Source organism: Mycobacterium sp. MUNTM1, from assembly GCF_054660795.1.
Window position 1 is genome coordinate 55,278 of sequence record NZ_BAAGDE010000015.1, and the last position, 53,337, is coordinate 108,614.

The window sequence follows — 53,337 nt, forward strand, 5'->3', positions numbered from 1 at the left end:
CCGGGCTCGAGCATGGGAAACCAGCCGTCGCCGAGGCGACCGGCGCGTTCGTACGCGCGATCGGAGGCCGCGCCGAACCACACCGGTATCGGGCGCTGGGTGGGCAGCGGGGCCAGGCCGGCCGCGGTCACCGTGTGGTACTTGCCGTCGTAGGTGACCGATCGTTCGGTCCACAGCTTGCGCATCACGTCGACCTGCTCCTCGGAGCGTCTGCCGCGGTTGGTGAACGACTCCCCGAGCGCCTCGTACTCAACGGCGTTCCAGCCCAATCCAATTCCGAATCTGAAACGGCCCCCGGTGAGCAGATCGACCTCGGCGGCCTGCTTGGCCGCCAACACCGTTTGGCGTTGCGGCAAGATGATCACCCCGGTGACGAGTTCCAGTGCGGTGACCGCGGCCAGGTAGCCGAACATGACGAACGGCTCATGAAAGGTCGAGTCGATGTCGTAGGGCCCCTGGAAGCCGCGATGCGCCGTCGGGTCGGCGCCGACGACGTGGTCGTAGGCGAGGATGTGAGTGAAACCCAATTCCTCGACGCGCTGACCGTAGGTGCGTAGGACGGCGGGGTCCGAGCCGAGCTCGGTTTGCGGGAAGACGACTCCGATGCGCATTGGGTGTGCAACCACGCCGCATCAGGTTTACTTCCCGGGCAACCAAAGACGTGGCGCACCCGCCGGCGGCAGATGTTGTGAGGCGGTGTCGTCTTCTTGCCTCTGGCGCAAGTGGTCGCTCCAAGCGACGGTACTGGTGTGGTACCCGGGGGAATGGCCGACACCGCCGCGCGTATTCACCACGATGGCTGGCGGGGTATTCCGCTGCCGTACAGAGGCGAGAATCTGCCTCAAGCATGATGTAGGCGTGACGGCTAAGACGGTCAGCGGGGTGCTGCGCGTCGGCGAGATGGAGCCGACCTTCGAACAAGAGTTGGCTGCGCGCTACGCGATTCCGAAGCTTCCCGACGGACCCGCGCGAACGGAGTTCCTGACCGACCACGGCGCCGGTGTGCGCGTGCTGGTGACATCGGGATCACCCGGCGTGGACGCGGCCACCATTGAAGCGATGCCCAACCTGGAGGCCATCGTCAACAACGGGGCCGGGGTGGATCTGATCGACCTGGCTGCGGCGCGGCGCCGCGGTATCGGCGTGAGCAACACTCCCGACGTGCTGTCGGACACGGTCGCCGATACGGCAGTGGGCCTGGTCCTGATGACACTGCGCCGTTTCGGTGCCGCCGATCGCTATGTGCGCGCCGGTCGATGGGTACGCGACGGCGCGTTTCCCTACGCCACAGATGTCAGCGGCCTACAGGTAGGCATCCTGGGACTGGGCCGGATCGGTTCGGCCATTGCGACCCGGCTGCTCGGATTCGACTGCGCCATCGCCTATCACAACCGCCGCCGCATCGAGGGATCGCCATTCCGGTATGCGGGGTCGCCTATGGAGCTCGCCGAGTCGGTCGATGTCCTGGTCATCGCCACCACGGGCGACCGCAACACGCACAAGCTGGTCGACCGCGCGGTGCTGCAGGCCTTGGGCCCCGAGGGTTACCTGATCAACATCGCGAGGGGCAGCGTCGTCGACCAGGACGCGCTGGTGGAATTGCTGGCCGCCGGGGAACTGGCGGGCGCGGGTCTGGACGTCTTCGCCGAAGAACCACAGGTGCCGGCCGAATTGCTTGACCTTGACAGCGTGGTGCTTCTCCCGCACATCGGCAGCGCCACCGCCCGGACCCGGCGGGCGATGGCGCTGCTGGCGATCCGCAACCTCGACAGCTACCTCGACACCGGCGAATTGGTCACACCCGTCCTGCCGCCGCGCCGTTAGCGCGTGCTGGACCGCGGCTCGACGCCGTGACCTGGCGATTCGGGACGGCTATCCATCTGTGGCCCAAGCGATATTCGCCGGAGGTTATTGCTCCAACCGCATCTGGGTATGCGGCTTTCATGACTTCACTACTGCCGGAGACCGCCGCGCCGGTGCGGCTGACGCTTGCCGGCGCAGCCCGCCCCGATACGGCGGCGGAGTGGCGCCGGGCGCTGCAACGGTGGTTGCAGCAAGAGGTGAGCGCGCCGGAAGAAATTCGTGAGGACGTCCTCTTGGGCGTCAACGAAGCGCTGGCGAATTGCGTTGAGCACGCTTACCGCTCGCACCGCGAGGTCGGCGCCATGAAACTTCAGGCCAGCTACGACCCCGACGCCGAGTCGATCCGGGTCTGCGTCAGCGACCGCGGCAGCTGGCGCAAGCCTTCGTCCAGGCACTCCAGCGACCCCCACGCGTCGCGCGGCATCATGTTGATGCACGGCCTGGCCGACCACTGCACCATCCATGCCCGGCCCAACGGCACCAGCGTCTACCTGGATTACGTGACCGACGCGGCGGCCGCCGGTCACCACCAGCGTAGGGGCCTCGGTACCGCCGGAAAATCAGGCGCCTGATCGCGCCGACGGCGTGAACGTGACCGGCATCTTTTCCAGACCGCTGACAAAGTTCGCCGGCCGCAGCGGCAGCGGCTCGCCGGACGCCAGTCGCATGTCCGGCAGGCGTTTGACCAGCCGCTCGAGCATCATCGACAACTCCAAGCGCGCCAGCTGATTGCCCAGACAGAAGTGGGTTCCGAACCCGAAGGCCAGATGGTTGTTGGGGTATCGGTCGATGCGGAAGTTCTCCGGATCACCGAACACCGCCTCATCGAAGTTGGCCGATTCGAACAGCAGGATGATCTTCTCGCCCTGCTTGAGCTGTGCGCCGTGGAAGTCCAAATCGGCGGTCATGGTGCGGGCCATATTTTTGACCGGGGCGGTCCAGCGCAGCATCTCCTCGATCGCGTTGGGGAGCAGCGCCACGTCGTTGACCAGCTGCTGATGCTGTTGCGGGTGCCGCAGTATCTGCGCGGTACCCCCGGACAGCGTGTGGCGGGTGGTCTCGTCGCCGCCGATCAGGAGTAACAACACTTCGGTGACGATCTCGTGGTCGGCCAGCCGTTCGCCGTCCACCTCCGCGTGCACCAACACACTGACCAGGTCGTCGGTGGGATCCGCCTTGCGCGCCGCGATCATGCCCGTCATGTATTCGGTGTACGCGGCGAAGGCATCCACCGAGACCTGGAAGTCCTCCTCCGCGGTCGTGCTGCTGAGCAAGGTCACCATGTCGTCGGACCAGCGAAGGAACATCTGGCGCTCCTCCGGAAGCACCCCGAGCATGTCACCGATCACCGCCATGGGAAGCGGCGCGGCGAGGTCCCAGACGAAGTCGCACTCGCCCCGTTCGCAGACGTTGTCGATCAGCGCATCACACAGCGCGCCGATCGAGTGCTCCCTGTCCTTGACGCGTTTGCGGGTGAAGCCCGCGTTGACCAGCTTGCGTCGCAGCAGGTGCGTGGGGTCATCCATCGCGATCATCATCGGGGGCGCGTCCTGGTCCGGCCGGATACCGCCGGCGTTGGAGAACAACTCCGGCGCGCGCTCGGCGTCGATCACCGCCTGGTAGCTCGCCGCGGCCGCCAGGCCATTGCGGTCCCGAAAGACCGGTTCGTTTTCGCGCATCCATTGATAGACCGGCCGCGAATCGCCCGCGTAGAAGGCCCCGTCGGTCAGGTCAATGTCGGGCCGCAGCTGGTTGCGCGTATCGATAGTGCTTGGCACGGTCCACCCTTCTCCCGCCTGCGCTGACTTACCGTGGACCTTACAGTAGGAACTGTGGTATTCCCTACGAAGGTTTCGGCACGGTCGGTGCCTGGGTCGCCGGTCGGCGGGCGCGTCAACGCCCGAATACGTCAAGCGATGCAACGCATCTCAGATGCCCGCGATCAGTTCCAGATCCTTCAGGGCCGCCTCGAGGTGGCCGAGCATCCGCTGCAGGTGAGGCACGCTGCGGCGGCATCCGACCAGGCCGAAGTCGAGGTTGTCGGCGTTGTTGGTGACGGTGATGTTGACCGCCTGGCCGTCGAGGGGGATCGACAGCGGATAGTTTCCGTCCAATCGTGCTCCGCGCCAATACAATTGGTCGGAATTACCGGTCGATACGTTCGAAATGACGATGTTGAACGGCGGTGAGGCCGCGGACAGGTAGCCAGGAATCAGGCCGAAGAACAATCCGCCGATGTTGAAGGCGGACAGGGCCAGCTGCTGAACCGGAGGTAGCTGCCAGAACACCTCTTTGGTCTCGCGGATGGACCCGCTGATCGTCTCCAGCCGCTTCGCCGGGTCGTCAAGGTCGGTTGCGAGGTTGCACAGGAAGGTCCCGACGTTGTTCCCGCCGCGGTCGTCGTCGTCCTTACGCAGATTCACCGGGACCATGGCGGTCAGGGGCGCGTCCGGAAGGGCGTTCTGATCGAGGAGGTAGGCGCGTAATGCCCCGGCGGACATGGCGAGGACGACGTCGTTGATCGTCGTACCGGTGGCCGACTTGACCGCCTTGATGCGCTCCAGCGAGTAGGACTGGGCCGCTACCCGGCGGGCGCCGCCGATCCGCACATTGAACATCGAGCGCGGCGCTCGGAACGGCAGGGTCAGTTGTTGTTCGAGCAGCGCCGCGCGCGCGAGCTTGAGCGTGGACGGCGCCAAGGCGAGGGCCGACCCCGCGGTGCGGCCGACCCGGTCGAAGAGGGACGACCGGTGCCGTCGCCCGCTGCGCTTACGCGGCCCCAGGCTCCACGGCACCCGCACCTCGTCGTCGTGCGGATCGGAGGTGAAGGCGCGCTGCACCAGGCGTAGCGCCGAGACGCCGTCCATGAGGGAGTGGTGATACTTCGTGTAAACCGCATACCGCCCGTCCTGCAGGCCTTCGACGAGATGGGCCTCCCACATCGGGCGGTGCCGGTCGAGCAGGCTCCCGTGCAGTCGGGACGCCAACTCGAGCAGGTCCCGGACCCGTCCAGGCTCGGGCAGTGCGGACCGGCGCAGGTGATAGTCCAGCTCGACTTCCTTATCGAAGGACCACGCGACATTGGTGAGGCCGCCGAAGAAGGCCGGGTGCTTACGGAAGGACGGCTGGATGTCCGTTTGCTCGAGCATCGCGTGATACGCCTCGCGCACGAAGTGGGGGCCGGCGTCCTCCGGCGGCTCGAAGAGTTGCAGCGAGCCCACGTGCATCGGATGTTCGCGTGACTCGCCGATGAGGAACAACGCGTCCGTCGGTGATATCGGTTCCATAGTCGTTCCCATTCCCTCGCTGTGCCGTCCGTCCAGCACATGCCCCTTTCGTATTAGCCGCGCAGAGCGATTGCTAATCGCGAATCAGCGTTCGGGGCTCCTGGTCGGTCGGAGCGCAGGGCCGCGCATCGGGCTGCCGTGTTTGCCGCCCCGTCGATCTATCGCGTCAAACCTTATGGAACGCAACCAGTTTCCGATGCCAAGCGCCGCGTGCGCCGCGGCCCGCGCGTCACTTTGCCTCGGGAGTCGGCTAGCGCCCGGTGGTTTGGAAGATGACCCGGCGGGCGATCTGGACCGCGTGGTCGGCGAAGCGTTCGTAGAAGCGGCCCAGCAGGGTGGCGTCCACGGCGGCGGCAACCCCCTGCGTCCCTGCGGGGTCCATCAGCATCGCCAGCAGCCGGTGGTGCAGCTCGTCCATCACGTCGTCGTCGTGGCGAATCTGGGCCGCGCCCCGCGGGTCTTGCGACACCAACACCTGCCGCGCCCCGAGGGCCAGCGCCTCGGCCGCCTCACCCATCGCGGCGACGTAGGGCCGCACCTCGGCGGACACGGCCGGATGCGGGTGACGGCGGCGGCCGATCTCGGCGATGTGCACGGCCAGCTCGACCATCCGCCGCGCATCCGCGGCTATCCGGAGGGCGCTGACGACCGCGCGCAGGTCGGTGGCCACCGGCGCCTGCAACGCCAACAACGCGAACGCGGTCTCCTCGACGTGCGCGTCGAGGGCGACGACGCTGCCGTGGCGGGCGATCACGAATTCGGCCGTCGTCAGGTCCGTTTCCAGCAGCGCCTCGCTCGCCTGTGAAATCGCGTCGGCGGCCATCGCGCACATGTCCGCGAGCTGGTCGGTCAGCGTGTCCAGCTGCTGGTGGAATCCGGTCCTCATCTTCATCGGATAACCCGCTACCGCGAAATAAACGTCGCCCGCTAGCGGATGTCCTCCGCGAGCGCGCGAGCCTCACGCTCCGTTTCGACGGCGGGCCCGGAGCCGGGCAACGGCTTGCCGGCGACTTCGGGGGTGAACAGCAACGTGATGGCTCCCACCACGCCGGCGAAGATCAGCATGTAGGCCGGCACCATCACGTTGCCGGTGGCCGATACCAGCGCCTGGGCGATCAGCGGGGTGATGCCGCCGACGAGGGAAATCGAGATGTTGTACGAAATCGCCAGAGCGCCGTAGCGCACGTTGGTGGGAAACAGGGCCGGCAGCATGGCAGGCCCGGTGCTGTCGAAGCAGAGTTCCATCAGGCCGATCAGCAGCACGCCGATGAAGATCACCGGGTACACGCCGCCGAAGCGGATCAGCAGGAACGCCGGGACCGAGGCCGCGATCAACAGCCCGCAGCCCGTCCACATGATGGGCTTGACGCCGATGCGGTCGGACAAGCTTGCGACGAGCACCACGGTGGCCATCAGGATCGCCAGCGTCGACACGATCATGACCAGTCCGGCGGTGTGCCCGACGCGTACGAAGAGTCTGAGGTAGGTCGGCAGGTATCCGGTGAGCATGAAGTCGGCGACCTGGGAGGTCAGCACCAGCGCCGCGCAGATCAGCATCGGGCGCCACTGGGCCCCGACCATGCGCAGGATTTGCCGTGGTCCCTGGCCGCCGCCCGACGCGGGCGCATCATCGTTCGCGCTCTGGTAGGCGGAAGACTCCTTGAGCCGAAGCCGTAGGTACAGCGCCACCAGGCCGAAGGGCAGGCCCAGCAACAGCGGGATGCGCCAGCCGTAGGCCAGCATGTCGTCGTCCGGCAGCCAGGTCTGCAGACCGGTCACGAGCAACCCGGCGAGGACGAATCCGACCAGGTTGCCCATCGGCAGGAAGCCGACCATCATCCCGCGTTTGTGGTCGGGGGCCTGCTCGACGAGATAGGTCATCGCGCCGACGTACTCGCCGCCGGTCGACAGGCCCTGAAAGATTCGTGCGATGACGAGCAGGATCGGCGCCCAGATGCCGATCGTGCTGTAGGTAGGCAACAGGCCGGTCATGGTGGTGCTGACCGTCATCATGAGGATGGTGACCACGAGCACCCGGTGACGCCCGATGCGGTCGCCCAACGGGCCGAAGATGAATCCGCCGAGCGGGCGCACGACGAACGCCGCCGCCAGCGTGCCGAACGTGGCGATGAGGTGGACGCCGCTGACGCTCTTGCCGGGGTAAAACACCTGGGCGATCGTGGTGGCGATATAGCCGTAGACCCCGAAGTCGTACCACTCCATGAAGTTGCCGATGGCGGTACCCATAATGGTCTGCCGCATTGCCGGATCGGCGACCCTGATGTCCTTACGGGCCCACTTCCTCCGGCGGCGTCGAATACCCATCGAATGATGGCTTACCCGAAACATTCCCGGCACGAACCGGCGGGGTCGGGGAAGCAGCCCAGTTTCCGGGTTACCCAAAGACCGCCGCGCTGATCCCCCCGGGCCGCGGAGGACGTGATCGGTTCCGGAAACGCCAGCTAGGCGGGTGTCGCCGACCGCCGGCACCGGCGTCGCGACCGTCCCGAAGCCGAAATGGGTTATTCGCGTCACGTCCGCTCGTTCGCGGCGTGATTTATTGGCCTTTCAGGCTCCCGATGCGCAGCGAGAAGTCGGCGGCTTTGGGCGGCGCCGAGTCCTCGAACTGCTCGACGTAGCCCCGGGGGTCACGATCGGTGATCGGCAGCCCCTCGGTGGTCGGGTGCTCGGCCATGAACTCGCTGTATTGCCGCCCGAGCGCCTCGCGGAGCCCGATGGGGGCGTTGCGGCGAAAGTCCGACAGCCCTTCGCGCTCCTCCTCGCCCATGTGATCGTCGTTGGCCTCCCGGGTGCGTCCGACGGCGGCCCACCACTGTTCGCTGCCCAGCGCGGCGGCGTTGGCGTCGCGCACACCGTCGCGAATGTCGTTGTGATCGCCGATCGCGTCGAGGGTCTCGCCCTCGGCGTCGTCACCGCCGCGTTTCAGCAACTGCGGGTAGAAGATCTTTTCTTCGATGTAGGCGTGCACGTCGAGCTTGTCGGCGAGCGGACCCCACACTCGCTCGAGCGCCGCCCGGTCGTCGGGGCGCTGGGCCTGCAGATCGTCCAGGCGCGCGAACTGTTCGCGGAACCACTCGTGGTCGGCCAGGATCAACCTGGTGATGTCTGCCATCGGAGAGCTCCGCCTCTCTGCATCCCGGTCAGCTGGGGCTTACCCCGGTTTACCAGCTGAGGTAACAACCCGACGCGGGATCCGTCAACCGGGTTCGCTTCCTGGAGGCCGTCCTTTGTCCGACTTATCCTGCGCCGCACCGGATTCACCAATTTGACGTGCGCGTAAGCACTCTGGTGGCCGGTTGCTGCCGGCAGCACCGCCGGGGCCGCCCGCGTCGGCGCCGCGGCCCTGAACAGGAACTCGCCGGGTGGGCGCGGTTATCCGGGCGGATACACTGGGTCGGTCAGTCCGGCGATCAGCTTCGATCGCACCCGCTAAACCAATATGAATCAGTCAGAGGTTGTGCCTTGTCCGAAAAACCCGGCGATGCCGTCAGCTTGGAACCGCATTTCGAGGACGTACAAGCGCACTACGACCTGTCCGACGAATTCTTTGCGCTCTTCCTCGACCCGACGCGGACCTACAGCTGCGCCTACTTCGAGCGCGACGACATGACGCTGGAAGAGGCGCAGTATGCCAAGGTCGACCTCTCGCTGGGCAAGCTCGGCCTGCAGCCGGGCATGACGTTGCTCGACATCGGGTGCGGGTGGGGCACCACGATCGTCCGCGGCCTGGAGAACTACGACGTCAACGTCGTCGGCCTCACGCTGAGCCGCAATCAGCAGGCACACGTGCAGCGCCGCCTGGACAGCCACCCTTCACAGCGGTCCAAGCGGGTGCTGCTGCAGGGCTGGGAGCAGTTCGACGAGAAGGTCGACCGGATCGTGTCCATCGGCGCCTTCGAGCACTTCGGGCGCGACCGGTACGACGAATTCTTCAAAAAGGCCTACGAGGCGTTGCCGGCCGACGGCGTCATGATGCTGCACACCATCATCAAGCCCAGTGACGAGGAATTCGCGGAGCGCGGCTTGCCCATCACCATGACCAAGCTGCGCTTCATGAAATTCATCATGGACGAGATCTTCCCGGGCGGAGACCTGCCGCAGGCCAAGGGTGTCGTGCAGCACGCCGAGCGTGCCGGCTTCGGGGTGAAGTTGATCCAGCCGCTGCGCCTGCACTACGCCCGCACCCTCGACACCTGGTCGGCCGCGCTCGAGGCGCACCGGGACGAGGCCATCGCGATTCAGTCCGAAGAGGTCTACGACCGGTACATGAAGTACCTGACCGGATGCGCGGACCTGTTCCGCGAGGGCTACACCGACGTCGCGCAGTTCACCCTGACCAAGGGCTGACGCACTAGCCGCACCGACCGATCAAACGGGTTGCGCGACAAGGGCCTTGGTCCGAAGGTCGTCGCTGACGTCGTCGAGCGCCAGTCCGCCGGGTTCGCGGACCAGGACGGTCGTGGCGATCCCTGCGGCATAGCAGCAGAAGCCCAACAATGTCACCGCTCGTAACCCGGCCCCGCTGAGCAGGAGCGGCACGAAAAGAGCACCCAGGAAGGCCCCGACCTTCGCGATGGCGGACGAAAGCCCGTGGAACGTACTGCGAACGGCCGTGGGGTACGACTCCGCGGCAAGAAGCATCGTGGTGTAGTTGGGGCCGAAGGCGACGCCGAATAACGACATGCCGAACACGATCGCGAACGGCACTACCGAGGCGCTGATGATGGGGAAAGCCGTTATCAACAACATCGCCACCGCGCAGATACCGAAACCGAGCGCCTGCAGCACACGTCGGGGCATGCGGTCGAGCACGAGCAGGCCGGCGATCGCTCCGCCGAGGCCGAAACAAATGACCAATACCGCGTTGAGTGCGATGTTGGACACCACGCTGCCGTGGGGTGCGATGTGCTTGATGAGCAAGGGCTGGCTGACGTAGCTGCCGTAGACGGCGACGTTGAAGAAGAACCAGCTCCCGGCGGTGCCCAACAGGACGGTGAGGACTTTCCGATTGGACAGTCCGATCTTGGCGGCTGGGGTCGCGGCGACGGTGGGCGAGGCGAAGGTCGCGCGTGATTGAGCAAACGCCGCAAAGTCTTTCAGCGCCTGCTGTTCGTCGCCGCGCTCCGCGGTCCAGCGGGGTGACTCCGGCATGTGACGACGCTGATACAGCACCAGCAGGGATGGGATCACGCCGATCCCGAGTATCAGCCGCCAGGCGATGTGATCCGGAACGCCGACGGCCAGGACCAGGAGGCTGACGAGATAGGCGACGACCTGACCGAATACGTAGAAGATGAACGTCAGGCCGACCAGTTGACCGCGGTTTCGCCGGTTGGCGTATTCGGCCATGATGACGCCGCTGGCGGGATAGTCGCCCCCGATACCGATTCCGAGTATCAGCCGCGCGATGAGTAGGACGGTGAAGTTGGGAGCGAACGCGGAGAGCAACGCCCCGATGATCATCAGGACCGCTTCGAATCCGTAGACCCGTCGTCGGCCGAGCATGTCGCCGAGACGCCCGAACGCGATGGCGCCCAACGCGACTGCCAACAGAGTCGAGCTCGTCAGCATCGAAATCTGCCCGCCGGTGAGATGGAATTGCGGAGTGGCCAGCAGGGTGACCGTGCCGATGACGTTGAGATCGTAGGAGTCCGTGAAGAATCCGGCGCCGGCGGTCGCCGCCGCCTTGAAGTGGAATATGTCGAGCTTTGCGTCATCGATCGACCTGACGACTCCGACATGTGCCGATCCGGCGGGCCCAGCGTCATGCCGGCTCTCCAAACTTGTCATGATAAGTACGGTCCACCACGCAACGAAGGCAAGTCAACGGCGTACCGTTCTTTACGGTGAAGTTCAATATCCGTTAACCACACGGGTATTCAGGGGAACAGGGCCTAGATGCGGTGCCGATGGCATGTATAGTCAAGTCCATGGCAATGGCGCTGCACGAAATGATCGCCGACAGCCTGCGGGAGCAAATCCGGGCGGGAGACCTGCCGGTGGGTTCCGAGTTGCCGTCGGAGTCCCAGCTCTGCGACCGGTGGAAGGCGTCACGCGGCCCCGTGCGCCAGGCGCTGGCCGCACTGCGCGCCGACGGGGTCATCGCCGGCGGTCGTGGGAAGCGGCCGGTCGTCCGCACGACTTCCATCGGCCAGCCGTTCGACACGCTGCTGTCCTACTCCGCCTGGGCCCACTCGATCGGGCGGACGCCCGGACAGCGCACGCTCGAATTGGCCCTGCGCCGAGCGGATCAACACGCCGCGTCGGTACTCCAGATCGACGAGGGAGCGCCGGTCGTGCAAATGCTGCGGCTGCGCTACCTCGACGGCGAGCCCGCGATGCTGGAACGCGCGACCTTCGTCGAGAACGTCGGTCGCCGCTTGTTCGACTTCGATTGCGACTCAGGGTCGTTGTGGGATTACCTGTTGTCGCAAGGGGTGCGATTCTCGACCGCTTCTCATGTCATCGACGCGATCGCGGCCGACCCCGTGGATGCGACGCATCTCTCTGCGGCGCAAGGTGATCCGCTGCTGAGGCAGCGGCGGATCACCCGAGGCGCCGACGGCGAGGTCATCGAATACCACGACGACCGCTATCTGCCGGCCATGGTCAGCTTCACCCTCGAGAACACGCTGGACGCCCGCTGCGCCCTCACCCGAAATGCCCGGCCCGGGTCGAAGGTCGACGCCCGATGACCGCCCGGCTCGAACTGGCCGTACTGGACATGGCCGGCACCACCATCGACGACGGTCAGCAGGTCTACCGCGTGCTGGCCGAAACGGCGACCGCTTACGGCGCGGCACCGTCACGGGCCGACATCACCCGCTGGCACGGGGCGGCCAAACACGAGGCCCTGCGGGCGCTGCTCACCACGCCCGGTGGTGAGCCCCCGAATGCGGACCGGCTGGACACAGTCGTCGCCGATTTCCGTGCCCGGCTGACGGCCGCCTACGCGATCTCTCCGCCGTGCCCGCTGCCCGGAGTTACCGACGCGATGGCCGCACTGCGTTCCGCCGGCATCCGGGTCGCGCTCACCACCGGTTTCGATCGCGACATCGTCGACTCGCTGATGTCCGCCTTGGGCTGGGAGGGCGACTCGGTGGTGGACGAGGTGGTCTGCGGCAGCGACGTGGCGGCTGGACGCCCGGCGCCCTTCATGATCTTCCGGGCGATGGAGAACCTCGGTGTCGCCGATGTGGCGCGCGTACTCGTCGCCGGAGATACCCCGCGGGATCTGCAAGCCGGCACCAACGCCGGTGCGGGGTTCGTCGTCGGTGTCCTGTCCGGAGCCGGGGAAGCGGTCGAACTCGGCAGACATCGGCACACCCATCTGGTCGCGTCGGTGGCCGACCTGCCCACGCTCCTCGAGCTGCGCAACGTGGCGGCCCGTCCAGCGTGACGCAGCCGACGCCCTTGCCCCACAAGGCCGCCGTCCGGATCGAGCACACCTGGGCGGCGGTGTGGCGGGGCGGCGCCGACATCGCGGTGGAGTCGGTGGCCGTGCCCCCGTTGGGGCCCGGTGATGCGTTGGTGCGAGTCAGGCTGGCCACGGTGTGCGGTAGCGACAGGCATACGGTGAGCGGACGGCGCCGACAGCCGTGCCCGTCGATCCTGGGCCACGAGACCGTCGGTGCGATCGTCGCGCTGGGCGCCGGTCAGCCACGGGCCGTGGACGGCCGGCCGTTGCGCGTCGGTCAACGCGTCATCTGGAGCGTGACGTGGCCGTGTGGGAGCTGCGACCGGTGTCGGGGCGGCGTCACGGCGAAGTGCCGGGTCGTGCGCAAGGCCGGTCACGAGGCGCTGAACTCCGACTGGGGCTTGTCCGGTGGCTATGCGCAGCACGTGCTGCTCCCGGGCGGCCTACCCGTTGCCGTAGTCGACGACGACCTCAGCGATTCGGTCGCCGCACCTGCGTCGTGTGCTACGGCGACGGTGATGGCCGTTCTTGAACGCGCGGGACACCTGGGCGGCCGCCGAGTCGTTGTGCTCGGCGCCGGCATGCTCGGGTTGACCGCGATCGCCGCCGCCGTGTGTGCGGACGCTCGCGCGGTGACCGCGGTCGACCCGGCCGCGGCCAGGCGGCAGCTGGCACGGCGATTCGGCGCTACCGCCGTGCGGGATTCGGTCCGCGGCGCAGACCCGAGCGACATATTGCTGGAGTTCTCCGGCGTACCGGATGTACTGGAAGACGGCCTGGCAGCCCTCGACGTCCAGGGGATCGCCGTCCTGGCCGGCTCCGTCGCACCGGGTGCGGCCGTGGCGGTCGACGCCGAGTCGGTGGTGCGCCGGCAACTGTCCATCCTCGGCGTACACAATTACGAACCGCGACACCTGGTGGCAGCACTGAGCTTTTTGCACCGAACGCGCGAGCGTTTCCCCTGGCACGAGCTGGTCGCCGACCCTAAATCGCTCGACGACCTCGGCGCCCTGCTGGCCGCCCCCGCCGGAGCGGTGCCGCGCTATTCGCTCGCCCCTTGACAACGGCAGGTCGCGATAGGTCCGGGTTTACCACCCCAGATCCGCGGGTAATTCCACGGCAACAACCTGATTCGGTGGGTGCCGGTGTCCTGCGGCGCAACGCCGCTGGAAGGACCAACCGTGAGCGCCAAACACCGCATGCCGGAGTCACCGGAGCAAAGCCCGCCGTCGACCGATCGCGGTCAGTGGCGCGGCCTGTCCGGTGCTGCGAAGGTATGTGACATCATCTCCGCTGCGCTGTTGTGCGCCGCCTGCCTGACGGCGTTGGTGCTCAACGGAGGCCAGCACGAGAAGCGCAGTGTCGCCGCCAGTCTCGAGCCGCCGGCTGTCTCGCAGCCGGTGAGTCAGGAAGGCACCGTGGTGTCCGTGTCGGCGGACTCGGTGACCATGCGCGGCGCGGATGGGCACATCCAGACCTACCGCTTCACCCCGGACACCACGGTCGTCACGCATGGCGCACGCCAACCCATCGTCGCCGCACCACATTTCACGGTCAATGACAAGGTCGTCGTGGTCGGGACGATCGAGGGCGGCACGGCGTTGGCCACCACGGTGGCCTACCGCGGTGCCGGGCACGGCGAGGCTCCGCCGATGGATTACCTTGACGGCCAAGCGGTTCCGGTCGGCGCTGCCTGAGGTTGGGCGTCGAGCCCGCGTTTCCCAGCCGCCCCTGTAGCCGCTCGCCGAGGGGATGCGAGCCCGGCCTAGTCTGGTAGCGATCCGGACACGGGAGGCGCCATGGGCGAGCACGAAGCAAAGATGATCATCTTGTCGACCGACGACCTGGATGAGTCGATCCGGTTTTACAGCGGAACCTTGGGCATGCCATTGAAGTTTCGGGATGGCGCCCACTTCGCGGCCCTCGATGCGGGGCCGGTCACGCTGGCGCTGGCGACGGCGGTCGACCACCCCATCCCCGGGCAGGTCGTGGTCGGCATCAAGACCGCGGACGTCGATGCGGCCGCCAAGGCCGTCGAGGCCAGCGGCGGGGGCATCGTGAAGGGCCCCTATGACGATGCCCATGAGCGACGCGCCGTGGTCTATGACAACAAGGGCAACGGCTTGGTGTTCTACAAGCCATTGGCCCGATAGCAGCGCAGGATTCCGGGAGTGCCGGTGCGCGTTTACTTTCCGTTGCGCTCGCGGTGTTTGCAGCCCGGCCAGCAGCAAGGCCGGCGCTTGCCCTCTTCCAGCTCCTCCTGGGTCCGGCGGATGCGGCGCTCCCGGGTCGCCGGCTGCTTGGCGTCCTCGACCCAGCAGATGAACTCGTTGCGGGCCAGCGGCGTGATGTCGCGCCAGGCGGCGAGCGCGGTCGCGTTGCCGATCAGCGACTCGCGCAGGTCGGCAGGCAATTTGTGCACGACACCGCCGGGCACGCGCTGGCCGCTCATCGGCTCACCAAATGCGCGCTGTCGTCGTGCAATTCGTCGCGACGCAACGTCATCGGGGTGAGAGCGGGGACATCACCGCCCGCGACCACGGCGCGGGTGATCGGGGTGAGCGCGCGGAACAGCGTCTCGACCTCGTCGTCGCTGAGCGCGTCGAGCGCGGACAGGGCCAGTGTGTCTGTTGTCAATTCGATGTGGTCCTTCAATTCCCGTCCGGCCGGGGTCAGTGTTCCGTCGTCGTTGAGCAGCCCCCGCTCGGCAAGCCGTTGTTCGTGCTGACGCCACGAGGCCTCGTCGTAGTCGCGGGTGCGGGCGATGTAGTCGCGAGACACGTTGCCCGCCGCGGCGTGCAAGACGTTGGATTCGCGGCCGGAGATGCCGGCCGCGGCCAGTACCGCCACGTGCGCGTCGCCGCGCTGCTCACGCAGCAGCGTCGTGGCGTGCCACAGCGCGGACGGTGGATCATCCGGCCAGGGCAGCGCCAGGTTCGCGGCGAACAGCGGACGCGCGTCGAGCGGAGCCTGGCGCGCCGCCCGGCCCGCCAGTTCGGCTGCGACGCGGATGTTTTCGTCTGACCCCAGGCCGTAGCGGCGCAGCGCCGCCACCGCGGACTCTTGCCGGGCTTGCAACGCGGCCTGCGGACCCGCGATCTCCCATGCCGCAGGCAGTGCCTTAGCGACCCGTTCGGGTGCGAAGTTATAGAAGATCGCGCTGACCACCTCGCGGGGCGCCGCGCCCAACGGTGCCGAGCGGGCCGCGAAATAGCCCATCCAAAAACCCCGGTAGCCCAGCGCGTCCAACGCCGCGCGCGCCTCCGGCGCGAAATAGGTCACCGCGTGCACCGGTTCGTAGCGATCGAAGAAGCGTCGGGCCAGGGCCGGTTGTCGTCGCATGCTGGCAGTTAACCACTGGTGCCGGCGACGACCAAGCACGGTCGTACGGCCCGGAAAGTACCTCAGCCTAGGCTCGAGAAGTGACCATCCCGTATGACCAGCCATTGCGTGAGCGGATTCGGAACAACCTGGCCGGCCACCACCGCCGCGCGGTGACCGATCCGACGAAGCGGCATGCGGCCGTCGCGGTGGTGCTGGTGGATTCGGAGGTGGGGGAGGACCGGGTCGATCCGGTGTCGGTGGAGGAGTGGAACGACGGGCGCGAGATGGCCGCGGCACATTTGGACGGCCGCATGGTCGATGTGTCCGGCGGCGCCGCTTTCTTGCTGTGCCGCAGGGCATCTCGGCTCAGCTCGCATGCGGCGCAGTGGGCGCTGCCCGGCGGCCGCGTCGATCCGGGCGAGACGGCAGTCGACGCGGCGCTGCGGGAATTGCGGGAGGAGGTCGGCATCGCGCTATCCGGGTCGACGGTGCTGGGGTTGCTCGACGACTACCCGACCCGGTCCGGGTATGTGATCACCCCGGTGGTGCTCTGGGGAGGGGGGCGGCTCGAGCTTCGGCCCGCACCCGACGAGGTCGTGGCCGTGTACCGGGTGGGGCTGCACCAACTCCAACGCGACGACTCGCCGCGATTCATCACCATCCCGGAGAGCCCGCGGCCGGTCGTGCAGATCCCGTTGGGAAATGACCTCATCCACGCCCCGACCGGCGCTGTGCTGCTGCAATTGCGTTGGCTGGGCCTGGAAGGGCGCGCCGACCCGGTGGATGAGTTGGAACAGCCGGTGTTCGCCTGGAAGTAGCTATCGCCCAACGCCTCCCGCGGGGCAACGGGGCTCATCGTTGGCCGGGCGGTCCGAACAGCGAGGCCGCCAATTCGATCAGCGATGCGCCCGAGACATCCCAGCCGCCCGAGGGCGTGGGGTCTAATGGCAGGCCCGGCCCGTATTCGTCTGGCCGGGCGACGAGACCGGTGGCCAGCCCGCTGGTCTGGGCGGCCTCGAGGTCGGAGGGGTGTGCCGCCACCAGCATCACTTCACCGGGGTCCAGCCCCAGCAACTGCGCGGGTGTCCGGTACGCACGCGGGTCGGGCTTGAAGGCCTTGCTGACATCGGAACCGAGGACCACGTCCCACGGCAGGCCGGCGTATTTCGCCATCTCCACAAGCAGTCCGGTGTTGCCATTGGACAGTGGCCCGACGATGACATGCCGCTTCATGGCCTCGATGCCCTCGACGCTGTCCGGCCACGGTGGCAGCCAGCGCCACGACCGGGCCAGGTCGTTCACCTCCCCGCCGGGCAGTGCCTCCGCGGCGACGCCGAACTTTTCGAACGATGCGAGCAGGTTCTCTCGATGCAAGACATCGAGCGACACGAATTCCCGACGGCCCGAACGGACTTCGGCCATCGAGGGAAGGTAGCGGCCGCGCCACTCCAGCGCAAACGCGCCCGCGTCGAGGCTGAGGTGGTGGCGGTGCGCGAACTGCCCGACCGAGGCCGCGATCCCGGAGTGCCAATCGACGACCGTTCCGAAGGTGTCGAACAGAACGGCACGCACCGCGCGGCCGGTCGAGGGCGAGCGGTATGCGGTCATTTCCTCAGGCTAGCGCCGCGCGCGGCGGCGCGGTCGGGCGGCGACACGTAATCTCGCCGTTGAGGATTGCAATTTCACCGAGAGGGCGTGGCAATGCCGGCTTCCGACGTACGCCGCTACGTGATCGTTGGTGCCGGCGCCATCGGCGGCACCCTGGGTGGGTTGCTGGCGCGCGCCGGAACTCCCGCGGTCCTGGTCGCCCGGGGCCGGCATGCCGAGGCGCTCGCGTCCGACGGTTTGACGCTGAAGACGCCCGACGGCACGTTCCGCACACCGGTCTCGGTCGCGTCGCGGCCGGAGCAGGTGCGGCTGACCGAGCACGACATGCTGGTCTTCACGACGAAAACGCAGCAACTCGACGCGGCCCTGCAGGAGTGGGTGGACCGGCCGGTGCAGGGCACGAACGGCACCGCGGGCGAACTGCTCCCCGCGATGACCGCGCTCAATGGTGTTGCCGCCGAGGAGAAAGCGCTTCGCTACTTCGCGCGGGTGTTCGGCATCTGCGTGTGGTTGCCGGCCGTACACCTGGAACCCGGCGAGGTGATCGTGCGGTCATGGCCGGTCGCCGGCCAGTTCCACCTCGCCCGCTGGCCCGCGGAGGTCACCACCGCAGCCGATGCCGACCTGATGACCGGCCTCGCCGAGACGTGGAGCGCGGCGGGCATCCGCACCCGCGTCGCGCCCGACGTCGCGCCCTGGAAATACAACAAGCTACTGAGCAACCTGGGAAACGGGGTCGGGGCGTTGACCGCCGGAGCGAGCGATGCCGGCGAGATCCTGGCCGCGTTGCGCGCCGAGGGTGAAGCCGTGTTGCGTTATGCGGGAATCGAATTCGTCTCCTTCGAGACGTCGAAAGCGGTGCGTGCCGATGGGCCGGCCATCCGCCCAATTCCCGGGTGGGACAACGGGTCGAGCAACTCCACCTGGCAGTCGTTCACCCGCAACACCGGCAACGCGGAGACCGACTTCTTCAACGGCGAGATCGCCCGGATCGCACACCGCCATGGCATAACGGCGCCGCTGAATGCCGCGGTTGCGCGCGAGGTCCGCCTCGCGGTGCGCGAGGGTGCGGGACCGGGGCGCTACACGGCGGCGCAGCTGGCGCAGGTGTTGGGAATCGACGCCGGGCCCGCATCGCGGGCGTGATCGGGCCACAATGCACCGGGCCGACGCACGGCGTAGCATATCGTTAGCCGTGCGAACGAAAGTTCGGTGGCTCATTCGATGATGGGATTGGAGGCTGCTGTGGCCCGAAGTGCCGGCGACACCTGGGATATCGTCACGAGTGTCGGCTTCACCGCGTTGGCCGTTTGCGCGGCGCGCGCCCTCGACGCGGCGCTGCGGCCGCCGCTGGCGAACGATGACTTCGCCGCGGGTTTCGTCGCGGCCGCCGGTGAACCGAATTTGATTGCGGCGGTCGACAGTGCGGACATGAGTAGCTCCGCGGCGTTCAACGCGCAGTGGGTGGGGGTGCGTACGCGGTTCTTCGATGAGTTCTTCGCTGCCGCCGGCCGATCCGGAACGCGCCAGGCGGTGATCCTGGCGGCGGGACTGGATTCTCGGGCGTACCGGCTGGAATGGCCCGCCGGACATACGCTCTTCGAAGTCGACCAACCGCGAGTGCTCGAATTCAAGCAGCAGGTCCTCGACCGCCAGGGTGCCACACCGTCGACGCGGCGCGTCACCGTCGCCACCGACTTACGGGACGACTGGGCGGGCGAGCTGATCGCGGCGGGGTTCGACCCCGGCCGGCCGACGGCATGGGCGCTCGAGGGCTTGCTGCCGTATCTGCCTGGGGCAGCCCAAGATGCGCTGTTCGACAAGTTGCACGACTTGTCGGCTGTCGGAAGCCACCTGGCCGCCGAGCTCGGACCGACTCCCGGTGAGGTGCAGGAATTCGCCGACAACGTCCCCACCATCAGCCAAGACGCCGACCAGCCGCCGGTCGCCGAGCTGTGGTACGACGATCCGCGCACGGACACCAAAGACTTTCTGGCCCAGCGCGGTTGGCGGGTCACCGGCGTCGATTTGGTCGACAAGGCGGCCACCGTGTATGGCCGGCCCTTCCGGGAGCTGCCCGTGGTCTTCGACCGGTTGCTGCGCACCAAATTCTTCACCGCGGTCCGAGCAGGCTGACCGACAGACGGTCGCTGCGGCTGTCATGTGACGGACGCTCGTTGTTCGTCCTGTGGACACCAAGCGGCGGACTGGCTCTGCGAACCTTGACCAACGCATCGGGACAGACGTGTCTCGGCGCCTCGGGAAAGGGCCGCCATGACAGAACACTTGCGCGCTTACAACAGTCTGTGGCAGGTCCGCAGCGACTCGTGGTGCCGGCTGGAGGAGGCCGCCGACCGGCTGACCCGCCCGACCACTATCGGAGAGCTCAAGGACAAATGGGCGAGTGCTTGCCAGGAGCTACTAGCACGCCTGAGCACCCTCGAGCCGTACTGGGCATATCCCGGCGCGCCCCAATTCGCGCGCATTCAAAGGCTTTTCGCTGCGGGTAGCTATGACAAGTTCGCGCAGGCGGTGGGGCAGATCAACCGGGCACTGACCACGGAGTCCTACCGCTCGGGAGACGTGGACAACGCCGGTGCCGACGAGCTGGACATGTTCCCTTCCGACCCGCGGCAGCTCCTCGAGCATCAACCCGCGACACAGCGCGACCGGCCGTATTTCGAAGTGCTCGTCGTGGAGAAGATGACCGAGGAGCAGGAGCGGGTGCTGCGAAACGAGGTTCGTAAATGGCGACGGCCCGACGACGAATTCGTCTACGAGCTCGTGGTGGTGTCCAGCGGGGACGAGGCCCTGATTGCGGCACGGCTGAACGTCAACCTGCAGGCGGTGGTGATCCGCAGGCGCTTTTCCCACCAGTCGACGCGGGACCTCTCGGCGCTGTCAGAATTCGTTGACACCGCAGTGTCGGATGAGTTGAACGATCACCAGTCGCCCGAGGAGCGCGCACAGATCCTAGCGCTCTCGCTGGCGGAATTGCGGCCCGAGCTGGACCTCTATCTGATGACCGAGATCGAGGTGGAAGACATCGCCGGGCGGCTGGGCCAGTACTTCCGCCGGGTGTTCCACGCCCGCGAAGGCATGCTCGAGCTGCACCTGTCCATCCTGCAAGGCGTGGCCTCGCGCTACCGGACACCGTTTTTCAGCGCCCTCAAGCAGTACAGCCATCGGCCGACGGGGGTCTTTCACGCGCTTCCGATTTCGCAGGGCAAGTCGATCGTCAACTCCCACTGGATCAAGGACATGGTGGGCTTCTACGGGCTGGACGTGTTCATGGCCGAGACGTCGGCGACGTGCGGCGGTCTTGACTCGTTGCTCGAGCCGACGGGCCCCCTGCGCGAGGCGCAGCAGCTCGCGTCGCAAGCCTACGGTTCGCGCCACACGTACTTCGTCACCAATGGGACGTCCACGGCGAACAAGATTGTCACCCAGGCGTTGGTGGCACCGGGCGACATCGTGCTGCTCGACCGCAACTGCCATCAGTCGCATCACTACGGGATGATGCTGGCCGGAGCGAATGTCGTGTATCTGGACGCGTATCCGCTCAACGAGTACTCGATGTACGGCGCGGTCCCGCTGCGGGAGATCAAATCGAAGCTGTTGGCGCTGCGTCGCGCCGGCAAGCTCGACCGGGTCAAGATGATGTCGCTGACCAACTGCACCTTCGACGGGGTCGTCTACGACGTAGTGCGCGTCATGCAGGAGTGCCTCGCCATCAAGCCCGATCTGGTCTTCTTGTGGGACGAGGCGTGGTTCGCCTTCGCGCGGTTCCACCCCGTCTACCGGACCCGTACGGCCATGGCATCCGCGCGGGCGTTGCGCGAGCGGCTCCGGGATCCCGAGTATATAAGCCGCTACGAGGAGCAGCTGGTCGCCGAGTCCGCCGACCTGACCTCCGACGACGACCTTCTGAACCGTCGGCTGCACCCGGATCCCGCCCGGGCCCGGGTACGGGTGTATGCCACCCAGTCGACGCACAAGACGCTCACCGCGCTGCGGCAGGGATCTATGATCCACGTCTTCGATCAGGATTTCGACCAGAAGGTCGCCGAGCCGTTCCACGAGGCCTACATGGCGCACACGTCGACGTCTCCCAACTATCAGATACTCGCATCGCTGGATCTCGGTCGCCGGCAGGTTGCGTTGGAAGGCGTCGAGCTGGTGCAGCGGCAGATCGAAAACGCCATGCAGCTGCGCGATGCCATCGACAACCATCCCCTGCTGAGCAAGTACATGCGTTGCCTGCGCACATCGGACCTGATCCCGGAGGAGTACCGGCCATCGGCTATCGCCCAGCCGCTGCGCTCCGGCCTGCGCAACATGATGGCGGCGTGGGATCAAGACGAGTTCGTGCTCGATCCGTCCCGGATCACGTTGTTCATCGGACTCACCGGCTATGACGGCGACACCTTCAAGCGTCAGCAGCTGATGGACCGCTATGGAATCCAGATCAACAAGACCTCGCGCAACAGCGTGTTGTTCATGACCAATATCGGCACCACCCGCAGCTCGGTTGCGTTCCTGGTGGAAGTGTTGGTGAACATCGCCCGCGAGCTGGATCAGAACATTTCCGAGATGAGTCTCGGAGAACGCGAACACTTCGAGCGCGCGGTCTTCCGACTGACCGAAATGTCTTTGCCGTTACCGGATTTCAGTGGATTCCATCCCGCGTTTCGGGATCACAGCGGAACCGAGCCGACGCCCGAGGGAGATGTGCGCCGCGGGTTCTACCTGTCCTACGACGACACCAACTGCGAATACCTCACCGGTGAGCAGGTCGTGGAAAAACTGGATGCGGGCGTCGACGTGGTGTCGGCGACCTACGTGACGCCATACCCGCCGGGATTTCCGGTCCTGGTGCCCGGGCAGGTGTTCAGCCGGGAGATCCTGCAATTCATGCGCGATCTCGACACCCCGGAGATCCATGGTTATCTACCGGATTTCGGCTACCGCGTTTACACCGAGAAGGCCATCGAAATGGTCAGCCAATCCGCCGGCCTGGTGTCCAACGGCCACCGCTTGGCGGAAACCGTATCCGCTCCCGTGAAGGCGACGAAGAAAAAGTCGGCGAAGCGCGACGGCCCCGACCGAGGCGGCAACCTCCCCGAGGTCGGCCACGACGAACTGCTGGGCCGACAGCAACCCGGCGACGGACTGACCGCAAGCGTCGCGCCAAGCGGAAACGGTGTGCCCGAGGTGGGAGCGGACGCACTCACCGGCGGGTAGCGGTCCGGCGCCGCGACCGCCCGGTGCGCGCAGCCCCGGCCGACAGGCGACCCTCGATGATGGGCAGCACCTGCTTGGCCCAGCGAATGTTCTCCTCTTCGAACGCTATTCCGCGCATCAGCGTCAAGTAAGGGCCGATTCGGTCGGCCTGGGTAAAGTATTCCTTCTCGTCTCGCCCGTCGAGTATGCGCGCCCGCAGTCGTTCGTAGCGTTGCAATTTGGCGGTCGACCATTGCAAGCGTTCGAGGACGAACGCGTGGACGGCTTGCGTGTCGCCGGCATCGGCGGCCTGGAGCTTGACCATCAGTTCATCGCGGATGACCGACGGCTTCGGCGCCCTCGCCGTGAACTGCCGGATCGCGTCACGCCCGGCGTCGGTCAACGAGAACATGCGCTTGTTGGGCCGGCGTTCTTGCTGCACGATCCGGGCCTGGATGAGACCCTGCTCGGCGAGCCGGTCGAGTTCGCGATACAGCTGTTGCGGAGTGGCCGGCCAGAAGTTCGCGACCGAGGCGTCGAAGTCTTTCGCCAGGTCGTATCCGGACGATTCGCCCTCGAGGAGGGCGGCCAACACCGCGTCACGCAGCGACATCGGTCGATGCTACAACGGTGCGACTATTCAACAAAGTGATTAATCGCACTCTGGACATCCGGCCTCCTGCGCCCTAGCGTCGAATCCACTTACTCAACTAGTTGACTACGCGAGGTCGCTAATGCACCCGTTCCGCAAGGCCGTCCAAGAGCGCGACGAGAAGGGCATCCAGGCGATGCTGGCCGACACCGTGGTCTTCACCAGCCCGGTGGCGTTCAAGCCCTACGTCGGCAAGCCGATCACCGCCGCCATCCTGCGCGGCGTGTTGCGAATCTTCGAGGACTTCCGCTACATCCGCGAAATCCACGACCCGAGCGGGCGCGATCACGCCTTCGTGTTCGAGACCGGGATAGCCGGGGCACCGGGGGTGAAGATCACCGGTTGCGATTTCCTGCACTTCAACGACGACGGCCTCATCGACGACTTCATGGTGATGGTGCGGCCCCTGTCGGGCGCAACGGCGCTGTCCGAGGCGATGGGCGCCCAGTTTGATCGCATCCAACGGGAGGCGCTCGAATTGGCCAATCAATCCGGTACCGCGTAGAAGTAATGACCATGCGGATTGGACTGAGCATCAATTATGCGGGTGGGTTCAAGGACGTCGCCGCCGAAGTGGCCGACCTGGAACGCGCCGGACTGGACATTGTCTTTGTCCCCGAGGCGTATTCGTTCGACGCCGTGAGCGCGCTGGGCTACCTGGCCGCGAGCACCGAACGCGTCGGGTTGGCCTCGGGCATCCTGCAGCTCTACACCCGGACGCCCACCCTGACCGCGATGACCGCGGCCGGCCTGGACTACGTCTCCGACGGCCGGTTCATCCTCGGCCTGGGCGCGTCTGGCCCGCAGGTCATCGAGGGCTTCCATGGAGTTCCCTACGACGCACCGATCAGCCGGACGCGTGAGGTCATCGAGATCTGCCGTCAGGTGTGGCGGCGCGAGACCCTGCAACACCAGGGCAAGCACTACACGATCCCGCTGCCCGCCGACCAGGGCACCGGGCTGGGTAAACCGCTCAAGCTCATCAATCAGCCCGTCCGCGAACGCATTCCGGTTCTGGTGGCCGCGCTGGGGCCCAAGAATGTCGAACTGGCGGCCGAGATCGCCGAGGGCTGGCAACCGATCTTCTATCTGCCCGAAAAGGCGCAGGACGTGTGGGGGGACGCTCTGGCGGCCGGCCGCGCCAAGCGCGACCCCGGCCTGGGAGAGCTCGACATCTATGCCGGCCCCGTGCTGGCCATCGGCGAAAACGTGGAGCCGCTAAGGGAATTCGTCAAACCGCACCTGGCGCTGTACATCGGTGGGATGGGCGCCAAGGGCAAGAATTTCTACCACACCCTGGCCACGAAGTACGGCTACGGCCCCGAGGCCGACCGGATTCAAGAGCTCTACCTCGCCGGTGACAAAGACGGCGCCGCCAAGGTCGTGCCCGACGATCTGGTGCGAGACGTCAACCTGATCGGAAGCCGCGAATTCGTCAAGGAGCGCCTGGCCGCCTACCGAGAGGCGGGGGTGACCACCCTCAACGTGGCGCCCATCGCGTCTACGACCGCTGAGCGGATCAAGCTGATCGAGACGCTGCGCCAATTGGTTTGATCGCCACCGCTGAGCCCGGCCGATCAGTGCTGCCGGTGACTATCCCGTCGTAACCGCACCCCTCGGGCGACCGCCGCCGCCGAGGCCAGCACCGCCATCACCGACAGGATCACCATCGAGGCCACCGACCCGACGGTGGCCAGGACCAGCGGCAGCGCGAAGCCGAAGTAGGTGACGACGTAGAAGACCCCGGTCAGCGCGCCGCGCAGGTGCGGCGGCGCGGCGGCCTCCAGGTCGATCAAACCCTCACGCAGGCACAGCCCCGACGCGCAGCCGAGGACAAGCAACAGCGGCAGGCCCAGGGCCGGGGTCAGTGCGGGCGGCGCCAGCGCGGCTGTCGCGTAGCCGAGCGCGGCCAGCACCGCACCCGCCGTACCGGCCTGCGGACCCCACCGCAGCACGCGGGCCAGTATCTGGACGACGCCGCTGACACCATTGACGATCAGGGTGGCGGTGCCCGCCGCCATCGGCGCCGCAAGCGCGGTGTGCAACCGGGTGGGGATGGTGACGAAACCCAGTGTCGCCGAGGCGTATACCCACGGCGCGAGCGGCATTGCCCAACTCAGGGCCCGGCTAAATCCGTTGACCTCCGGTGCCGCCCGAGGCGAGTCGTCGTGCGTCGCAGTCGGAGTCGCGGTCGCGTCGGTGCGCCGGGCCGCGCCGGCGACGGCCAACGTTGCCAGCACGACGATGGCGGCGGCGACACCGAACGACACCCGGATGCCGGATCGTCCGGCCAACACGATGAACCCCCCGGCGAAGGGTCCGAGGGCGAAGCCGGCCGTCAGCACCGCTCCGGCGGTCGCGGCGCCCGCCGGGCCTCTCAGATCCGAGGCCCATGCGGTGCACGAGCTGATGGCCAGGCCCACACCGATCCCGACGATCAGGCGACCCAGCAGCAAAGCGCCGGTGTGCTGGGACAGCAGCATCACCGCCGTCCCCAGCAGGGCGGCCGACGAACCCGCCAGCGCCACGGACCGGCGCCCGAGCGCGTCCGACGCGCGTCCGCCGACGAGCAACCCGGGCAGCAGCCCCAGCGCGTAGATGCCGAAGATCCCGTCGAGCGTTGCCGTGCCGAGGTGCTCGGTGTCGCTGATCACCGGCATCAACCCGACGAAGTGGTTGGCGACCCACCCGGTGGCCAGCAGCAGCGCCAACACGCTGACGAACAGCGCCGGGGTCCCCGCCGGCCCGCGTGTCGACCCGGCACTGCCGATGCGCACATTCGACGAGGTCACGGACCTGCTCCCCTCCCAAAGCCGAAGTGCGTGCGCGGCCGACCGACGGTGGTAGAACGCGACGTCACAGGGCCAGTTATTCCCGCTCGACGCGATCACACCGCTTCAGGCACCCCGGCGTCATCCGAATTTCACCGTTTGATGCGCGCCTGCAAACACGGTGGAGCCCGGTTCGGGCGTCACTTCGGGTTTGAAATCAGGCGATTTGGTGTACTGATACCACTACTCGCACCCAGGAAGGCAAATGATGAAGTACATTGCGGCAGCCACGATCGCGGTCTCCGTCTTGCTGTCCAGCGCGTGTTCGGCCTCACAGGTCATCAACACCGGCGGCGACACCAAGTGCAAGGATTTCACCACGCAGGACGAGAAGAAGCAGAACGACGAAGTCAGCAAGATGCTGAAAGACAAGAGCGGTACCGACCCGACGAATGTGGAGATTTCCGCGACGCGGCTCTCGGCGATGACCTACTGCCAGACGCTCGGCAAGCCCGACACCAAGATCTCCGAGGCGCCACACGGCTGACGGCGACTGCCGACCACGACAGCCGGTTCCCGCTCGGGAGCCGGCTGTCTGCGTCCCGCACGCGTCGGGGACCGCTCCTGCGATGGCGCACTTCGGGTCAAGGCGATCCATATTCTTGCACCGCGGCAGCGGTGCGGAAATGATGACACCGGTTTGTCCCAGCATGCCCCTGCGGCCCGATCGAGTCACTCGCTGCTGACTCCCGCCGCGGGGCCTCTGTCCTCCTAGAAAGGTAGCTCGTGAGCGCCCTTTCTACCGAGTCGATTTCCCTGACCGCCGTGCGGGACACCGCCACCGCGCCACCGCCGAAACGCCGCCGGATCCTGTCGCCCGCATATCCGCTGGCGCTGATCGGTTTCGCCCTGTTCGTCGGCGGTTGGTATCTGAGCGTCGACGTCCTGGCTTTACCGAGGTTTCGTGGCCTTCCCGGTCCGACCGAGGTGATCCGGGAGTGGCTCAGCCCGAATCCCGCCTACGGCACATCGATCTTCACCGCGTCCTACTACGAGCACATCTGGGCAAGCGTTCGGCGCGTCGCCCTCGCGTTCGCCGCGGCATTGATCACCGGGATCCCCCTCGGCCTGCTGCTGGGGTGGTCGTCGCGGTTCCGTCAATACGCGTTTCCCGTCTTCGAATTGATCCGGCCCATCCCCATCCTCGCGTGGGTTCCCTTGGCAATGCTGATGTTTCACAGCAGGGAGGGCTCGGTCATCTTTCTCACGTATCTGGCCGCGTTCTACGCGGTGACGCTGAACACATTGCTCGGGGTTCATTCCATCGACCCGAACCTGATCAGGGCGGCGCGGTGCCTGGGCGCCGGCCCGCGTCACGTGCTCCGCACCGTGGTGATCCCGGGATCGCTGCCCTACATCTTCACCGGCCTGCAGATCGGAATGGGTGTCGCGTGGTTCTCGTTGGTCGCGGGGGAGATGATCGCCGGCCAGTTCGGCCTCGGTTACCTCATCAACGCCTCGTACACGACCACCCGCTACCCGACGATCGTGATCGCGATGATCACGCTCGGCGTGATCGGCTTTGCCAGCAGCGCGTTGATCCGCCTGCTCGGTGACCGGCTGATGGCGTACCGGGCGCGGAGCATCGGATCATGAGCGGGGGAACCCTCGCCCTGAAGGCCGTCGGCAAGGTGTACCGGACGACGGGCACCCCGGTGGTAGCGGTGGAGAATTTCAGCCTCGACATCGCCGCGGGCGAACTCCACGTCATCGTCGGGCCATCGGGATGCGGAAAGAGCACACTGCTGGGAGCCGTCGCCGGATTCACCGACATCAGCTCGGGCCACATCGAGCTCGACGGTCAATTGCTGTGCGGCCCAACCCGGCCCACCGCCGCGATAGGCCCGGACCGGGTGGTGGTCTTCCAGGACAGCACCTTGTTCCCCTGGCTCACGGTCGCCGAGAACGTCAGCTACGGCCTGGTGGCGCAGCGGCGCCTGAGCCGTCGCGACGCGGCGGAGATCGCGGTCGAGCGCCTGCACGACGTCGGCCTGGGTGATGTGGCGCGCAGCTATCCCGGCGAGCTGTCCAGCGGCGTCCAACGCCGCGTCGAGATTCTGCGCGCGCTCGTCATGGAGCCGTCAGTGCTGCTGCTCGATGAGCCGTTCCGGGGCATGGACGCGATCTCGCGATCCGCGATGCACGATGCGCTGCTGCAGATCTACGATAAGTCCGCGGTCACAGTGCTTTTCATCACCCACGATATCGAGGAAGCGGTCTACCTGGGCGGCCGTGTCACCGTCATGACGACCCGGCCCGGCCGGGCCAAGGCCACGCTGGATGTGGACCTCGATCGGCCACGGAACCGCGACTTGATCACCGCGCCCTACTTTCGTGAACTCGTCGCTGAGGTCTCCGAGGCGGTCCGTGACGAAGCTAGGCGTGCGTTCGACGCCGGCGAGCGGGAGATGGCGCAATGACAACGCTCTTGCGGCGCCCGGAGTCTGCGGACACCTCAGGCCTGAGGCGCGGAGTGACGGGCATCGTCGTGTTCGCCGGCGTCTGGGAGCTGGCCACCCGGCTGGGCGGCTGGACCGGCGTCGATGTGCCCGTGGTGGGGCAGCTGCCCCCGCCCTCGGCGGTAGCCGTCGACTTCATGAAACTCATTGCCAGGCCGGGCTATTGGAACAGCTGGTCGCTGTCCTTTCAGCGAGTGTTGGCCGGCTTCGCCGTGGCGCTGCTGGTGGGTGGAACGTTGGGGCTGCTCATGGCGACCCGCCCATGGTTTTACCGCGTGGTGTTTCCGGTATTCGAATCGCTAAGGCCGATACCGCCGTTGGCCTGGGTGCCGATCGCCATCATCTTCTGGCCGACTCAGGAGCTGTCCATCACTTTCGTGACCTTTCTCGGCGCACTGTTTCCGATCGTGCTGAACACCGTCGGTGGAGCCGAACAAATCGACCGCAGGCACGTGCTGGCCGCGCGGTCAATGGGCGCGAGCCGGGCGTACGTCTTCCGGCGGGTGCTGCTCCCCGCGCTGCTGCCGTCCCTGGTGACGGGTGCGGCCGTCGGCATGGGTATCACGTGGGAGGTCGTCGTCGCCGCGGAGTTGATCTCGGGCGGCGGCCAGCAGTCCGGCGACGGCGGCCTGGGCTTTCTGGTGTGGAATGCCTATGAGGGCAACAACTTACCGCGGGTCGTCGTGGCGATGATCAGCCTCGGTATCGCAGGCTACCTGTCGAGCGGCCTGGTGCGGGCGCTGGGAGATCGACTCATGCCGTGGCGGCGCGTGGCGGCATGACAGGCAGTCGGGCCGGTGCGGTCGTATTCGATCGCGTCTCCTTGCACATCCGCAAGGGTCGCGAGGACGTCCACGTCGTCGACGACTGCTCGTTCAGCGTGGCGCCCGGCGAGATCGTGGCCATGATCGGACCGTCGGGCGGCGGCAAGACGACCATCGGTTACCTACTGGCCGGGTATTACCGTCCGACGAGCGGACGCATCGCCGTCGACGGCAAGGAGGCCGGGGGACCCTCGGCCGATCGACTGCTGCTCTTCCAAGAGAACGCACTGATGCCGTGGCTGACGACCGCCGAAAACGTCATGTTCGGGCCGCGTGCGCGCGGTGAGGACAGGGTTGTGGCGCGGCAACGGGCGGACGCCGTCCTGGCACGCGTAGGGCTCGCCGACTTCGGCAATCGCTATCCCGCAGAGCTTTCCGGCGGGATGCGGCGCCGCGTCGAGTTGGCTCGAGCGTTGATCAATGAACCCGCCGTGCTGATACTCGACGAGCCGTTTCGGGGTCTGGACGCCATGACCCGCGAGCTGATGCAGGAGTACACGGCCGAACTCCTTGCCGAACAACAGCGCACCGTCCTGTTCATCACGACGGATGTCGATGAGGCGCTGCTGCTCGCGGACCGCTTGCTGGTGATGACGGGACGTCCCGCCCGGCCACGCGAGGAGTTCGCGATCCGGCGGCCCCGCCCCCGGCAGCGGATGGATCTGCTGAATGACGATCGCCTGCAAGACATCAAACACCGCGCCATGGACCTGCTGCGAGCCCCGCTTGCTCGGCACCGCTGACGAGAGAAAGACGCGCATGCGACTGAAAAACACCCTCGCTGTTGCCCTGACCACGGTGCTGACCGCCGTCGGCTGCGCCGCGGTCGGCCACATCGGCGGAAACGACATCGTCTCCAGCGGTGGGGCGGTGCACCTCACCGTCGGCTACCAGCCCTACTACACCGAGGCGTGGTCCGGTGTGGTGATGCGGGGCAAGGAATTCTGGAAGAAATACCTGCCGAGCGGCTCGACGGTGGACTTTCAGGTCGGCCTGCAGGGCTCGATCGTGGTGAGCCAGTTACTGGCCGGCAAGCAACAGATCGGCTACGTGGGTGACATGCCGTCCATCGTCGGCGTGAGCAAGAGAAGCAACCGAGACCTGCGAATCGTTGCGACGCTGGGGCTTTCGGAGGACCAGTGCGGCGTGTTCCTGGTGCGGCCGGACGCACCGAGTTTCGCCAACCAACGTGACGCGCTCGCCTGGTTCAACGGCAAGACCGTCGCCACTCCGCAGGGCAGTTGCACCGACCGCATCGCTCAGGCCACCTTCGGTGCCTTGGGGATCAAGCCCGCCGCCTACCTCAACCAGAGCATCGAGGTGATCACCTCCAGTTTTCAGAACCACACCATCGATGCCGCCATCGTCTGGGAACCGGTGCCGTCGAAATTGATCAACGCCGGGCTGGCCAAACGCGTTGCGAGTGGCGCGCTCAACGATCAGCGCGACGGTGGCTTCCTGGTGATGGACAAGGAGTTCACCGACAAGCATCCCGACATCGCCAAGAGCTGGTTGAAAGCGGAGCTCGACGCACAGCGCTACCTCGCCGACCCGGCCAACGCGGACGAGATCGTGCGGATAGCCCAGAGCCAAACGGAGGGCTATTCGGCGGCCGACCTGCACGACTCGCTCTACCGCAGGTGGCCCGTCGACCAAGGCGGCAGCGCCGAAGGCATTCGGTTACGCCTTCCTTTTGCACCCACCGGTGAGAGCGCCGACCTGATCAAGACCGCCACCGACTTCCTCTACCGCATCAAGGCGATACCGGCTGCCGCGTTGCCCGATGGAGCGGTCCAGCCAGATGCCGCAACCGCGGTGCTGCGCGACGCGGGGGCCAACCCGGCGGTAGGCGCGGGATTCGTTCGGGCGCAATAGGACGCATTCGAATCATGATCAACCCAAACCTGGCGGCCGGCCGGGGACGTTCCTAGGCTGCCCGGGTGACGACGACCAATCCCGCGCCGGCACGTGTGTCACTTCGCGGCGTCAATCGCACGTTCGGAACGCACACCGTGCTGCACGACGTCGACGTCGAGATCGAGCCCGGCGAGGTCGTCGCCCTGCTGGGGTCATCGGGCAGCGGCAAATCGACGCTGTTGCGGCTGATCGCCGGCCTGGACCTTCCCAGTGGTGGACGGATCGAGATCGATGGCGAGTCCGTCCGGGGGATCGACCCGCGCTGCGCCGTGGTGTTCCAGGAACCCCGCCTACTGCCCTGGCGGTCGCTGTCGGCCAACGTCGAATTCGGCCTGGCCCCGGGTACCGGCCGGTCGAAAGGCTCTGCGGCAGTGCAGCACTGGCTGGACGTCGTGGGTTTGACCAAATTCCGCGATCATTATCCGCGGCAAGTGTCCGGCGGCATGGCGCAACGCGCGGGCCTGGCCCGGGCCCTGGCCCGGCGCCCCAGCGTTCTGCTGCTCGACGAGCCGCTGGCCGCCCTCGATGCGCTGACCCGGCTGCGGATGCAGGACCTGCTCGACACGGTGCAGCAAGAGGCCGGCACCACGACGGTGCTGGTGACGCACGACGTGGACGAGGCGGTGATTCTGGCGGACCGGGTGCTGATCCTGCGCGCCGAGGCGACCGGCGGCGCCGGCATCGTCGCGGAATTCGACATCCCGATTCCCAAGCCACGCGACCGCGGCGACCCGCGTGTCACCGCGCTGCGTGATCAGTTGCTGGAAGAACTTGGCGTCCCGCGACGCAGCAGTGACAGCCTGCGGTCCGCTGTCGATGAGGAGGCGGAAATTTCGTGAAAAGGCGGTATTTGACGACGCTCGCCGTCATCGCGGCGGTCACCGCGGTGTCTGCGTGCGGGTCGAGCAACGGCACGGCGACGTCGAAGGAGCTCCACCTGGATTACGCCTACTACAACCCGCTGAGCCTGGTGATACGCGATCAGCACTTGCTTGAAAAGCAGGGCTACAACGTCACTTGGGTGCTGTCGCAGGGCAGTAACAAGGCCAACGAGGGACTGCGGTCAAAGGCCTTGGACTTCGGCTCCACCGGCGGTTCTCCCGCCTTGTTGGCGCGGGCCAACGGCACACCGATCAAGGTCGTCGACGTGTACGCCAGGGGGGAGTGGACGGCCCTCGTTGTCGCCAAGAACTCGCCGATCAACTCGGTGGCCGACTTGAAGGGCAAAAAAGTCGCCGTCACCAAGGGCACGGATCCCTACTTCTTCCTATTGCAATCGCTTGCGACAGCGGGGCTTTCATCCGCTGACATCGAGATCGTCAATTTGCAGCACGCCGATGGCAAGACCGCCCTCGAGCGCGGCGATGTCGACGCGTGGTCCGGACTCGACCCCTTCATGGCGGAGACGATCCAACAACAGGGATCCCGCATCATCTACCACAACCCGGACTTCAATTCCGGCGGTGTCTTGAACGCCCGCGAGGATTTCATTGCCGCCCATCCGGATTCCGTTCAGTTGGTGGTCAACACCTATGAGGAGGCCCGGAAGTGGGCAAAGACGCACCCAGCCGAGCTGGCGGCATTGCTAGCCTCGCAGGCGAAAGTGACGCTGAGCGTGGCGCAAGAGGAGCTGCAGCGAACGGCGTTGGACATCGACCCGGTGCCGGGGGACTGGCTGCGAGCGGTGCTGACCAGGGTCGAGCCGCTGGCAGTAGCGGATGGCGATATCAAATCCGACGACGCCGGCCGCGCCGCCCTGAGCACACTGTTCGAGCCGAAGTACGCGCAGCAAGTTCACTGACGCCGAAGGCGGGGCGGCTGGCCAGGTTGCCGCTCGTGCTGGTGGGACTGATCGTCCCCGTGCTGCTGCTGGTGATCTGGCAGCTGGCGACGGCGGTCACCGGGTTTTTCGCCCCCAGCCAGCTGCCGCCTCCCGGCGACGTGGTGTCCGCGCTGGGCGGCCTGCTTCGGCACGGCGAACTGTGGACTCACCTGAAGGCCAGTGGTTCGCGGGTGTTAATCGGTTACTTGGCCGGGGCCGGCGTCGCCCTGACGCTGGGCTCCCTCGTCGGGCTCTCGGTCACGGTGCGGAGGCTGCTCGCGCCGACCCTCGCGGCGTTTCGCACCGTGCCGTCCTTGGCGTGGGTTCCGTTGCTGCTCTTATGGTTTGGTATCGATGAGACCCCGAAGATCCTGATGGTGGCCATCGGCGCGTTCTTCCCCGTCTATACGACGACGGCATCTGCGCTTGCTCACATCGACCCCCACCTGCTGGAGGTCGGGCGAGCCTACGGGCGACACGGTGCCTCGCTGTTGACGTCGGTGATGCTGCCGGCCGCGGCGCCCGAGCTGGTGAACGGTCTGCGGCTGGGCCTGGCGAACGCGTGGCTCTTCGTGGTCGCGGCCGAGCTGATCGCATCCTCGAGGGGGCTCGGGTTTCTTCTCATCGATAGTCAAAACAGTGGCCGCACCGACGTGATGCTGCTGGCCATCGTGCTGCTGGCCGGTTTGGGCAAGCTCACCGACGGGGCCCTGGGCGCCCTCGAGACCCGGATCGTGCGGCGCCGCGGGTAGTCCGTGTCAGCAGACAAGCGGCGGTGATCAACTGCCAGACGGTGATCGAGTACACGCTCCCGCGTTCCCATGCGCCGTCGGACAGCAGGTACGTCGTTGCCGTCGCCGATTTGATCATCAGCATGGCAAGACACGACAGGCCCAGGGCCGCAATCGCTTTGGATAGTCCGCGATACCGGCGCCAGGCGGTAAGCGGCCCGATGACACCGGACCCCACCAAGATCGCGGCGTTGCCCCCCACGATGGCCAGCAGGGCGCCGACGATGTGTACCGTGCCGCTGTGCACTGTCCCGATCACGACATTGCCCAGGGCATTTGCCGCGACGGTACCCAAAAACAGTCGGGCCCTTCGGTTGTCGGGAACACCTACGATCAGTGATGCCCCGACAAGGAAGAGGATGCCCTGCAGGTAGAACGCCGCATGCATCAAGTAGGCGCGGGGCGAGTGGATCGAACGGCCCTGCACCGGCGTGCCGCGGGGAAGGCCGAGATCGCTGATGTAGTTGCGTGCGTAGCTGTAGGCCGGCTCGAAGGCCGCGGCGGCCAGCGCCTCCAGTACCAGGTAACCGACGGCCGCCACGATCCACAGGGCTGCGCCGCGCGTGCTGGCCGAGTTACGTTGCTTCATCTTCGCCGTCATGCTTTCACGTGGGGCGACTTACCCGCACAATAACGCGATGCGTGCAGTGTGGGAGATCCGGAGAATCGCGGCGCATTCGGCGTGCACGGCTACGGGAGTTCGTCGCTGCCTGCTGGCCGCCACCCTGCTTGTTGCGCTCGTGGGATGCGGCGGGCCGGCACACAACCGCGGTGCGCCGTCGTCGGGCGGTGACTTCGCGGGTCCGATCGAGATCGGCGGCGGGCGGCACCTGTATCTCGAATGCCACGGAAAGGGCGGGCCCACAGTCATTTTGGAGTCCGGGTATCACAACTCATCGGATCCGTGGAGTCACTCCGATTCCACCGCCCCGGCAACGGGCCCGGCCGTGCTGCCGGCCCTGGCCGCCGACCACCGCGTGTGCGCCTACGACCGGCCCGGGACCCTGCGCTATCCCGATCCGGCCAGCATCACCGACCGCAGTTCGCCGGTCGCGATGCCCCGCACCGCGCAGGACGTGGTCCAGGATCTGCATGCCCTCCTTGCCGCCGCCCATCTTCCGGGCCCGTACGTCCTGGTCGGGCACTCGCTGGGCGGGCTGTTCATCCGGCTGTATGCCCAGACCTACCCCGACCAGGTGCGGGCGCTGGCATTCGTCGATGCCTTTCCCGTCGAAATACCGGGCCTGCTGGGCGCGGATTGGCCGACCTATCGCCAGGCGTTGGACCAGCCGCTGCCCCAGTTCGCGAACTCGCCGGGCTTCGAGGAGATCGACATCGAGAAGAGCGTCGCCCAGGTTGGCGATGCCCCGGCGTTCCCGCCCGTTCCCACCGTCGTGCTGACCAGGACCGAACCGTTCGCGGTTCCCGGCACCGTCTCACCCGAGCAGGGCGCCAAGCTGGAACAGGCGTGGCGAGACGCCTCGGCGGATCTGATCGCGCTGCGGCCGCAGACCCCGCACCTGATCGCCACCGGCAGCGACCACTTCATCCAGATCCACCAGCCCGATCTGGTGGTGGCCGGCGCGCGTCTGGCGATGCAACGGGCGGAGCCGAACCGCTGACCCCGATTAGAAGAACGTCCCGGCATGCGGCGCCTCGGACACCGCGAACAGTTGGTCGGCCACGTCCAGGGCGACCGGATCGTCGGCCCGGGCCAGCCCGGCAGCGGCGAGACTAATCGACTATGCATGACTATGCATGACCTGTTGGATCTACGGTCAGTCTGACCCGCAAGCAACGCGCGGCTTTGCAAAAGCTCACTGATCGTAAGGTGCAACAACGATGTGCAGGTGCTGGTGCCGCGTCTTTGGATGTCGCATTAAGCCGGCCTGCGCACCACGTCGTCCAGCGGCAGAAAGTCGAGTTGTGGTTCCGGCAATGAAGATGGATATTCGCGCAGGATAGGGATGTGTGGGAGCGCTAGTGTAGTCCGTAGCCACGGTATAAATTCCTGACGTTTCGGAAAGACGATCATGGTGGGGTGGACATGAAGCCTAAGGGCGGTGGTCGCGTTGCCTGAGGGCGCGACGTGGCAGCCCGGCTGGCAGACGGCCGAAGATTTGCGCGAAGAGTGGTATGAGGCGCACGGTTGGATCGCGGAGCCGCCCCAGCAACTCGTCGACGAGTGGGAGGCGCTGCGGCGTGCTGAGGAGGACTACTATCGCGGGCCGGTGGACGACCCTGCAAACGCCGGGCAGTGCACGATCGGTTCTGACATAGACCCGGTTTTATTTGTTCCCGCGCACCCGCAGTTTGGTGAGCGCCACGGTGACATCGCGGTGGAGTTGTTTCAGCTTTCCACCGGTCAACCGGTGGTGATTGCTTTCCGATCGGTCGAAACCTTAGTGGACAGGTTGGGGCCGTATCAGCCCTGGCTGCGCCTGCCAGGTGAAACAGTCGTCAGCTTGAGTGGTGGCATTCTTTTGATCGATCCTGACCGCGAGGTTGTGACATCCATTTGGACGGAAGACCGGTTCAACGCACTGAAGGGGGCATTAAATGACGGACTTTAAAGCCGTCATCGATGATCTGACCGCGTTAGCGACCCGTTACGCTACCGAGGCGCCGATCTACGAGGGCGTTGCCGAGAAGCTGAAAGTGGCGCCGCCGGACTCGGGAGACGGAGCGCTTAATGAGTCGATGCAAACTCTGATCGATGAATTGGGGACGCTCAACAGCAAGATGGCGGCCAGTCTGCTGCAAAATGCTGACAAGATTAAAGATTGCCGTGACAGATACCAGATCGCCGATGATTCCGATAAGAATCGCTTCCTGTGGGATAACATGACAAGCGGTATCCAGTGAGCTGGGTAGGCGGAGACATCGCGGGTCTGATTGCACTGGGCCATACCCTAGAAACCGTGCCCAGTCAGATGAAAGACATTGCTAACGCATTGGATTCGAGCGTCGACACGCTCGCTAACGACGCCAGTTGGTCTGGGCACGGTGCCGAGGCGTTCAGGAAAGCGTGGACGCTGTCGTCGGTTCGGATCGCCGGGATAGAAAGCTCCTACGAGGCCTTCGGTGGTGTTGTGACCGAGCTGGGCCATCAGCTGCAAGCTTTAGAAAATGACCTCTATAACGCTGCGACACAGGCGAAATCGGAAGGCGCCCAGATCGGCGAAAACGGCCAACCGTTGCCCCTCGTCATAACCGGAGATCCCAACGCTCCAGACGCGCAACGAGCGGTAAAGGCACAGAACGACTACAACCAGCTCTACGCGCAGATACTGCAGACTGCACAAGGCTTCCGGATCGCGGCGGCGGGAAAGATCCAGAAGGTATCGGGCGACCTCGAACCGCCAGAAAATGGCAAGGAACCTGCTTGGGATAAAGCCACCACCATCGCTGACTACTTAAAAGGACTCTACGTTATCCCAAATGCGAGAAATGATCACCTTGCACAAGTTGCCCCTGGGAAAATCGACGAATTGCGGCAGCGGTTAAGGGATGCGCGAAAAGATCTCAAGGCAGCGAGGGATGCCTACGCGGCGAAGGGCCTCTCACTGCCCAAAGGCGATTGGGCACGTACCAACCACCTGTCTGCCGTCAACGATGTCAAGCTGCAAGAAGCGGCACTCGACGGCGCGTTGAAGGGCGAGGGCGAGTGGCCATTCTCAAAAATCTTGAACTCCAATATCGGAGACCTGGGCAAGCTCGCCTATCCGGCATCGGAACTGGCAAGATTGCCCAAGGGTTTGGAGTTCCTCAAAGACATACCAGTGGTTGACCTCGCCGCCGCTGGCCTGATCGGCCATCTACAAACCGTAGCTGACGTGGAAAAGGGCTGGTCACCGAATAAGGCTCGGGTGTCCGACTACGGGCCACAGCTCGCCGGCATTGCGGCGGGCACCGCCGCAGCTGGCGCCATCATTGCCGCGCCTGTCGAGCTACCCGTCGCCGCTGCCCTTGCCGTCGGCGGTGCGCTTGCTTGGGGGGTTGGAGACTTCGGCAACTCAATCACACACGAACACTGGGCTGAAGATATTCACGACCGCGGTGTAATGTCCGGGCTCTTACATGGAACCGGTCATGTCTTCTCGCAAACAGGGAATGCCTTAGTCCACGACGTAACCGACGTGGGTGGTGCAATTGGGGACGGCGCAAAAGGCTTATGGCACAGCGTATTCGGATGAATAACACGGGGGAAGGTTCGATTCCATCTATCAAATACTTTGGAACCACGTGGTATGAGCGTGGCTGGCCTTACTGGCGTCGCCGGTTTTGGTTAGCAGCTCTTGGATTTCTAGTGGCTTCAGCGGTAACGGGTGCCGGCGCAATCCTATTCTTTGCGCTCTTCAAGCTGATTTCCTCCACGCCGGGGCGTCTGATCGCTGTGACGCTAGCCAGCTTGCCGATTGTGTGGAGCTGCTACTCGGCCTACCTAAAGTTGCGGCGGTCGCCCGAAGATCGTGCTGTTCATCGCCCCATGAGTTTCTCGCCACAACCACCGGAGCGCGTGCGGGCGGGTAGTGCCGCGGGTATCGCCACTGGCGTTTTTGCGTCTGGCGGATCCGGGCTGGCTGGTGGCCTCATAGCAGTGGGCAGCCTCTTCATCGTCGGCCAAGCACTGGGTTACTTCGCCATCACCCTGGGCAAGTATGTCAACGAGGAGGAATGGCGACTCGCGCGGCAGTACGGCCTCGAGAAATAGAACGTCTCCGCCGTTCAGGCTGCGGTGCAAAACCGGCGCAAAACCTTATAGCACGGCGCATTCGGATGAGTAACACGCACGATGGCTCGGTGCCGTCGATCAAGTACTTCGGAACCACGTGGTATGAGCGTGGATGGCCTTACTGGCGTCGCCGCTTATGGTTGATCCTCTTCGGTTTGGTGTTACTGCTCGCCGTCTTGGGGGGCATCACGGCGCTTTTTTTCGGGCTCTTTGCGCTCGTTAAGTCGTGGCAGTGCCGTTCAGTTGTTGCGGTCGCTGCCGCGATACCGATTCTTTGGAGCTGTTACTCCACGTACGTAAAATTGCGGCGCTCGCCCGAAGACCGCGCGGCTCATCGCCCGATGAGTTTCTCGCCCCAACGACCCGAAAATCTGCGGGCGGGCGGCGCCGCAGGTGTTGCGACAGGTGTCTTCGCTTCCGGTGGCTCCGGCTTGGCCGGGGGCCTCCTAGCTGTCGGCAGCCTCTTCATCGTCGGCCAAGCACTCGGTTGCGTCGCCATCACCCGGGGCAAGTATGTCAACGAGGAGGAATGGCGGCTCGCGCGGCCGTACGGCCTTGAGAAATAGAACTTCGGGACACCGAACCGGCCCGTTTCGCGTGAAGGTGGGCACCTGACCTGCGTTCTTGGTGAATGACACCGCCTACGTCGGTTGGGATGGTTGCGCCGTCGTGACCAGTGGAGACCACGAACGACACCGTCCTGCTCGATATGCCGACTCACTGGCTCGCCATCGCTCCGTTTGTCGGTACTCCTGGCCGCCACAGCAGCCGCCCCGACCTGCGAGGCGAGCGAGTTTTTCGTGTTAGTCAGGTGCCTAGTCGCTGATAGGCTCATCTTGCGAAAGGGGGCTATGCGATGACTACTCCTTTACAAGTGGAGATCGAGGCGCTGGGGCGGCTACGGCCTGAGCTGAGCGATTTGGGTAGCTCGCTGAAGCACGCTGCGCAAAGTCCCTATAAAGGCGCGACCCCGGACCCGGCAGGCGATTCTCCGTCTCTGGTAGCCGCCCGGGCGGTCAGTAGCGAGGCGATTCCGGCGGTGCAATCGGCGATTGCGGATCGCTTCACGGAAGTCGGCGATCTTGTGGAGATGGCCCGAACCAGATTCACTCGCGCCGATCAAGATCTGATCACGGCGATTAATGCCGGAGGCTCGCTGCTGCCCCCCGACAGCAAATGACGATGAATCCCCTGGGTTCGCAACTACCGATGCAGTTCACCGAAATGCAATCAATGCAGTGCTGATGGAGAAGCTGTCATGGTGACCCGTACCCAGATCGATCACGCGAACCCGCAGGCCGTCCTGGGCATGATCGATTCCTGGAAAACATCGGCCAAGGACATGCTGGACCGAGCGGATACCTACCGGCAGGCCGTCACCTTCCCAGGCGGTCAGTCGTGGTCCGGTGTTACACGGGATTCTGCGGTCGCGATGGCCGGCAAGGACTACACCGCGATCGGCCACATGCGTGACGCGATTGACGCGATGGCCGACTCGGCTGCCAACGGGATCAATTTCAACGTGATTCCTAAGCTCAACGAGGTGCGCGCCAAGATTGCCGACGCCGAAAATGATGACTTCGAGGTCGAAGATGATCTTTCGGTGATAGACACCGAGGACGATGGCGGGGACGCGCCCGATCCGAAACGGACGCAGGATCGCGAAGCCTACGAACAGGACATCCGAAAGTTGGCCAAGGCGTGGTGGGACGCCGATCAGGCTGTGGCATCGCAGATCGACAAAGACAAGCAGGGGTTGGCGACCAAATTCACCGGGGGCCACGTCGCCGAATCTCCCGAGCAGGCTGAGCGCGATGTGCAGGCTGCGCTGGGCGGCGATAAGGGTGCCGCCGCCCGCGTCAACGCCGTGCTGGACTCGATCACCGATGACCAAAAAGCCGGGAAGGCACCGTTGACGCCGGCACAGGCAGCTGTGTTGAGTCAGTTGCAGGCTCAAGAACACGGCATGTCGAAGGATGCGCTGAACAACGCCGAGCGCAACCTCGGCGATCAAAGCCGGATGATCCCGAATTCCTGGCAGCTGATGAGTAACGACAGAGTTGGGTTTCCGAAGACCCCGCTCACGGTGGGGGCCAAGCAGGGCTCCGACATGACGAAGGGCGGGTTCGGGCAGTTGCCCGGCAGTATCCAGCAGGTATTGAAATCCCAGCCCGGCGGGGAGGACAGACTTAAGGCTCCGTGGGAGGGTTGGACGGGTACGGATTACGCACTGACATCTGCTACCGCGATCAAGACCGGCGTCAACGACGCCGCGGCGAGGGTGTTCCTCTCATCTCCTGGTACGGGTCCCGGTGCGGCAGATTCCGGGCTGGTGAAGTGGTTCGAGGACCCCAAGGTCGGGCCTGTCGAGTTGAAGGGATTTTCTCGCACCAACGGTGCGCTCGCCGCGGTCCTGGCTGTGCCCGCAGCCATCAATGATGTCAGCAACGAGCACAATTCGGTGCCCGAGGCCATCACTCGCGAAGCTGGGGGGGCCGCGCTCGGAATCGGCGCAGGTGCGCTTACGGACGTGGGGGTGACTGCGAGTGCAGCTGTCCTCGCAGATATGGCGGCGGGTTCAGCGATCGGATCGGTTGTTCCGGGCGTGGGGACTGCAGTCGGGCTTGTGGCGGGCGCCGTTGTCGGTGGATTGTTTGCAACCGGGGGGTCGAAATTAATCGGCGAAGCGTGGGACAGCATCTTCGATTAGGGCGTTGATCATGCGCTTCGGCGAGTATGTAGCGCGCAACGGCCTCGTTGTAGAGCCCGTCAACCGGTTTGCCGGTTTCGCGGTGGAGATAACTTTGCCAGGAGGCTGGCAGCCGTTCCGCTCCGTCCAAGGTATGTGGGTGTGGTGTCAGATGGATGCGAGTTCTAGCGGCGCGTTCAGTGCTAACGCGGTCTTGACCATGCATATTGTGGCGGACGCTCTCGAAGAGGGAGAGGTGTTCGGAATGCTCGCCGACGAGCAGCTCCACTCCGTTCTCAACTGCCGGGAAAACTATCGCGAAGTCTGTCAAGCCGAGGATGGTATCGGCCTCCAGGGGCTGCTTGTACTGGAAATTTCAATTCCAGACTTCGGCGCGATTTGCAGTCTTACGCAATCCCGCATCGTCAGGTATGGGGAGGAGACCATGATTGCGCAATTTACGGCCACAGCATTGGCGAGTGCGCCGCCGGATCAGGCGGATTTTACGCTGCGGGTCCGACCGGGCGCCGCGGCCAAAGGTGTGAGCGTGTGGACCGGTGACGTGCACTTTGACTGAATTGATCGCATTGGCCAAGTGGCGCGGAATAGTCCAGCGTCGGCGCACTCCGGAACGCGAGACGGTTGCTGATGGCTGAGGCAAGGCCGAAGCGCCGGTGGGGCTTCATGCTGCCCTATCTCATTGGTGCAGCAGTCTCCCTGTTGGGGGTGTTCGGTGCGCTAAAGGGGGTCGAGTGGTATTGGAGCCTCAGTGTGTTCTGTGGGGGGCCCCTTTTCATTTTGGGAAGCCGTCGGCGAATTTTTAGCGTTGGAGTCCAGCGTGCGGGGGACGAAATTATCTGTCGGTACCGCCCGCTGTCGGAGGGGCTCACGTACCAGTGGGCCATCGTCATGCCGTTGATCGGGGCCGCTCTCGTTGGTGCGGGTTTCGCGCCTGGCAACCCTGGGCTATGGCGATTCGGCGGGATCCTCATCCTTCTGCTCTGCCCGCTAATGATATTCGGTTTTGTGCGCATGGGCCGCCGCGCCCTTGTGTGCGTGAATGCTTCGACGTTGAAGGTTCGCGGCAGCTCATATGCGGGTGAAGGTGCCGCCATCACCGAAATCCGTCGAAATCTGGTCCAGTCGATCGAACCCAAGCGAGTCAAGCGATGGTTGCAGGTCGAAATTGTCTACCAGATGGACAGTGCGAACGGGGAAATCAAATCCGTCGGACTCGGCCCCCCAGGCCCGCAAGTCAGTGTCGAGATATCGAGCCTGCTCAAAGCGTTGACGATCTGGAAAAATGGGGATGATTGCCCTTCGACCGAGTTGATGGATCAGGTCGAACAAGCGCTTCGTAACCGGTCGATGGCAGGCTTGTGAACGCTTCTAATGGCCAGATGGGCGCTCCGACGGCCGGCCGATACCTGGGAGGCTTCGCCTTATCTGATTTAGCTCAGATACGGGAGGGCCGGGGTGAGGACTATTTGCCTTATCCGTTTATGCAAACGGGACGCCCGGGTCTCGGTGTAGATACAGCCATCGCGCGGGACGAACTTTCCTACCGTCTCACGGACGGTGATTTATCCGCTTTCCAGGGGTGGATAAGAGAGTATCCTCGGGCCGATATCTGGCTCGAGTGTCGAGTGCTACACCGCTTGGGTGCAATCCCTGACACCCGAATATCGGCCTTCCGCGCCGGTCAGTTCGGATTCTGCGCTTCGCAACGATTCGATGTAGACGTGGTCGATGTCTATCAGGTCTCGCCCTACGAATTGGGCGCTGCGGTCTGCGGGTCGCTGCAGCTCAGTCAGCCCGGCAATCTTGCGCGAATCTCGGTGCCGAAATACGTGAACTACTTTCGAGCTTCGCCCGCGCATCTCGAGGACGATGACTACGAATTGTCCGTGTTTGATGTCCGGCCGCGGAACGCCGGTCCGATCGTCACCGAGATCCCGAACGCGGATGTAGCTGCGATAGGAACGGTTCAATCGCGCTGTCTGCCCGCACGGTCCTGGGGTATGGACTGGCGCAAGAAATTGGTCGCCTGGGTGCAGATCAGCGAGGACGGTGACTATGTCTACCAGCCGGATTTCGATTACGCCGTACCGATGACCAAGCAACATCTCATGGGCCGAATCGATGAGTTGATCGCCGAGGATGTTGCAGTACTGCGGCGGCGGCGTGAAAACCTCTGAGCCGTAAGCGAATGACCTAGCCAAGATTCTCGGACCAGCTAAGAATCTCCCGGGTGGCCTTGGCGGTGACGCGCCGTTGAACTCGGGGTCCTTGTTTGAAGTCCCTACCAACGGACCGGGCCTGCCGAGAAATGGTGCGCAAGCCGCGTTTACCTCGGGATATTGTGGCCTGGTGGTTGACGCTGCAGATGAGCCTGCTGGTGACCGCGGCTTAATCGAAGAGGCCGTCAGAACGTTGGTATCGGCGGCGCCGGCTGGGTGGGCGCAGATTCACGGCGAGTTTGAGCCCGCATCGCAGCCGGCCGTTGCCGTGGTGTCGGTGACAACGCAGCAGGGCAGTTCTCAGCCGCTGGCCGTCTCGGCGAGGGCGATGACCGCGCTGGCTAAGCAGCAGCAGTCGGCGGCGGCGGCGGGTGCGCCGTGGCGGCGGTTGGTGATCGACTGCCATGCTGATGGGCGGCTGTCGGCGCGCGCTGAGCGGTTTTCGGAGGGTTCGGGTTCGAGCGACCCGCAGCGCTGGCCGCGGTGTGTGCTCGCAGTGTTGACGGTCGCATTTCTGATCGGTGCCGGGCTGGTGCTCGCGGTGGGGTGGCAGTGGTCGCCTCCCCCGCGAGTCGCCATGATCCCGGTGCCGCCGCCCCCGCCGCGCCAACAGGAGGCGTTTGATGTGATCAGTCGTTGGTATGACGCGGACAACCATTCGAACGCGGCTGGTATGCGAGCCGTAACATGCGCCAACCCGGGCCGCGAGGTCGCTAACCGAATTACCTTGGTCGAGCGGCACGGTGAGAAGGTAGCCCTCACATATCCGGAGGCTATCTCCTCGTTCACCGACGACAGCGGACAGTTCAAAGCAGAACTACGATATCGCATGCACCCCTTAGACGAAGCGACGCGACAACAGGTGGCTAAGGCCGAAACGGACTCCAATGGGTTCTTTTTCGATTACCTGTTTCTGGTCGATGAGGGCGGACAACTCAAGCTGTGCGATCTGTTGCCTGGGGCCGAATCATGAATGGTCTGAGCAGGTTGACTGAAAACCTTCGCCGCGCTGCAGCGTGCCCGAGCGGGCGAGGCGTGGCGTGAACCGGTTGAGCCAGCCCAGCCGATGGCTTCAACGGATTCCGTTCTGGCTCTTGGTGATTGCGACTACAGCGTCTGCGTCACTATTTGCCGTCGCGATCTTTGGGTGGGGTCACGGGCGCAGTGCTGCCACGTTGCGGGCGATGTCAGCCAGTGAGCAGATGCCCGACGCGCAGGCTCGCGCAGTCGCCGACAACACGATCCGGGCATTCAGCCGGGAGATAGCTGCGTCGAACGTCCCCAATCTGGAGGCGTTGTCGTGTCCCAATCCCACGCCCCACGGCATGCTTGCGACCACGATCAACGATGTCAAAAGACATGCCCCGTTTCTCTACAACAAGCAACTCGCGACAACTAGCTCGTTTCGCCGTGCCGGACCGGTGTGGTTCCTCAACGCTTTCTACAGTGATGGCGGAGGCTTCGTGTTCGAGTTGCACATTATCGACGGCGAGCTGCGAGTGTGTCAGATCGGCGGCGCTCCGGTGCCCTAACGTGTTGGTGGGTAACAGATTTTGAGGAAGGGTGATTGCGGTGTCGGGTTCTTCGGTGCCGCCGGGTGAGTTTCGTTGGGTTCCATCGGATCCTGTGCCCGGGGTATCCCCGCCGCGCAGGCGGCGGCATTGGTGGTGGATCACTGCGGTGACGGTGATGGTCGCGGCGCTGGTGGTCGGTGGGGTAATGGCGTGGCGGTTTCGGCACCGAGACGTCATCCAGAGTGCGCCGGCGCCACCGTCGATCGGTGCACCCAAGGACATGCTGATCCCGTTCTCATTGCTGCGGTTACCGGTCGCGGCGTGGCATGTCAGCGCCACCGATGTCGGGTTGCCGCCTACTGCCTCGACCGGGTACGCGTTCGCCAGCGACGGCGACAAAGGCTACTTTGCCGCCAGCGACTGCGGCGGTGGCTGCCACGGCCCAGCCCACAAGCAACTGGGCCCGGCTACCGGGTACGTGTATGGGCTTGATCTGCGCACCGGTGCCCGGCTGTTCGGGCCGATCACCCTGCCCGGCTTTGACACCACCGGCGGTGACTGTTATGCCAACGGCCCGTCGATGGCAGTCTGTTTCGGTTATGACCCCACATTGAAGGTGTTGTCATGGGTGGTGGATCTGGACCGCCGTGCCGTGATCTACAGCGGCCCCACCGACTTCGATAGGACCCAACCAGGGCGCCTGGGGGTGTCGCGGCTGCTGCACGTGGTTCAGGGAAAGGGGATTTACGGTACCGGGCCTGACGCCAAGCACAGCTGGTTCGTCCCGGGAAGTGGGATCCCGACCGGCGTCGACGCATTGGACGCGCAGGCTCTGGTGCCGCCGATGACGATTGCCGCCCAGTTGGGTGATGGCGGGCAACAGGACCGGGTATTCTCGGTGATCGATGGCCGCGACTTGACACCGGCCCCGCCGCCGGGAGTGAAGCTGGGCCGGGTGGTGCTCTATGACGGTGGGTTTGCCTATCCGTGGACTGAGGGCCCCACCACCGGGGGGATCTTGTTTTATGACACCTCGGGCAAGCTGGTCAAAAAGGACACCTCTAGGCCGGTGACGTTGGTGGACAATGCGGTGATGCCGACCGCCTTTGACAGCGACAACAAGCAGTGGGAGATCTATACCGCTGCAGGTGATCTGGCGATCCGGTTCAAGGCCACCGACTCAACCGGTGACTTCCTGACCATCGGCAGCACCGTGCTGCAGCGCGACGGCGCCGATTTCCGCAATATCGGCAACCGCAAACCGTGGCAGCAGTGGGATCTGACCACCGGCAAACCGGCCGGGCCGGACTGCAAATTCGACAAGGAATACTTTGTAGGATCCGACGGCCGCGTGATCTTGACCGACGGTGGTGACGACTACCACCAGGTCGCCATCGATTTGGCGACCTGCCGCACGCTATGGGAGAGGCCGTCGGGGGAGGCGTTCGTGAAAATCGGCCGAGCGCTGCTGAGGTACGGCCCCGGTGACACCGTCAGTGCACTGCGCGCGCCCGACTGATCAATCAACGGACCAGCTTGCCGGGCAACCGGTCGTCGAGAAGAGGTGGTTGTGGTGTCGGGTTCTTCGGTGCCGCCGGGTGAGTTTCGTTGGGTTCCATCGGATCCTGTGTCCGGGGTATCCCCGCCGCGCAGGCGGCGGCATTGGTGGTGGATCACTGCGGTGACGGTGGTGGTCGCGGCGCTGGTGGTCGGTGGGGTAATGGCGTGGCGGTTTCGGCATCGAGACGTCATCCAGAGTGCGCCGGCGCCACCGTCGATCGGTGCGCCCAAGGACATGCTGATCCCGTTCTCATTGCTGCGGTTACCGGTCCCGGCGTGGCGTGTCAGTACTGCCGATCTCGGGTTGCCACCCACCGCGTCGATCGGGGTTGCGTTCGCCAGCAACGGTGATAGGGCTTACTTCGCCAGCAGCACCTGCGGCGGTGACTGCCACGGCCCGGTCGAGAAGCAACTAGGTAAATCCACCGGGTACATGTACGGGCTTGATCTGCGCACCGGCGCGCGACTGTTCGGGCCGATTACCCTGCCCGGATTCAGCACCAACGGCGGCGATTGCCATGCCAACGGCCCGTCGATGGCGGTGTGCGTGGCCTTGGACAACACGCTGAAGCTGTCGTCGTGGGTGGTCGATCTAAGCCGTGGGGCCTTGATTTACAGCGGACCCACCGATTTTGGTAGCACCGCCGAACCGCGTTACCTCGGGCTGTCACGCCTGCTGCACTCGGTTCAGGGGAAGGGGGTATACGGGATCGGGTCGCAGGCCAACCACACCTGGTTCGTCCCGGGCAGCGGGATCCTTAGCGGCGTGGACCCAATGGGGGCGCAAAACGTGTTGCCGCCGTTGACAATTGCCGCTCAGTTCGATGATGGCGGGCAACAGGACCGGGTGTTTTCGGTGATCGACGGTCACGATGTGACTCCCCCGCGGCCACCGGGTGTGAAGCTGGGCAGGGTGGTGCTCTATGACGGTGGGTTTGCCTATCCGTGGACCGAGAATTTCACCCATGGGGGGGTGTTGTTTTACGACACGGCGGGCAAGCTGGTCAAGAAGGACACCTCTAGGCCGGTGACGTTGGTGGACAATGCGGTGATGCCCACAGCCTACGACGGCGACAACAAGCAGTGGGAGATCTATACCGCTGCAGGTGATCTGGCGATCCGGTTCAAGGCGACCGACTCAACCGGTGACTTCCTGACCATCGGCAGCACCGTGTTGCAGCGCGACGGCGCCGATTTCCGCAATATCGGCAACCGCAAGCCGTGGCAGCAGTGGGATCTGAGCACCGGCAAACCTGCCGGACCGGATTGCAAATTCGACATAAACCGCTATCGGGGGTCTGACGGACGCGTGATCGTGACCGGCGAAGGCTACGAGGATGCCCAGGTCGCCGTTGATCTGGCGACCTGCCAAACGGTATGGAGGCTGCCGGCCGCGGACGCGTTCTGGAGAATCGGCAGATCATTGCTGCAGTATGCCCGTGGCGGCGACGCCGTCACCGTGATGCGCGCGCCCGACTGACACGCTTCAGTCTTCCTGGAAGCGCTTCAACGCCGAAATATCTTTGCTGATAAGGCGATTGACACTATCCCTCAAGTCACGGGCTGTCATCGGTTTCGCGTGGCTGTAGTCAGGCACATAGAGGTAGTCGCCGTCGTCCTTGACGCGCACCCATACCGCCGCGTCCTTGGTGCGATCGAATCCCCACTCCCGAGTCGGGCGCCAGTGGCTTTGCGCCGTCGCGTAGAGGGTGATTTCGGATTCGGGCACTTTCGGCGTGGTCGCCGACGCGGTGACCGGAACCGAGAATGCCGCAGGCGCACCGTCCGCGGCGGTAGATCGAGACGGACGGGGAATATACTCGGGGATAACGATTTTCGTCCGCTTACCGGGCTTGGTCAACACTGCCGACCCGGCGATCGCAGAACCGAGGTCCTGTGGCGGGAGGGTGAAAACGTCGACTTCGTGGTCGGCGGTTTGTATCGCCAAGAATCCGTATCCCCCCGATCGATGTGCCAGGATCCGTTGGCTGGGAGGGTCTGTGCTGAAGTACTGCACGTTGCATTCCACCCAGATGTCCGCTGACAGATAGGTGGTGAACCATTGTCGGAAGACCCGCAAATCTCCGTGGTTGAACCGGTCGGGCGCGGGGTCGGCGCCGTCGGCGCGCCGGGCGTAGATGTTGCACCGTTCCGGGTCGCGCACGACGAACGGGTACGGTATGAACTCACGCCCGTAGTAGACGCTTATCGCATGCAGGTCTCTAAGGTCGATGCGTCCCACCCGGCTGAGATTGACGACGCTGCCGCCGCGAGGTTGCCCGCGAGTCAAGCGCAACCCAGCATGAGGTCAGATTCGATTCGGTTTGGCCGGTGGGGTTTTGGCGGGATTGTTACCGAGTACGGGGATGACTGCGTCCTCGGACTCACCGAGCACCTCCTCGCCGTTCTTCTGAATGCGTAGCGCCTTGCTCGCCTTGTGGACCTTGGTGGCTTCGTCGCGGCGTTGACCGGCCGCGGGGGCTCCGGACCCGGCGGACCCAGCGTTGCTGACCCCCGCGCGAGAAACCGGAGCGGCGGGGCTCGTCGTCGCTTTGCTCGGCTGCGCCATCGGGGCCTCGGCGGGACGTGCGGCGGACGGGCGAGCGCCGGCGCCGCCTCCGCGGGCTCCGGCGCCCTTCGATCCGCCGTGGGCGCCCTTGGGGCCGAGGTTCAAGACGCCTTCGCGCGGGCGGTTTCCGGGGCTTTTGGTCGCGTCGAGCCCTTTGTTGGCGGCCTGTTGGGCGGCGTTGCCGGCCTGCCCAGCCCCGTTCTGGGCGGCATCGGCGGCTTTGGAGGCGGCATCGCCAGCGGGGTTGCCGGCGCCGCCCGGGGACGGTCCGGCCGGTGGCGCGCTTGGCGCCGCGGGACTCGCGCCCGCCCCCGCGGCCGAAACCTCCGGTGACCCAAGGCCACCGGGCTGAATCCCGCCGCCACCACTGGCGCCTCCCGATGCTCCCGCCGCTGCCGGACCGGCCGCCGGGGTATTGATGGTAGGCGGGAGGATACCCGTGACGTCCGGATGTTGACTGGCGATGTCTTTGATCGGCGGCTGGTATCGGGTCTGGATGAATCGATGCGCTATACCGGCGTAGATGTTTTGAATGTCTTCGCGTGCGGCAGGCGACGTCGCGTTTGCCAGAGTGTTTTGATACATCTGCCAGTTGGGGCCGGTAAAAAATTGCTTTGCGGTGCCGAGATCGTTCGAAAAGGTGTTGAGCAAACCGGGCATACGGTTGGCGGCGGCTAAGAACGCCTGTAGATGCTCCAGGGACTTATCGGCATGTTTTTTGACCTCTTGCGCGGTATGTCCTTGCCATTGGTCGTGGGCTTGACCAGGATTGGCCAGGCTCGCGAAGTGGTCTATGAAGCTCTGCCCAAAGCGACCTACTGTGTCGCCGTGGTGACCCCACTTACCGGCGTGGTCGCCGGCAAAGTTCTCGTCGATGTCCTGGACGGCCGCATGGCCCGCATCGAAGCTATTGATGTCGTCTTCGCCGACGGGCATGTTCCTGGTGGCGCCGCCGGCGTTGTGCACCTTCGCCATTCCCGTATCGGGTATCGGTGCGTTGATCTGCGAGCCCAGATTCATTAGGTCATCAGTGGAAACGAGTCCGTTTTGCGGGCCGGGAGCGATCGGCGGTGGTGGGCCGACAGGCGGTGGCCCCGCCGGAGGGGGTCCACCGTCGGTATCCCAAGGAATGAAGGGGGGGTCGCCCGGTCCTCCACCCATGTTGCTCTACTTTCCTGCCGTTCGACGATTCAGTGGTGGTCCGCGGCCTTAAATCTCTGGCAGGCAGTGTCGATGGCACGACCGAAGGCTTCCAAAAATTGCTGGTAGCCGTTGAGCAGCTGGGCGATGTCGGCAGCGTCTCGGTTGAGGTTCGTCGCGGTTGTGACGGCCGAGGGCAGCGATCCGACCCCGGTCAGTTTCATGTTGGCGATGTCAGTGTGCGCCTGCTGGACAGCGGCGTGAAGGTCACCGATAACTTTCTGGCACTGGTCTGCCACGTTAGGGGAGAAGACAAAGTCAACAGGTGGATTAACGCTCAGCCGATTTAGCTCGTTCGTCGCGTCTCGAATCCATGGGTCGCCCATGTCACCCCTAGCACTTACCGCCCAGCCGTCAGTCCGGGCATACCCAACCCCTCAAGCATAAAGCGGTCCGAGGGGATCTGGCATCGCTAATCGACGCGACCGGCCAGCGCCTCGGCCGCGACGCCCTCACTTCGGCGCGACGAGCGAGTGCAGCTCGTCGTTCGTGCGCTGGATCAACGTGGTACCGTCCCGCCACACCTCCGTGGGCGCGTCTGTGGCGATACCACCACCTACACCTGCTGCACCCGACACGGTAGCGACACACGCTTCGGGAGCCGCATGAAATGCCGCGACGGCTACACCCCAGGGTCGGTCCACACCTACTTCGCGTAGGTTGTCCAGTCTGTTTACGGATTCGGGACTGAGCATGGGAACCATCGCCGCGGAGTTGCTGCGTACGGCGGTGGTACCGCAAACGTTAGGCGTCTGCGGTACCGCCCGCCCTATCAGCTCAGGGAGTCGGCGTGCCGTTGCCGGGTGCCGGCGCGGCCGGGCTACCTGCCGGGGTGCCGACACTGCCATTAGCCGCGGGTGCCGGCGCCGGGCCGGCCGGTGCGGGCGCTGCCGGCGCGTTCACCGGTCCCCCCGCCGCCGGCGCTGGGCTGGCTGGAGCTGGGGCGCCCGGTGCGGGGTTGGCTGGAGCCGGTGCTCCCGGCGCGGGGTTGGCTGGAGCCGGTGCTCCCGGCGCGGGGCTAGCGGGAGCCGGTGCTCCCGGCGCGGGGTTAGCCGGGGGGGCCGCCGGGTTTTCCGCGGTATCACCGCCAGCGACGGGCGGTGTCGCAGGTGCATTCGGGTTGTCCGCGGGCAGCGGCGTCCCTTGGCTTCCCGCAGGCAGCGGGGTGCCCTGGCTGCCCGCCGGCAGCGGGGTGCCCTGGCTACCAACAGCCGCGGGCGTTACCGTGGCGCCCGGCTTGGGCGTGGTAACGGCGGGGGCGGGTGACGTCACCGCCTGGACACGCGACCCTCCGCCGCCCGAGGCCGGCCCACCGGTCGGCTGCGTCCACGTGGCGGAAGCGGCATTGCCGTCGGTGTAAACCACGCTGGTGGGCTTGTCACCGGTGATGTCGAAATACAGCTTGCCGTTGGTCTTTTGGCCCTGGGCCAGTGAGGCAGGGTTGACGCCCTGCGGGGTGGCAACCTGGTAGAGCACCGGGTAGGTTTCGCCGCTCGCCGAGCGGGCGCTGAAATTCGACACGATCGGGATGACCGATCCCTGGATGGCTTCGTCGGTGGCAGTTGCTTCCCAGAGCGTGCCCTGAACCGCGTACGGGATGGTGTCCTTACTGGGCTGAAGGCTACTGACGGTCCAGCCCTGCACCACATTGCCGTTCGTCAGCGTTGTCTGACTACCCAGCTGGTGGGAAGCCGCCGCCTCGGTGGCTTGGTCGGCAGAAGCGGTCGGTTGATTGGCAAGGCCGAGGCTTACTGCCGCGATGACGCTGACGGCAGATGCCATCGCTGCGGTGGCTGTCTTCACTGGGGGACACTCCTGTCTCGGTACGAATGCGGTTTGGGCGATCGGCTGCTAACTCAACTGGCAGATTAAGCCATTTTGGGTCTTCCTAAACATCACTGTCCAGAGTTCAAGCAGTTGAGTGCGAAATTCTTTGCGACTCGAATCAGACTGAAAATAATGGACCGTCGAAAGAGCTTGGGGGTTGTCTTAATTCCTGGTTACGAATGCGACGACCACCACGCGAACAGCTGATCGATAGTGGGTCCCGGCACGCTCGCCTGAACGGTGCTGAGCATCAACTCTGCCTCGTTTGTCCATGTCAGCGAGGGATTTCCTTGCGGTGCCGCGCAGAGCACCATGCCGCTTGGCTTGTCCGGGCTGGCGACGTGATGCCATGGGCCCGGCGACTGAATGCGTCCAGGGCAGATGATGACGGCGCTGGCGGGCACTGCCCGGTCGAACGCCGAGCGCAGAGTCGTCACGTCCGGATACAGGGTGTAGGTCGCCGCAGGCGGGCCGTCCGGATCGACGTTTTGGTCGCAGGCCACCTGTGCCAACGCGCGTTCCGGAGGAGCAGTGGGCCTGCAGACGCCGGGAAGGTAGCCGGCGGGCAGCTGCCCGAACAACCGGGCCTGCGCCACCGCTGCCGGTGTGGTCGGGGTCGTGGTGGTCGACGCAGTGGGTGTGTCCGAGGTAGCGGGTGCCGCGGGCGTCGACTCGGATGGGCGCAGCAAGAAATAAAGGCCCACCCCACCGGCGGCCAGCACGACGATCGCGGCCATGGCGCCTAGCACGACTCGTCGACGCCGCCGGCCTCGTGGCCGGTCATGCGGGTCCGGCGGCGCGGCGAATCCGCCTGGCCAGGCTCTGCCCGCCGGAGGTGCTGAGGACAAATGGCCGGGCGGCGGTCCGATGGGATATCTGGAGTCCGGCTGGGCCGGGGCCGGGGGGTAGTGCGGTACCGGAAGCGGGGGCGCCGGCATGGCGCCGGTAGCCGGGGGAGGAGGGA

55 protein-coding genes and 1 pseudogene (1 of these 56 cut by a window edge) are annotated in these 53,337 nt (G+C 65.3%); 38 read left to right on the forward strand and 18 right to left on the reverse strand.

Going from position 1 to position 53,337, the window contains the following annotated elements; genetic code table 11:
• Positions 1-611 carry the 5' portion of an LLM class F420-dependent oxidoreductase gene (locus tag ACYQ8K_RS11135; protein ID WP_459968917.1) on the reverse strand. It extends 247 nt beyond the left edge of the window, so the window shows 611 of its 858 coding nt (coding positions 1-611); its start codon is at positions 609-611; its stop codon lies beyond the left edge, outside the window.
• A gap of 289 nt (positions 612-900) precedes the next feature.
• Here ACYQ8K_RS11135 and ACYQ8K_RS11140 point away from each other — a divergent pair, with 289 nt between their 5' ends.
• Positions 901-1,824, forward strand: coding sequence for a 2-hydroxyacid dehydrogenase (locus ACYQ8K_RS11140; protein ID WP_459968919.1), 924 nt, complete (start codon positions 901-903; stop codon positions 1,822-1,824).
• Positions 1,825-1,976: 152 nt separating this feature from the next.
• Positions 1,977-2,435 carry an ATP-binding protein gene (locus ACYQ8K_RS11145; RefSeq protein WP_459968921.1) on the forward strand — a complete coding sequence of 153 codons (459 nt, stop codon included), beginning with the start codon at positions 1,977-1,979 and terminating at the stop codon, positions 2,433-2,435.
• On the opposite strand, the gene ACYQ8K_RS11150 is transcribed toward ACYQ8K_RS11145, so the two are convergent.
• From ACYQ8K_RS11150 to ACYQ8K_RS11170, 5 genes are all read right to left on the reverse strand, one after another.
• Positions 2,424-3,641 (reverse strand): cytochrome P450, encoded by a 1,218-nt coding sequence (locus ACYQ8K_RS11150; protein WP_459968815.1) that lies wholly within the window; start codon positions 3,639-3,641, stop codon positions 2,424-2,426. The two genes, ACYQ8K_RS11145 and ACYQ8K_RS11150, sit on opposite strands and share 12 nt — an antisense overlap.
• A 150-nt stretch (positions 3,642-3,791) precedes the next feature.
• Positions 3,792-5,150, reverse strand: a complete 1,359-nt coding sequence (locus ACYQ8K_RS11155) for a WS/DGAT/MGAT family O-acyltransferase (RefSeq protein WP_459968816.1) — start codon at positions 5,148-5,150, stop codon at positions 3,792-3,794.
• Positions 5,151-5,400: 250 nt separating this feature from the next.
• The gene (gene phoU / locus ACYQ8K_RS11160; RefSeq protein ID WP_459968818.1) at positions 5,401-6,036 is read right to left on the reverse strand and encodes a phosphate signaling complex protein PhoU; all 636 of its coding nucleotides are present in this window, start codon (positions 6,034-6,036) and stop codon (positions 5,401-5,403) included.
• A 41-nt stretch (positions 6,037-6,077) separates the two neighbouring features.
• Positions 6,078-7,412 carry an MFS transporter gene (locus ACYQ8K_RS11165; protein ID WP_459968820.1) on the reverse strand — a complete coding sequence of 445 codons (1,335 nt, stop codon included), beginning with the start codon at positions 7,410-7,412 and terminating at the stop codon, positions 6,078-6,080.
• A 295-nt stretch (positions 7,413-7,707) separates the two neighbouring features.
• Positions 7,708-8,283 carry a hemerythrin domain-containing protein gene (locus ACYQ8K_RS11170; protein WP_459968822.1) on the reverse strand — a complete coding sequence of 192 codons (576 nt, stop codon included), beginning with the start codon at positions 8,281-8,283 and terminating at the stop codon, positions 7,708-7,710.
• A gap of 350 nt (positions 8,284-8,633) precedes the next feature.
• On the opposite strand from ACYQ8K_RS11170, the gene ACYQ8K_RS11175 reads away from it, so the two are divergent.
• Positions 8,634-9,518: a cyclopropane mycolic acid synthase family methyltransferase gene (locus tag ACYQ8K_RS11175; protein WP_459968824.1), complete on the forward strand. Its 885-nt coding sequence runs from the start codon at positions 8,634-8,636 to the stop codon at positions 9,516-9,518.
• Between the two features lie 21 nt (positions 9,519-9,539).
• Here the strand turns inward: ACYQ8K_RS11175 and ACYQ8K_RS11180 are convergent, their stop codons facing one another.
• A complete protein-coding gene (locus tag ACYQ8K_RS11180; RefSeq protein WP_459968826.1) occupies positions 9,540-10,961 on the reverse strand; it encodes an MFS transporter in 1,422 nt (473 codons plus the stop codon).
• 140 nt (positions 10,962-11,101) lie between these two features.
• Between ACYQ8K_RS11180 and ACYQ8K_RS11185 the strand changes: the two genes are divergently transcribed.
• The 5 genes from ACYQ8K_RS11185 to ACYQ8K_RS11205 all read left to right on the forward strand — a co-directional run bounded on the left by ACYQ8K_RS11185 (position 11,102) and on the right by ACYQ8K_RS11205 (position 14,741).
• Complete coding sequence (locus tag ACYQ8K_RS11185; protein ID WP_459968827.1) at positions 11,102-11,866, forward strand: GntR family transcriptional regulator; 765 nt, start codon at positions 11,102-11,104, stop codon at positions 11,864-11,866.
• Positions 11,863-12,570, forward strand: coding sequence for a phosphonatase-like hydrolase (locus ACYQ8K_RS11190; protein ID WP_459968829.1), 708 nt, complete (start codon positions 11,863-11,865; stop codon positions 12,568-12,570). The genes ACYQ8K_RS11185 and ACYQ8K_RS11190 overlap by 4 nt, the downstream gene beginning before the upstream one ends.
• Positions 12,567-13,649, forward strand: coding sequence for a zinc-binding dehydrogenase (locus tag ACYQ8K_RS11195; RefSeq protein ID WP_459968831.1), 1,083 nt, complete (start codon positions 12,567-12,569; stop codon positions 13,647-13,649). Before ACYQ8K_RS11190 ends, ACYQ8K_RS11195 begins: the two co-directional genes overlap by 4 nt.
• A 120-nt stretch (positions 13,650-13,769) precedes the next feature.
• Positions 13,770-14,285, forward strand: coding sequence for a hypothetical protein (locus ACYQ8K_RS11200; protein WP_459968833.1), 516 nt, complete (start codon positions 13,770-13,772; stop codon positions 14,283-14,285).
• A gap of 102 nt (positions 14,286-14,387) precedes the next feature.
• On the forward strand, positions 14,388-14,741 hold the full coding sequence (locus tag ACYQ8K_RS11205) for a VOC family protein (protein WP_459968835.1): 354 nt from the start codon (positions 14,388-14,390) through the stop codon (positions 14,739-14,741).
• 32 nt (positions 14,742-14,773) lie between these two features.
• Here ACYQ8K_RS11205 and ACYQ8K_RS11210 read toward each other — a convergent pair whose 3' ends face one another.
• Together ACYQ8K_RS11210 and ACYQ8K_RS11215 are read right to left on the reverse strand one after the other, a co-directional pair.
• Positions 14,774-15,040: a YdeI/OmpD-associated family protein gene (locus ACYQ8K_RS11210; RefSeq protein WP_459968836.1), complete on the reverse strand. Its 267-nt coding sequence runs from the start codon at positions 15,038-15,040 to the stop codon at positions 14,774-14,776.
• Positions 15,037-15,930: an SCO6745 family protein gene (locus tag ACYQ8K_RS11215; RefSeq protein ID WP_459968838.1), complete on the reverse strand. Its 894-nt coding sequence runs from the start codon at positions 15,928-15,930 to the stop codon at positions 15,037-15,039. Before ACYQ8K_RS11215 ends, ACYQ8K_RS11210 begins: the two co-directional genes overlap by 4 nt.
• 80 nt (positions 15,931-16,010) lie before the next feature.
• Between ACYQ8K_RS11215 and ACYQ8K_RS11220 the strand changes: the two genes are divergently transcribed.
• Positions 16,011-16,730, forward strand: a complete 720-nt coding sequence (locus tag ACYQ8K_RS11220) for an NUDIX hydrolase (protein ID WP_459968840.1) — start codon at positions 16,011-16,013, stop codon at positions 16,728-16,730.
• Between the two features lie 34 nt (positions 16,731-16,764).
• On the opposite strand, the gene ACYQ8K_RS11225 is transcribed toward ACYQ8K_RS11220, so the two are convergent.
• Positions 16,765-17,520, reverse strand: coding sequence for a haloacid dehalogenase type II (locus ACYQ8K_RS11225; protein WP_459968842.1), 756 nt, complete (start codon positions 17,518-17,520; stop codon positions 16,765-16,767).
• Between the two features lie 93 nt (positions 17,521-17,613).
• Here ACYQ8K_RS11225 and ACYQ8K_RS11230 point away from each other — a divergent pair, with 93 nt between their 5' ends.
• The 3 genes from ACYQ8K_RS11230 (at position 17,614) to ACYQ8K_RS11240 (ending at position 22,764) form a co-directional block, all read left to right on the forward strand.
• Positions 17,614-18,666, forward strand: a complete 1,053-nt coding sequence (locus ACYQ8K_RS11230) for a ketopantoate reductase family protein (protein WP_459968844.1) — start codon at positions 17,614-17,616, stop codon at positions 18,664-18,666.
• 99 nt (positions 18,667-18,765) lie between these two features.
• Complete coding sequence (locus ACYQ8K_RS11235; protein WP_459968846.1) at positions 18,766-19,656, forward strand: SAM-dependent methyltransferase; 891 nt, start codon at positions 18,766-18,768, stop codon at positions 19,654-19,656.
• 138 nt (positions 19,657-19,794) lie between these two features.
• Positions 19,795-22,764, forward strand: a complete 2,970-nt coding sequence (locus ACYQ8K_RS11240) for an aminotransferase class I/II-fold pyridoxal phosphate-dependent enzyme (RefSeq protein WP_459968847.1) — start codon at positions 19,795-19,797, stop codon at positions 22,762-22,764.
• Here ACYQ8K_RS11240 and ACYQ8K_RS11245 read toward each other — a convergent pair.
• Positions 22,751-23,356 carry a PadR family transcriptional regulator gene (locus ACYQ8K_RS11245; protein WP_459968849.1) on the reverse strand — a complete coding sequence of 202 codons (606 nt, stop codon included), beginning with the start codon at positions 23,354-23,356 and terminating at the stop codon, positions 22,751-22,753. The genes ACYQ8K_RS11240 and ACYQ8K_RS11245 overlap by 14 nt on opposite strands.
• A gap of 121 nt (positions 23,357-23,477) precedes the next feature.
• Between ACYQ8K_RS11245 and ACYQ8K_RS11250 the strand changes: the two genes are divergently transcribed.
• Together ACYQ8K_RS11250 and ACYQ8K_RS11255 are read left to right on the forward strand one after the other, a co-directional pair.
• Positions 23,478-23,900 carry a nuclear transport factor 2 family protein gene (locus tag ACYQ8K_RS11250; protein WP_459968851.1) on the forward strand — a complete coding sequence of 141 codons (423 nt, stop codon included), beginning with the start codon at positions 23,478-23,480 and terminating at the stop codon, positions 23,898-23,900.
• 11 nt (positions 23,901-23,911) lie between these two features.
• Positions 23,912-24,949, forward strand: a complete 1,038-nt coding sequence (locus tag ACYQ8K_RS11255) for an LLM class F420-dependent oxidoreductase (RefSeq protein ID WP_459968853.1) — start codon at positions 23,912-23,914, stop codon at positions 24,947-24,949.
• A gap of 23 nt (positions 24,950-24,972) precedes the next feature.
• On the opposite strand, the gene ACYQ8K_RS11260 is transcribed toward ACYQ8K_RS11255, so the two are convergent.
• Positions 24,973-26,187, reverse strand: coding sequence for an MFS transporter (locus ACYQ8K_RS11260; protein ID WP_459968855.1), 1,215 nt, complete (start codon positions 26,185-26,187; stop codon positions 24,973-24,975).
• A gap of 244 nt (positions 26,188-26,431) precedes the next feature.
• On the opposite strand from ACYQ8K_RS11260, the gene ACYQ8K_RS11265 reads away from it, so the two are divergent.
• From ACYQ8K_RS11265 to ACYQ8K_RS11305, 9 genes are all read left to right on the forward strand, one after another.
• Positions 26,432-26,713: a hypothetical protein gene (locus ACYQ8K_RS11265; RefSeq protein WP_065029583.1), complete on the forward strand. Its 282-nt coding sequence runs from the start codon at positions 26,432-26,434 to the stop codon at positions 26,711-26,713.
• A gap of 239 nt (positions 26,714-26,952) precedes the next feature.
• Complete coding sequence (locus ACYQ8K_RS11270; protein WP_459968857.1) at positions 26,953-27,822, forward strand: ABC transporter permease; 870 nt, start codon at positions 26,953-26,955, stop codon at positions 27,820-27,822.
• Positions 27,819-28,646, forward strand: coding sequence for an ABC transporter ATP-binding protein (locus ACYQ8K_RS11275; protein WP_459968859.1), 828 nt, complete (start codon positions 27,819-27,821; stop codon positions 28,644-28,646). The genes ACYQ8K_RS11270 and ACYQ8K_RS11275 overlap by 4 nt, the downstream gene beginning before the upstream one ends.
• Positions 28,643-29,467, forward strand: a complete 825-nt coding sequence (locus ACYQ8K_RS11280) for an ABC transporter permease (protein WP_459968861.1) — start codon at positions 28,643-28,645, stop codon at positions 29,465-29,467. The genes ACYQ8K_RS11275 and ACYQ8K_RS11280 overlap by 4 nt, the downstream gene beginning before the upstream one ends.
• Positions 29,464-30,252, forward strand: a complete 789-nt coding sequence (locus ACYQ8K_RS11285; protein ID WP_459968863.1) for an ABC transporter ATP-binding protein — start codon at positions 29,464-29,466, stop codon at positions 30,250-30,252. The genes ACYQ8K_RS11280 and ACYQ8K_RS11285 overlap by 4 nt, the downstream gene beginning before the upstream one ends.
• Before the next feature lie 16 nt (positions 30,253-30,268).
• On the forward strand, positions 30,269-31,384 hold the full coding sequence (locus ACYQ8K_RS11290; RefSeq protein WP_459968865.1) for an ABC transporter substrate-binding protein: 1,116 nt from the start codon (positions 30,269-30,271) through the stop codon (positions 31,382-31,384).
• A 95-nt stretch (positions 31,385-31,479) separates the two neighbouring features.
• Positions 31,480-32,265: an ABC transporter ATP-binding protein gene (locus ACYQ8K_RS11295; protein WP_459968923.1), complete on the forward strand. Its 786-nt coding sequence runs from the start codon at positions 31,480-31,482 to the stop codon at positions 32,263-32,265.
• Positions 32,262-33,227, forward strand: a complete 966-nt coding sequence (locus ACYQ8K_RS11300) for an aliphatic sulfonate ABC transporter substrate-binding protein (protein ID WP_459968867.1) — start codon at positions 32,262-32,264, stop codon at positions 33,225-33,227. Before ACYQ8K_RS11295 ends, ACYQ8K_RS11300 begins: the two co-directional genes overlap by 4 nt.
• Positions 33,228-33,298: 71 nt before the next feature.
• Positions 33,299-34,000 carry an ABC transporter permease gene (locus ACYQ8K_RS11305; RefSeq protein WP_459968925.1) on the forward strand — a complete coding sequence of 234 codons (702 nt, stop codon included), beginning with the start codon at positions 33,299-33,301 and terminating at the stop codon, positions 33,998-34,000.
• Here the strand turns inward: ACYQ8K_RS11305 and ACYQ8K_RS11310 are convergent.
• Positions 33,945-34,628, reverse strand: coding sequence for a DUF998 domain-containing protein (locus ACYQ8K_RS11310; RefSeq protein WP_459968869.1), 684 nt, complete (start codon positions 34,626-34,628; stop codon positions 33,945-33,947). The genes ACYQ8K_RS11305 and ACYQ8K_RS11310 overlap by 56 nt on opposite strands.
• A 49-nt stretch (positions 34,629-34,677) precedes the next feature.
• Here ACYQ8K_RS11310 and ACYQ8K_RS11315 point away from each other — a divergent pair, with 49 nt between their 5' ends.
• The 15 genes and pseudogenes from ACYQ8K_RS11315 to ACYQ8K_RS11385 all read left to right on the forward strand — a co-directional run bounded on the left by ACYQ8K_RS11315 (position 34,678) and on the right by ACYQ8K_RS11385 (position 48,257).
• Positions 34,678-35,661: an alpha/beta fold hydrolase gene (locus tag ACYQ8K_RS11315; RefSeq protein ID WP_459968871.1), complete on the forward strand. Its 984-nt coding sequence runs from the start codon at positions 34,678-34,680 to the stop codon at positions 35,659-35,661.
• 441 nt (positions 35,662-36,102) lie between these two features.
• Positions 36,103-36,612 (forward strand): SAV_915 family protein, encoded by a 510-nt coding sequence (locus tag ACYQ8K_RS11320; protein WP_459968873.1) that lies wholly within the window; start codon positions 36,103-36,105, stop codon positions 36,610-36,612.
• Entirely contained in the window at positions 36,599-36,904 is a 306-nt protein-coding gene (locus tag ACYQ8K_RS11325) for a DUF6317 family protein (RefSeq protein ID WP_459968875.1), read from the forward strand. The genes ACYQ8K_RS11320 and ACYQ8K_RS11325 overlap by 14 nt, the downstream gene beginning before the upstream one ends.
• A gap of 56 nt (positions 36,905-36,960) precedes the next feature.
• The gene (locus tag ACYQ8K_RS11330; protein ID WP_459968876.1) at positions 36,961-38,235 is read left to right on the forward strand and encodes a hypothetical protein; all 1,275 of its coding nucleotides are present in this window, start codon (positions 36,961-36,963) and stop codon (positions 38,233-38,235) included.
• A 113-nt stretch (positions 38,236-38,348) separates the two neighbouring features.
• Positions 38,349-38,753, forward strand: coding sequence for a hypothetical protein (locus tag ACYQ8K_RS11335; RefSeq protein ID WP_459968877.1), 405 nt, complete (start codon positions 38,349-38,351; stop codon positions 38,751-38,753).
• Positions 38,754-38,818: 65 nt separating this feature from the next.
• Positions 38,819-39,340 carry a hypothetical protein gene (locus tag ACYQ8K_RS11340; protein WP_459968878.1) on the forward strand — a complete coding sequence of 174 codons (522 nt, stop codon included), beginning with the start codon at positions 38,819-38,821 and terminating at the stop codon, positions 39,338-39,340.
• A gap of 308 nt (positions 39,341-39,648) precedes the next feature.
• The gene (locus ACYQ8K_RS11345; protein ID WP_459968879.1) at positions 39,649-39,954 is read left to right on the forward strand and encodes a hypothetical protein; all 306 of its coding nucleotides are present in this window, start codon (positions 39,649-39,651) and stop codon (positions 39,952-39,954) included.
• A 600-nt stretch (positions 39,955-40,554) separates the two neighbouring features.
• Positions 40,555-41,484 (forward strand): annotated as a pseudogene (locus tag ACYQ8K_RS11350) (TPR repeat region-containing protein); the annotation flags it as partial.
• Positions 41,485-41,494: 10 nt separating this feature from the next.
• Positions 41,495-42,040 (forward strand): hypothetical protein, encoded by a 546-nt coding sequence (locus ACYQ8K_RS11355; RefSeq protein ID WP_459968880.1) that lies wholly within the window; start codon positions 41,495-41,497, stop codon positions 42,038-42,040.
• Between the two features lie 107 nt (positions 42,041-42,147).
• Positions 42,148-42,846: a hypothetical protein gene (locus tag ACYQ8K_RS11360; protein WP_459968881.1), complete on the forward strand. Its 699-nt coding sequence runs from the start codon at positions 42,148-42,150 to the stop codon at positions 42,844-42,846.
• Positions 42,847-43,205: 359 nt separating this feature from the next.
• Complete coding sequence (locus ACYQ8K_RS11365; RefSeq protein ID WP_459968883.1) at positions 43,206-43,661, forward strand: hypothetical protein; 456 nt, start codon at positions 43,206-43,208, stop codon at positions 43,659-43,661.
• A 76-nt stretch (positions 43,662-43,737) separates the two neighbouring features.
• Entirely contained in the window at positions 43,738-44,676 is a 939-nt protein-coding gene (locus tag ACYQ8K_RS11370) for a hypothetical protein (RefSeq protein ID WP_459968885.1), read from the forward strand.
• A 229-nt stretch (positions 44,677-44,905) separates the two neighbouring features.
• The gene (locus ACYQ8K_RS11375) at positions 44,906-45,235 is read left to right on the forward strand and encodes a hypothetical protein (protein ID WP_459968887.1); all 330 of its coding nucleotides are present in this window, start codon (positions 44,906-44,908) and stop codon (positions 45,233-45,235) included.
• A gap of 148 nt (positions 45,236-45,383) precedes the next feature.
• Positions 45,384-46,736 carry a hypothetical protein gene (locus ACYQ8K_RS11380; protein ID WP_459968889.1) on the forward strand — a complete coding sequence of 451 codons (1,353 nt, stop codon included), beginning with the start codon at positions 45,384-45,386 and terminating at the stop codon, positions 46,734-46,736.
• A 162-nt stretch (positions 46,737-46,898) separates the two neighbouring features.
• A complete protein-coding gene (locus tag ACYQ8K_RS11385) occupies positions 46,899-48,257 on the forward strand; it encodes a hypothetical protein (protein WP_459968891.1) in 1,359 nt (452 codons plus the stop codon).
• Positions 48,258-48,263: 6 nt separating this feature from the next.
• Here ACYQ8K_RS11385 and ACYQ8K_RS11390 read toward each other — a convergent pair whose 3' ends face one another.
• The 5 genes from ACYQ8K_RS11390 to ACYQ8K_RS11410 form a co-directional block, all read right to left on the reverse strand.
• The gene (locus tag ACYQ8K_RS11390) at positions 48,264-49,019 is read right to left on the reverse strand and encodes a hypothetical protein (protein ID WP_459968893.1); all 756 of its coding nucleotides are present in this window, start codon (positions 49,017-49,019) and stop codon (positions 48,264-48,266) included.
• Between the two features lie 66 nt (positions 49,020-49,085).
• A complete protein-coding gene (locus ACYQ8K_RS11395; protein WP_459968895.1) occupies positions 49,086-50,321 on the reverse strand; it encodes a hypothetical protein in 1,236 nt (411 codons plus the stop codon).
• A 215-nt stretch (positions 50,322-50,536) separates the two neighbouring features.
• Positions 50,537-50,872 carry a hypothetical protein gene (locus tag ACYQ8K_RS11400; protein ID WP_459968897.1) on the reverse strand — a complete coding sequence of 112 codons (336 nt, stop codon included), beginning with the start codon at positions 50,870-50,872 and terminating at the stop codon, positions 50,537-50,539.
• 451 nt (positions 50,873-51,323) lie between these two features.
• On the reverse strand, positions 51,324-52,328 hold the full coding sequence (locus tag ACYQ8K_RS11405; protein WP_459968927.1) for an MPT63 family protein: 1,005 nt from the start codon (positions 52,326-52,328) through the stop codon (positions 51,324-51,326).
• Between the two features lie 218 nt (positions 52,329-52,546).
• Complete coding sequence (locus tag ACYQ8K_RS11410) at positions 52,547-53,110, reverse strand: hypothetical protein (protein ID WP_459968899.1); 564 nt, start codon at positions 53,108-53,110, stop codon at positions 52,547-52,549.
• Between the last annotated feature and the right edge of the window lie 227 nt (positions 53,111-53,337).

Excerpts from the sequence above, each read along its gene's own strand:
- ACYQ8K_RS11140 (WP_459968919.1), top strand. The coding sequence starts at position 901 with ATGGAGCCGACCTTCGAACAAGAGTTGGCTGCGCGCTACGCGATTCCG.
- ACYQ8K_RS11155 (WP_459968816.1), bottom strand. The coding sequence starts at position 5,150 with ATGGAACCGATATCACCGACGGACGCGTTGTTCCTCATCGGCGAGTCA.
- phoU (WP_459968818.1), bottom strand. The coding sequence starts at position 6,036 with ATGAGGACCGGATTCCACCAGCAGCTGGACACGCTGACCGACCAGCTC.
- ACYQ8K_RS11165 (WP_459968820.1), bottom strand. The coding sequence starts at position 7,412 with ATGCGGCAGACCATTATGGGTACCGCCATCGGCAACTTCATGGAGTGG.
- ACYQ8K_RS11170 (WP_459968822.1), bottom strand. The coding sequence starts at position 8,283 with ATGGCAGACATCACCAGGTTGATCCTGGCCGACCACGAGTGGTTCCGC.
- ACYQ8K_RS11180 (WP_459968826.1), bottom strand. The coding sequence starts at position 10,961 with ATGACAAGTTTGGAGAGCCGGCATGACGCTGGGCCCGCCGGATCGGCA.
- ACYQ8K_RS11185 (WP_459968827.1), top strand. The coding sequence starts at position 11,102 with ATGGCAATGGCGCTGCACGAAATGATCGCCGACAGCCTGCGGGAGCAA.
- ACYQ8K_RS11190 (WP_459968829.1), top strand. The coding sequence starts at position 11,863 with ATGACCGCCCGGCTCGAACTGGCCGTACTGGACATGGCCGGCACCACC.
- ACYQ8K_RS11205 (WP_459968835.1), top strand. The coding sequence starts at position 14,388 with ATGGGCGAGCACGAAGCAAAGATGATCATCTTGTCGACCGACGACCTG.
- ACYQ8K_RS11210 (WP_459968836.1), bottom strand. The coding sequence starts at position 15,040 with ATGAGCGGCCAGCGCGTGCCCGGCGGTGTCGTGCACAAATTGCCTGCC.
- ACYQ8K_RS11215 (WP_459968838.1), bottom strand. The coding sequence starts at position 15,930 with ATGCGACGACAACCGGCCCTGGCCCGACGCTTCTTCGATCGCTACGAA.
- ACYQ8K_RS11225 (WP_459968842.1), bottom strand. The coding sequence starts at position 17,520 with ATGACCGCATACCGCTCGCCCTCGACCGGCCGCGCGGTGCGTGCCGTT.
- ACYQ8K_RS11230 (WP_459968844.1), top strand. The coding sequence starts at position 17,614 with ATGCCGGCTTCCGACGTACGCCGCTACGTGATCGTTGGTGCCGGCGCC.
- ACYQ8K_RS11240 (WP_459968847.1), top strand. The coding sequence starts at position 19,795 with ATGACAGAACACTTGCGCGCTTACAACAGTCTGTGGCAGGTCCGCAGC.
- ACYQ8K_RS11245 (WP_459968849.1), bottom strand. The coding sequence starts at position 23,356 with ATGTCGCTGCGTGACGCGGTGTTGGCCGCCCTCCTCGAGGGCGAATCG.
- ACYQ8K_RS11250 (WP_459968851.1), top strand. The coding sequence starts at position 23,478 with ATGCACCCGTTCCGCAAGGCCGTCCAAGAGCGCGACGAGAAGGGCATC.
- ACYQ8K_RS11255 (WP_459968853.1), top strand. The coding sequence starts at position 23,912 with ATGCGGATTGGACTGAGCATCAATTATGCGGGTGGGTTCAAGGACGTC.
- ACYQ8K_RS11265 (WP_065029583.1), top strand. The coding sequence starts at position 26,432 with ATGATGAAGTACATTGCGGCAGCCACGATCGCGGTCTCCGTCTTGCTG.
- ACYQ8K_RS11275 (WP_459968859.1), top strand. The coding sequence starts at position 27,819 with ATGAGCGGGGGAACCCTCGCCCTGAAGGCCGTCGGCAAGGTGTACCGG.
- ACYQ8K_RS11280 (WP_459968861.1), top strand. The coding sequence starts at position 28,643 with ATGACAACGCTCTTGCGGCGCCCGGAGTCTGCGGACACCTCAGGCCTG.
- ACYQ8K_RS11285 (WP_459968863.1), top strand. The coding sequence starts at position 29,464 with ATGACAGGCAGTCGGGCCGGTGCGGTCGTATTCGATCGCGTCTCCTTG.
- ACYQ8K_RS11290 (WP_459968865.1), top strand. The coding sequence starts at position 30,269 with ATGCGACTGAAAAACACCCTCGCTGTTGCCCTGACCACGGTGCTGACC.
- ACYQ8K_RS11310 (WP_459968869.1), bottom strand. The coding sequence starts at position 34,628 with ATGAAGCAACGTAACTCGGCCAGCACGCGCGGCGCAGCCCTGTGGATC.
- ACYQ8K_RS11315 (WP_459968871.1), top strand. The coding sequence starts at position 34,678 with ATGCGTGCAGTGTGGGAGATCCGGAGAATCGCGGCGCATTCGGCGTGC.
- ACYQ8K_RS11325 (WP_459968875.1), top strand. The coding sequence starts at position 36,599 with ATGACGGACTTTAAAGCCGTCATCGATGATCTGACCGCGTTAGCGACC.
- ACYQ8K_RS11340 (WP_459968878.1), top strand. The coding sequence starts at position 38,819 with ATGAGTAACACGCACGATGGCTCGGTGCCGTCGATCAAGTACTTCGGA.
- ACYQ8K_RS11355 (WP_459968880.1), top strand. The coding sequence starts at position 41,495 with ATGCGCTTCGGCGAGTATGTAGCGCGCAACGGCCTCGTTGTAGAGCCC.
- ACYQ8K_RS11360 (WP_459968881.1), top strand. The coding sequence starts at position 42,148 with ATGCTGCCCTATCTCATTGGTGCAGCAGTCTCCCTGTTGGGGGTGTTC.
- ACYQ8K_RS11375 (WP_459968887.1), top strand. The coding sequence starts at position 44,906 with ATGCCCGACGCGCAGGCTCGCGCAGTCGCCGACAACACGATCCGGGCA.
- ACYQ8K_RS11395 (WP_459968895.1), bottom strand. The coding sequence starts at position 50,321 with ATGGCGAAGGTGCACAACGCCGGCGGCGCCACCAGGAACATGCCCGTC.
- ACYQ8K_RS11400 (WP_459968897.1), bottom strand. The coding sequence starts at position 50,872 with ATGGGCGACCCATGGATTCGAGACGCGACGAACGAGCTAAATCGGCTG.
- ACYQ8K_RS11405 (WP_459968927.1), bottom strand. The coding sequence starts at position 52,328 with ATGGCATCTGCCGTCAGCGTCATCGCGGCAGTAAGCCTCGGCCTTGCC.
- ACYQ8K_RS11410 (WP_459968899.1), bottom strand. The coding sequence starts at position 53,110 with ATGGCCGCGATCGTCGTGCTGGCCGCCGGTGGGGTGGGCCTTTATTTC.